52 protein-coding genes (1 of these 52 cut by a window edge) are annotated in these 57,671 nt (G+C 61.1%); 11 read left to right on the forward strand and 41 right to left on the reverse strand.

Translation table 11 applies throughout. The features are described 5' to 3' along the window. The 9 genes from VOI22_RS08145 to nhaA all read right to left on the reverse strand — a co-directional run. Positions 1-344: the 5' portion of a peroxidase-related enzyme gene (locus tag VOI22_RS08145; protein WP_323796010.1), read on the reverse strand. Its footprint begins 241 nt before the window's first position; only the first 344 of its 585 coding nucleotides appear in the window; it begins with the start codon at positions 342-344; the stop codon falls past the left edge of the window. A gap of 14 nt (positions 345-358) precedes the next feature. Continuing rightward, positions 359-1,762 (reverse strand): NAD(P)/FAD-dependent oxidoreductase, encoded by a 1,404-nt coding sequence (locus VOI22_RS08150; protein WP_323796011.1) that lies wholly within the window; start codon positions 1,760-1,762, stop codon positions 359-361. Next, on the reverse strand, positions 1,759-2,079 hold the full coding sequence (locus tag VOI22_RS08155) for a (2Fe-2S)-binding protein (protein WP_323796012.1): 321 nt from the start codon (positions 2,077-2,079) through the stop codon (positions 1,759-1,761). The genes VOI22_RS08150 and VOI22_RS08155 overlap by 4 nt, the downstream gene beginning before the upstream one ends. Then, a complete protein-coding gene (locus VOI22_RS08160; RefSeq protein WP_323796013.1) occupies positions 2,060-3,178 on the reverse strand; it encodes an FAD-dependent oxidoreductase in 1,119 nt (372 codons plus the stop codon). Before VOI22_RS08160 ends, VOI22_RS08155 begins: the two co-directional genes overlap by 20 nt. A gap of 6 nt (positions 3,179-3,184) precedes the next feature. Continuing rightward, positions 3,185-3,541 carry an arsenate reductase gene (locus tag VOI22_RS08165; protein ID WP_028464555.1) on the reverse strand — a complete coding sequence of 119 codons (357 nt, stop codon included), beginning with the start codon at positions 3,539-3,541 and terminating at the stop codon, positions 3,185-3,187. A 3-nt stretch (positions 3,542-3,544) separates the two neighbouring features. Next, complete coding sequence (locus VOI22_RS08170; RefSeq protein WP_323796014.1) at positions 3,545-4,693, reverse strand: M14-type cytosolic carboxypeptidase; 1,149 nt, start codon at positions 4,691-4,693, stop codon at positions 3,545-3,547. A gap of 121 nt (positions 4,694-4,814) precedes the next feature. After that, complete coding sequence (locus VOI22_RS08175; RefSeq protein ID WP_323796015.1) at positions 4,815-5,129, reverse strand: P-II family nitrogen regulator; 315 nt, start codon at positions 5,127-5,129, stop codon at positions 4,815-4,817. Between the two features lie 11 nt (positions 5,130-5,140). Further along, complete coding sequence (locus tag VOI22_RS08180) at positions 5,141-6,157, reverse strand: sodium-dependent bicarbonate transport family permease (RefSeq protein ID WP_323796016.1); 1,017 nt, start codon at positions 6,155-6,157, stop codon at positions 5,141-5,143. A gap of 4 nt (positions 6,158-6,161) precedes the next feature. Beyond that, complete coding sequence (gene nhaA, locus VOI22_RS08185) at positions 6,162-7,358, reverse strand: Na+/H+ antiporter NhaA (protein WP_416366147.1); 1,197 nt, start codon at positions 7,356-7,358, stop codon at positions 6,162-6,164. Between the two features lie 137 nt (positions 7,359-7,495). Between nhaA and VOI22_RS08190 the strand changes: the two genes are divergently transcribed. Continuing rightward, positions 7,496-7,681: a helix-turn-helix domain-containing protein gene (locus tag VOI22_RS08190; RefSeq protein WP_323796018.1), complete on the forward strand. Its 186-nt coding sequence runs from the start codon at positions 7,496-7,498 to the stop codon at positions 7,679-7,681. 52 nt (positions 7,682-7,733) lie between these two features. Here the strand turns inward: VOI22_RS08190 and VOI22_RS08195 are convergent, their stop codons facing one another. The 9 genes from VOI22_RS08195 to pcaF form a co-directional block, all read right to left on the reverse strand. Beyond that, positions 7,734-8,036, reverse strand: coding sequence for an alkylphosphonate utilization protein (locus VOI22_RS08195; protein ID WP_323796019.1), 303 nt, complete (start codon positions 8,034-8,036; stop codon positions 7,734-7,736). Positions 8,037-8,127: 91 nt separating this feature from the next. Next, positions 8,128-8,760 carry a LysE family translocator gene (locus VOI22_RS08200; RefSeq protein ID WP_323796020.1) on the reverse strand — a complete coding sequence of 211 codons (633 nt, stop codon included), beginning with the start codon at positions 8,758-8,760 and terminating at the stop codon, positions 8,128-8,130. A 21-nt stretch (positions 8,761-8,781) separates the two neighbouring features. Continuing rightward, positions 8,782-9,336, reverse strand: coding sequence for a PAS domain-containing protein (locus VOI22_RS08205; RefSeq protein WP_323796021.1), 555 nt, complete (start codon positions 9,334-9,336; stop codon positions 8,782-8,784). Positions 9,337-9,851: 515 nt separating this feature from the next. Beyond that, the gene (locus tag VOI22_RS08210) at positions 9,852-12,644 is read right to left on the reverse strand and encodes a bifunctional aconitate hydratase 2/2-methylisocitrate dehydratase (RefSeq protein WP_323796022.1); all 2,793 of its coding nucleotides are present in this window, start codon (positions 12,642-12,644) and stop codon (positions 9,852-9,854) included. Positions 12,645-13,399: 755 nt separating this feature from the next. Continuing rightward, positions 13,400-14,239, reverse strand: coding sequence for a hypothetical protein (locus VOI22_RS08215; protein ID WP_156901148.1), 840 nt, complete (start codon positions 14,237-14,239; stop codon positions 13,400-13,402). 66 nt (positions 14,240-14,305) lie between these two features. After that, on the reverse strand, positions 14,306-14,716 hold the full coding sequence (locus VOI22_RS08220; protein WP_323796023.1) for a tautomerase family protein: 411 nt from the start codon (positions 14,714-14,716) through the stop codon (positions 14,306-14,308). Between the two features lie 42 nt (positions 14,717-14,758). Next, entirely contained in the window at positions 14,759-15,091 is a 333-nt protein-coding gene (locus VOI22_RS08225) for a hypothetical protein (RefSeq protein ID WP_323796024.1), read from the reverse strand. Between the two features lie 423 nt (positions 15,092-15,514). Further along, a complete protein-coding gene (locus VOI22_RS08230; RefSeq protein WP_323796025.1) occupies positions 15,515-17,023 on the reverse strand; it encodes a 3-hydroxyacyl-CoA dehydrogenase in 1,509 nt (502 codons plus the stop codon). Between the two features lie 5 nt (positions 17,024-17,028). Further along, positions 17,029-18,237 (reverse strand): 3-oxoadipyl-CoA thiolase, encoded by a 1,209-nt coding sequence (pcaF, locus tag VOI22_RS08235; protein ID WP_323796026.1) that lies wholly within the window; start codon positions 18,235-18,237, stop codon positions 17,029-17,031. A 159-nt stretch (positions 18,238-18,396) separates the two neighbouring features. Here pcaF and VOI22_RS08240 point away from each other — a divergent pair, with 159 nt between their 5' ends. After that, positions 18,397-19,182: an enoyl-CoA hydratase-related protein gene (locus tag VOI22_RS08240; protein ID WP_323796027.1), complete on the forward strand. Its 786-nt coding sequence runs from the start codon at positions 18,397-18,399 to the stop codon at positions 19,180-19,182. A gap of 37 nt (positions 19,183-19,219) precedes the next feature. Here VOI22_RS08240 and VOI22_RS08245 read toward each other — a convergent pair whose 3' ends face one another. The 4 genes from VOI22_RS08245 to VOI22_RS08260 all read right to left on the reverse strand — a co-directional run bounded on the left by VOI22_RS08245 (position 19,220) and on the right by VOI22_RS08260 (position 24,473). After that, a complete protein-coding gene (locus VOI22_RS08245) occupies positions 19,220-21,679 on the reverse strand; it encodes a patatin-like phospholipase family protein (protein ID WP_323796028.1) in 2,460 nt (819 codons plus the stop codon). Positions 21,680-21,769: 90 nt separating this feature from the next. Further along, positions 21,770-22,774 carry an NAD(P)-dependent alcohol dehydrogenase gene (locus VOI22_RS08250; RefSeq protein ID WP_323796029.1) on the reverse strand — a complete coding sequence of 335 codons (1,005 nt, stop codon included), beginning with the start codon at positions 22,772-22,774 and terminating at the stop codon, positions 21,770-21,772. Positions 22,775-22,807: 33 nt separating this feature from the next. Then, complete coding sequence (locus VOI22_RS08255; RefSeq protein WP_323796030.1) at positions 22,808-23,569, reverse strand: SDR family oxidoreductase; 762 nt, start codon at positions 23,567-23,569, stop codon at positions 22,808-22,810. Positions 23,570-23,585: 16 nt separating this feature from the next. Beyond that, positions 23,586-24,473 carry a 3-keto-5-aminohexanoate cleavage protein gene (locus VOI22_RS08260; protein WP_323796031.1) on the reverse strand — a complete coding sequence of 296 codons (888 nt, stop codon included), beginning with the start codon at positions 24,471-24,473 and terminating at the stop codon, positions 23,586-23,588. 189 nt (positions 24,474-24,662) lie between these two features. On the opposite strand from VOI22_RS08260, the gene ggt reads away from it, so the two are divergent. Then, entirely contained in the window at positions 24,663-26,246 is a 1,584-nt protein-coding gene (gene ggt / locus VOI22_RS08265) for a gamma-glutamyltransferase (RefSeq protein ID WP_323796032.1), read from the forward strand. A 36-nt stretch (positions 26,247-26,282) separates the two neighbouring features. Then, on the forward strand, positions 26,283-27,248 hold the full coding sequence (locus tag VOI22_RS08270; RefSeq protein ID WP_323796033.1) for a Gfo/Idh/MocA family oxidoreductase: 966 nt from the start codon (positions 26,283-26,285) through the stop codon (positions 27,246-27,248). A 131-nt stretch (positions 27,249-27,379) separates the two neighbouring features. Here VOI22_RS08270 and VOI22_RS08275 read toward each other — a convergent pair whose 3' ends face one another. Together VOI22_RS08275 and VOI22_RS08280 are read right to left on the reverse strand one after the other, a co-directional pair. Then, positions 27,380-28,321: a C45 family peptidase gene (locus VOI22_RS08275; RefSeq protein ID WP_323796034.1), complete on the reverse strand. Its 942-nt coding sequence runs from the start codon at positions 28,319-28,321 to the stop codon at positions 27,380-27,382. 5 nt (positions 28,322-28,326) lie between these two features. Beyond that, on the reverse strand, positions 28,327-29,238 hold the full coding sequence (locus tag VOI22_RS08280; protein ID WP_323796035.1) for an AraC family transcriptional regulator: 912 nt from the start codon (positions 29,236-29,238) through the stop codon (positions 28,327-28,329). A gap of 113 nt (positions 29,239-29,351) precedes the next feature. Between VOI22_RS08280 and VOI22_RS08285 the strand changes: the two genes are divergently transcribed. Continuing rightward, positions 29,352-30,803: an L-lactate permease gene (locus tag VOI22_RS08285; protein ID WP_323796036.1), complete on the forward strand. Its 1,452-nt coding sequence runs from the start codon at positions 29,352-29,354 to the stop codon at positions 30,801-30,803. Here the strand turns inward: VOI22_RS08285 and VOI22_RS08290 are convergent. The 10 genes from VOI22_RS08290 to VOI22_RS08335 form a co-directional block, all read right to left on the reverse strand. Further along, positions 30,798-31,235 (reverse strand): DUF1810 domain-containing protein, encoded by a 438-nt coding sequence (locus VOI22_RS08290; protein ID WP_323796037.1) that lies wholly within the window; start codon positions 31,233-31,235, stop codon positions 30,798-30,800. The two genes, VOI22_RS08285 and VOI22_RS08290, sit on opposite strands and share 6 nt — an antisense overlap. 12 nt (positions 31,236-31,247) lie before the next feature. Next, complete coding sequence (locus tag VOI22_RS08295; protein ID WP_323796038.1) at positions 31,248-32,258, reverse strand: NAD(P)H-quinone oxidoreductase; 1,011 nt, start codon at positions 32,256-32,258, stop codon at positions 31,248-31,250. 17 nt (positions 32,259-32,275) lie between these two features. After that, on the reverse strand, positions 32,276-33,301 hold the full coding sequence (locus tag VOI22_RS08300; protein WP_323796039.1) for a 2-dehydropantoate 2-reductase: 1,026 nt from the start codon (positions 33,299-33,301) through the stop codon (positions 32,276-32,278). Between the two features lie 90 nt (positions 33,302-33,391). Next, positions 33,392-34,633 carry a formyl-CoA transferase gene (gene frc / locus VOI22_RS08305; RefSeq protein WP_028464531.1) on the reverse strand — a complete coding sequence of 414 codons (1,242 nt, stop codon included), beginning with the start codon at positions 34,631-34,633 and terminating at the stop codon, positions 33,392-33,394. A gap of 70 nt (positions 34,634-34,703) precedes the next feature. Further along, entirely contained in the window at positions 34,704-36,428 is a 1,725-nt protein-coding gene (locus tag VOI22_RS08310) for a thiamine pyrophosphate-binding protein (RefSeq protein WP_323796040.1), read from the reverse strand. 58 nt (positions 36,429-36,486) lie between these two features. Further along, entirely contained in the window at positions 36,487-37,173 is a 687-nt protein-coding gene (locus VOI22_RS08315; protein ID WP_323796041.1) for a GntR family transcriptional regulator, read from the reverse strand. A 212-nt stretch (positions 37,174-37,385) separates the two neighbouring features. Then, positions 37,386-38,621: an NAD(P)/FAD-dependent oxidoreductase gene (locus VOI22_RS08320; protein ID WP_323796042.1), complete on the reverse strand. Its 1,236-nt coding sequence runs from the start codon at positions 38,619-38,621 to the stop codon at positions 37,386-37,388. A gap of 43 nt (positions 38,622-38,664) precedes the next feature. Further along, complete coding sequence (gene choV / locus VOI22_RS08325; RefSeq protein ID WP_323796043.1) at positions 38,665-39,741, reverse strand: choline ABC transporter ATP-binding protein; 1,077 nt, start codon at positions 39,739-39,741, stop codon at positions 38,665-38,667. After that, entirely contained in the window at positions 39,738-40,580 is an 843-nt protein-coding gene (gene choW, locus VOI22_RS08330; protein ID WP_323796044.1) for a choline ABC transporter permease subunit, read from the reverse strand. Before choW ends, choV begins: the two co-directional genes overlap by 4 nt. An 85-nt stretch (positions 40,581-40,665) precedes the next feature. Continuing rightward, complete coding sequence (locus VOI22_RS08335; protein WP_323796045.1) at positions 40,666-41,607, reverse strand: choline ABC transporter substrate-binding protein; 942 nt, start codon at positions 41,605-41,607, stop codon at positions 40,666-40,668. Positions 41,608-41,741: 134 nt separating this feature from the next. Here VOI22_RS08335 and betI point away from each other — a divergent pair, with 134 nt between their 5' ends. The 6 genes from betI to VOI22_RS08365 all read left to right on the forward strand — a co-directional run bounded on the left by betI (position 41,742) and on the right by VOI22_RS08365 (position 49,842). Continuing rightward, positions 41,742-42,332 (forward strand): transcriptional regulator BetI, encoded by a 591-nt coding sequence (gene betI / locus VOI22_RS08340; protein ID WP_323796046.1) that lies wholly within the window; start codon positions 41,742-41,744, stop codon positions 42,330-42,332. Continuing rightward, the gene (gene betC / locus VOI22_RS08345; protein WP_323796047.1) at positions 42,329-43,846 is read left to right on the forward strand and encodes a choline-sulfatase; all 1,518 of its coding nucleotides are present in this window, start codon (positions 42,329-42,331) and stop codon (positions 43,844-43,846) included. The genes betI and betC overlap by 4 nt, the downstream gene beginning before the upstream one ends. A 5-nt stretch (positions 43,847-43,851) precedes the next feature. Continuing rightward, entirely contained in the window at positions 43,852-45,501 is a 1,650-nt protein-coding gene (betA, locus tag VOI22_RS08350) for a choline dehydrogenase (protein WP_323796048.1), read from the forward strand. 41 nt (positions 45,502-45,542) lie between these two features. Next, the gene (gene betB / locus VOI22_RS08355; RefSeq protein WP_323796049.1) at positions 45,543-47,006 is read left to right on the forward strand and encodes a betaine-aldehyde dehydrogenase; all 1,464 of its coding nucleotides are present in this window, start codon (positions 45,543-45,545) and stop codon (positions 47,004-47,006) included. Positions 47,007-47,074: 68 nt separating this feature from the next. Beyond that, on the forward strand, positions 47,075-48,223 hold the full coding sequence (locus tag VOI22_RS08360; RefSeq protein WP_323796050.1) for an FAD-dependent monooxygenase: 1,149 nt from the start codon (positions 47,075-47,077) through the stop codon (positions 48,221-48,223). Continuing rightward, complete coding sequence (locus VOI22_RS08365) at positions 48,220-49,842, forward strand: benzoate-CoA ligase family protein (protein ID WP_323796051.1); 1,623 nt, start codon at positions 48,220-48,222, stop codon at positions 49,840-49,842. Before VOI22_RS08360 ends, VOI22_RS08365 begins: the two co-directional genes overlap by 4 nt. On the opposite strand, the gene VOI22_RS08370 is transcribed toward VOI22_RS08365, so the two are convergent. From VOI22_RS08370 to VOI22_RS08400, 7 genes are all read right to left on the reverse strand, one after another. Beyond that, entirely contained in the window at positions 49,820-50,629 is an 810-nt protein-coding gene (locus tag VOI22_RS08370; protein ID WP_323796052.1) for an ABC transporter permease subunit, read from the reverse strand. The genes VOI22_RS08365 and VOI22_RS08370 overlap by 23 nt on opposite strands. After that, the gene (locus VOI22_RS08375; protein ID WP_323796053.1) at positions 50,626-51,552 is read right to left on the reverse strand and encodes an ABC transporter permease subunit; all 927 of its coding nucleotides are present in this window, start codon (positions 51,550-51,552) and stop codon (positions 50,626-50,628) included. The genes VOI22_RS08370 and VOI22_RS08375 overlap by 4 nt, the downstream gene beginning before the upstream one ends. Further along, complete coding sequence (locus VOI22_RS08380) at positions 51,553-52,707, reverse strand: ABC transporter ATP-binding protein (RefSeq protein WP_323796054.1); 1,155 nt, start codon at positions 52,705-52,707, stop codon at positions 51,553-51,555. 152 nt (positions 52,708-52,859) lie between these two features. Continuing rightward, positions 52,860-53,897: an NADP-dependent oxidoreductase gene (locus VOI22_RS08385; RefSeq protein ID WP_323796055.1), complete on the reverse strand. Its 1,038-nt coding sequence runs from the start codon at positions 53,895-53,897 to the stop codon at positions 52,860-52,862. 109 nt (positions 53,898-54,006) lie between these two features. Next, complete coding sequence (locus VOI22_RS08390) at positions 54,007-54,642, reverse strand: ATP-binding cassette domain-containing protein (protein ID WP_323796056.1); 636 nt, start codon at positions 54,640-54,642, stop codon at positions 54,007-54,009. Continuing rightward, positions 54,639-56,324 carry an ABC transporter permease gene (locus VOI22_RS08395; RefSeq protein ID WP_323796057.1) on the reverse strand — a complete coding sequence of 562 codons (1,686 nt, stop codon included), beginning with the start codon at positions 56,322-56,324 and terminating at the stop codon, positions 54,639-54,641. Before VOI22_RS08395 ends, VOI22_RS08390 begins: the two co-directional genes overlap by 4 nt. 25 nt (positions 56,325-56,349) lie before the next feature. Next, entirely contained in the window at positions 56,350-57,570 is a 1,221-nt protein-coding gene (locus VOI22_RS08400) for an ABC transporter substrate-binding protein (RefSeq protein WP_323796058.1), read from the reverse strand. Between the last annotated feature and the right edge of the window lie 101 nt (positions 57,571-57,671).

The following is a 57,671-nucleotide window of genomic DNA, read 5'->3' on the forward strand; positions in this document are numbered from 1 at the left end:
TTGAAGACGAGCCCTTCCCCCAGCTCCGGACGGCCAGACAAGTCCCGCACCGCCGCACCGTGGGCCACCAGGCAGTAATAACAATGGTTCACGGAGGAAACGACGACCGCAATCATCTCCCTCTCCAGCTTGCTGAGCCCCGACGGGCCCAGCATCAGGGTGTTGTAGAGCGTGGTGAAGCCGCGCAAATGGGTGTCGTCAAAGCTGTAGGCCTTGAGCACGTTTGGCACCATGCCAAGCTTTTCCACACAAATATCCCAGTATTTCCGGGTTTCCTCGGACAGATCGTCGATATTCGGCACTGGCAGCCCGACTTCCAGGGCATGCACTTTTTCTTCAGACACGTCTTTCCTCCAGGTTAGTCCGCGCCATCCAGCGCCGCCAGTTCGCCGACGGTCACCGGTTTGATGGGTGGACGGATACGGTAGTAACCGATTGCGTCAGGCTCCTTGCCATGCGCGTCGGCCAGAATTTCAGTCACGGTCAGGCCGCACATCCGCCCCTGGCACGGTCCCATGCCCGCACGCAGGAAGGCTTTCGCCTGGTTTGGACCGGGCGCCCCGTCGGCAGCGGCACCACGCACCGCGCGTGCGCTGACTTCCTCGCACCGGCAGACAGGGACATCGCCATCGAGCTTGCCGATCCAGTCCGGCGGCGGGTACATCGCGTCGAGCAGTGGCCGCACCGCCATTTGCGCCCGCAGATTATCGCGCGCCTTGACGATCTCGATATCGCCTGACGGCCGGTTCACCGCACCGAGCTCTTCAGCGATCTCCAGCGCCGCAATCCGCCCCGTATTCTCCGCCGCCGGCGCTCCGCCAATACCGCCACCATCACCGGCGACGAAAACACCCGGCACGCTGGTCTCCCCGCGATCGCTCAGCACAGGATGAAAGCATCGTTGGGCCGCGTTCCACCGATGCTCGCACCCGATAAGGCGGGTCAGCTGCGGGTTGGGCACCACACCCTCATGCAGAAGCAGGGTCGTCGCTTCGAGTTCGACGGTCTGGCCATCGCTCGTACATCTGACCCGCTCGACAGAGTCGGCTCCAAGCGCTTCGAGGTTCCGCACATGGCGGTAGACCGGTATCCCGGACGACGCCAGTGCCTGCATCAACCGCCGGCCCTTCAGCAATGTGCGCCAGCCTAGCAACGCCTTCGGCAGATGAGGCAAGCCGCGCATCATGGCCCCCGGAGGGGTTGTGTCCAGGACGGCGGAAACCGGAATCCCGGCTGCGTGGCATTGCACGGCGAACAGCAGCAGAAGCGGCCCAGACCCGGCAAGAACCAGCGGAGCCTGCGGGTATAGACCAGAGGATTTCAACATGGTCTGCGCCGCCCCGATGCTCATCACACCCGGCAGGGTCCAGCCCGGGATCGGCACCGGCCGTTCCATGGCTCCGGTCGCGAGCAGAACGGATCGCGCCTGCACCTGGCGGGTCACTCCGTCCCATGCCACAAGAATCGTTTTGTCGCCATCTTCCGGGCTATCGAGATGCCAAACCATGGCGGAAGGCCAGTAATTGGCCCCGGACGCGCGAAACCGTTCGGCCTTTGCGGCGCCAGCAGCATAGTCCGGACCGAGGAAAGCGAGATTGTCCGGCCGCTCCGACACATTGCGTTCGATCGCGCGCCAGATTTGCCCGCCCGGCTCCGGCTGCTCGTCAATCAGCAACACCGACAGTCCCGTTTCCCGAGCCGTCGCCGCTGCCTCCATACCGGCGGGACCGGCACCGATAATGGCAAGATCGGTGCTCGTCATTTCCCGCCCTCGTCAGCAAGATCTTCCGGCAACCCCGGCGCGCCTTGCTGACGGCGCACAGTCATGCCATCACGCACCTCGACCAGACAGCCCTGGCGGTTCGCCACGCCGTCGATCTCGATCAGGCATTCGAAGCAGACACCCATCATGCAGTAGGGCGCCCGCGCCGTGCCGGATCTCGGTGTGGTTCGGGAATGACCGATCCCGGCGCCCAGCAGGGCCGCCGCGACGCTGTCGCCGCTATGAGCAGTCAGGGCCTCGCCCTCGAATGTGAAATGCACCGCACGGGCGCGCGGTTCAGGCAGCCGGCGAAACATTGAAACGCTCCGGAGAGAAGGCGGCGAACCGGTCGTTGAAACCGCCATTGAGTATGGTTGGCGCAAGATCGAGCGCGTGTGCCGCCGCCAGCGTGACGCCGCTGTGACAGGAAATGCTGAAGGCGCCCGGCGCCGTTTCGGACTCGCGATAGATCGGAAAACCGTCCGGCGCCATCACCCGGAGCGCACTCCAGGTGCGCACCACGCGGACATTTTTCAGGATCGGGAAATACCGGACGACGTTCCGCGCAATCTCGCCCAGCTTTGCCGGACTGATCGAGGTGTCGTAGCCCGCATCTTCGTGGCTGTTACCGAAATTGATGGTGCCGTCAGCGGTCTGCCGGGCATTGACCAGCAGCATCGGCATGACAGGCTGCATCCGCTCAGTGATCAGGATATGACCCCGATTAGGGTTCACCGGAATGTCCAGGCCGACCATCGGGGCGAGCCATTTATTGGCAATACCAGCGGCAATCACCAGCTTGCCCGACCGGAACACTCCGGCCTCGGTCTCGGCCCGGAAGCCGTCGCCGTCCCTGGCGATCGAAAGGGTCTTTCCCCCACTGACATACCGCGCGCCGAGTTGCCGGGCAGCGGCATGCAGGCTGTGCAGCAGGTAGAGCGGATTGACGTGCCCATCATGCGGACTGAAGCTGGCGCCGGTTACCTCCGGGCCAACCAGCGGCATGATCTTGCGCACCTCTTCCGCATCGATCATCCGGCGATCGTTCTCGCCGACGCCGGGCTGGTTGTGCATCCGGCGGATCTCGTCCTCGTTCTCCCGGTACGCGTCCTCACCGAGACAGAGTTCAAGACCACCTTCCTGCTTCAGTTCGATATCCCGGCCATTATGCTCCAGCATGCCGTCTGCGAAGCCCTGGTAAAGATCCTTGGAGCGCCGGGTCCAGCTGGCATAGTCCGGCATGCCGTCGCCCTTGCCCTGCACCCAGACCAGCCCGAAATTCCCGCGCGAGGCACGGAAGGCCACGTCGCCCTCATCGAGGATCGTGACCTTCGCACCCTCACGGGCAAGCCCGTAGGCAATGGCGGAGCCGACCAGCCCGCCACCGACAACGATGACATCGGAACTGCCCGCCATCTCGCGTCAGTCGAGCAGGGTTTCGAGATCGGCCTGCACCGCCTTGTCGAAGCCGATCACGCGGATCTCGCCAAGATCGATGACCGGACGCTTGACCAACGAGGATTGGCTGGCCAGCAGTGCCGGCGCGCTGTCGGCATTGACGCTTTCCTGGATGGCCGGATCAAGCTTGCGCCAGGTCGTGCCGCGCTTGTTGACCACCTTCTCGACACCAAGCTCGGCGATCCATTCCGCCGCCCGCTCCTGAGTCAGGCCACCTTTCTTGAAGTCATGAAAATTATAAGAAACACCGCGTGCATCCAGCCATTTGCGGGCCTTCTTCACCGTGTCGCAATTGGCGATACCGTAGACCGTGATTGTCACGTTTCAGTTCCTTTCCATGCGGGGTGGCAGATCGTCCACCACCGCCAGCAGCACATCGACCAGACTGCGGCCGAGAATCTTGGAGCGCTCGCCGTCCCAACCATGCACCTGATCGGGCTGATTGTCCGCATCCTTGAAGGGCATCTCCAGCGTCATGGACAGCGCGCCCAGCCGGTTCGCGATATGGCCGGTTGAAGTTGTAAGGTTACCTTTGCCCGGCGCCGCCTTCGGATAGCCGTACACGGTCTGGAAATCCGGGTTCATCGCCGCATAGGTTTGCTGGAAACGATCCAGCATGGCGACATGCGCATCGGTGATCCCCGGCACGCCATAGCTTCCGGCGATGAAATTATACGGGATCGCTTCGTCCCCGTGCACATCGAAAGAGAGATCGACGCCGAGCCGATCCATCGCCTGCAGAACAGCCAGCACTTCCGGGCTTTTCTCCGCACTCGGGGACGCCCATTCGCGATTGAGGTTCACGCCCAGCGCATTGGTCCGAAGATTGCCGCGGCGCGTGCCGTCCGGGTTCATGTTCGGCACGGCGTAGATCACCGCCTTTTCCAGCAGCGCCCGGCTGGTGCCATCAGCAGGATCGAGCAGCCGTTCGATGAAGCCTTCCATGTACCATTCGGCCATGGGCTCTCCCGGATGCTGGCGGCCGAAAACCCAGAGCGGCTTCCGGCCGTCCGCAGCTTCGCCGATGGTCAGCATGTCAATGGTCTGCCCGTCATGCGTCTCGCCGAGCACCTCGGCGGCGCAGCGCTCTGACTGCTGGGCGGCTGCGATCAGATCCTCGTGCCGCTCCATCGAATAGGGTGCGAAATAGGCGTACCAGACATAGTCCGCCTCCGGCACGTGCCGGATGGTCAGCTCGGTGCCGTCATAGGATGTCGGCACCCGGAACCAGGTGTCCCGGTCGTAAGACGCGCAGGCCCGGTAATTCTCCCAGCCTTTCGGATAGCTCGACCCGCCGGCATTCAGGATGCGCATTTTCACCCCGCGCCCGGCTGCACCGGCGAGGCGGAAATGGAACCACTGGTAAAAGTCGGACCCGGTATCCGCCGGAATCCGGAGCTGGATGTCGTTCGGATCGTCGGCGGAGACGACTTCTATATTGCCGCTGTCGAACGCTGCGTCGATACGGAGCATGGGATCTCCCGGTCAGGTGAGCGGAGGAGACTAGAGCCGGCCATCCCATTTGAGAAGAGCCATCAAGGCAATGGTAAAGCATGCAGTAGGCAACAACCCCGTTGCCGCAGATCCCAGAAGGCTAAAACCGATCGGCGCGCACGACCTCGACATTGGACACGGTTATCAGGCCCGCCCTCTCATTGACGAACCCGAAGACGGATTCGAGCACACTGTCCTTGTGATGCCGGTCGAGTATGCACCAGACCATCATCATGCCCTCGGCGCCGGCAACTTGTCCGTCCCGCGTCCAGATCCCGTTCAGGCCACTGCCTCCTTGAACCGGCAAAATAGTGTATCCGTTCACGCCCTCCAGCCCGTCCAGCAAGGCCGCAAGGCGTGGAACCGCGAGCTGCTCGATCAGAATGTCCAGACGAACTTTCGAATGGGTCTCCATGGCTATTCTCCCTATCGAGCCGTCGAGAACAGCATATCCGCAAGCGCGATATAGAGCGGAATGCCAATCACAACATTGAACGGAAACGTCACACCGAGCGAGAGCGTCGTGTAGATCGCCGGATTAGCCTGCGGCAGCGCAAGCCGCATCGCCGCAGGCACCGCGATATACGAAGCACTGGCTGCAAGCACCATCATCAGCGCCTTTCCGGGCACTGACAGGTCGAGGGGCCACACCGCCAAAGCCATCAGCGCCGCGCCGATGAGCGGCATGTAGAGCCCGAAAAGGATGGGACCGGCTGATATTGCCTTGCGGTTCTGCAACAAACCACGCCCCGCCACAGCGCCCATATCGAGCAGGAACAGGCAAAGCACGCCTTTGAACGGATCCACGATAAACGGTTTGACGTCAGCCAATCCTGCCGGCCCCGTGAACCACCCGATAGCGACCGCTCCAAGCAGCAGGACAACCGAACTGTTGAGCGCCGCTTCACGGATTGAGATAGACGGCACGGTTTCCCCTCCGCCCTTCACAACGGCGCCACCCGACCGACCTGACGCAGCAGCCAGCCAGAGACCGGCGACAATGGCAGGCGCTTCCATCGCGGCAGCGACAGCAACAAGAATGCCCTCCGCCGTATCTCCCCGATCGGAAAGCACCTGAATTGCGGTAAGGAACGTCACAATGCTGATCGACCCGTAGTGGGCCGCAACCGCCGCGGCATCGGTCCGGCTGAGACGGCTTGTCGAACGGAGAGCCGCGTATCCGACAAACGGGAACAAGGCGCTGAAAAGGATGCCGACTGCGAGCGGAAGGAAACTCGCAAGCCCGGCGCCAGTCTCAGCGATCCCCACACCGCCCTTGAAGCCAATCGCAAGCATCAGATAAAGCGCTACGGTCTTGGCGACCGGCTGCGGTAGCGACAGGTCGACACGCGCCAGCGCCGCAGCGAAGCCCAGGATGAAGAAAAGCACCACCGGCGACCCCAAGGTGCCGGCGGCAAGGCCCAGGAGGGAACTCAGGTCCATACAGTCACGCCTTCACCGGGGCGGCGGCTGCGGTCGGTTCGGCGGATCGTCGCGTCGCAAACTTGAGGACGGTGTAACCCAGCAATCCCGAAAGAATAGAGCCACTCATGACACCAAGCCGGACAGCGCGGGCATGTTCGACATCCGCGAAGGCGAGCGTGCCGATGAAAAGGCTCATGGTGAAACCGATGCCTGCCAGCAAGGAGACGCCATAGATTTGCAGGAACGACGTGTCCTTGGGAAGACGCGTGAAGCCGGATTTGATGGCAAGCACCGCGAAGCCGAACACGCCCACCTGCTTGCCGACGAACAGTCCAAGGGCAATGCCAAGCGGCAGAGGTGCCAGCAGGTCTTCCAGCGAAAGGCCGGCAAGCGGAATGCCCGCGTTGGCGAAGGCGAAGACTGGCATGATGAAGAACCCGATCCATGGTTTCAGGTCGTGTTCAAGCCGCAGCAGAGGCGGCTCCTCGTCTTCTTTGGTCCGGAGCGGGATGGTCAGGCCGATGACAACGCCGGCAAGCGTCGCGTGCACGCCGGACTTCAGCACGCAAACCCACATCACAATACCGACCAATACATAGGGTGTAATACGCGTCACACCCATTCGGTTCATCACGAACAGAATTGCGGCCCCGACCAGGCCGGACAGCAGAGCTATCTCGGACAGATCCGCCGTGTAGAAGAGTGCAATGATAACAATGGCGCCGAGATCGTCGATGATCGCCAGCGACAGCAGGAACACCTTGAGTGCCGGAGGCACACCCTTCCCCAGAAGCGCCAGAACGCCGAGGGCAAAGGCGATATCGGTGGCGGCCGGGATCGCCCAACCCTGCATTTCCGCCGCTTGTCCCCAGGTAAAGAAGAGAAAAACCAGCGCCGGCACCGCCATTCCGCCAATCGCGGCAACGGTCGGCAGCGCCGCCTCGCGCGGATCAGAGAGATGGCCGTCCACCAGCTCCCGTTTGATTTCCAGAGCGACATAAAAGAAGAATATCGCCATCAAACCATCATTAACCCACAATAGCAGTGGCTTATCAATGAGGAGCGCTCCGATGCCTACCGTCACCTTTGTGTCGAATAGCCCGTCATAGAGCCAGGCCAGTGGCGAATTATCCAGAATGAGCGCCATAATGGCCGCCAGGAACAACAGGACGCCGGGCGCGGCATCATGGCCCAACAGCTTCGACACGTACGGCGGCATTGCGGAAACGGGAGAAGACATATGGAAACCCAGTGCGTAGAAAAACTAAGAACTGGCACTGATATATGATCAGATATTTTAAATTCAATAAACCAATACTAAATGATAAAAACAAACATTAGAGAACGAATGAGACAATGCTGAGCCAACCGCTTCTGACCATCCACGAGGTCGCCGACCTGTTGAAAATGAAGGAAAGCACAGTCCGGAACTGGATCCGCGATGGAGAATTGCGCGCGATCAAGATGGGCCGCGACTGGCGTGTCGCGGTGAAGGATCTGGAAATTTATCTCAACGCGCACGCGAACAGACCAGGGGACTGAGCGAGCACCGCAGGAAAGCCTTTAGGCGCCCGTACAAGTAAGGCTCCCTGCCTCAGCGCTTGCGGACGAACTCCGTCCTGAGCACCAGCCCCTTGATCCCTTCGTACTTGCAGTCGATTTCCTCGGGATTGTCCGTCAACCGGATCGACTTGATGACCGTACCCTGCTTCAGGGTCTGCCCGGCGCCCTTCACCTTCAGATCCTTGACCAGCGCCACCGAGTCCCCATCGGCAAGCACATTGCCCGCCGCGTCGCGCACTTCGTTCGCCGCAGCCTGCTCTGCCGCAACCTCGGAGGCAGGACGCCATTCGCCGGTCGCTTCATCATAGACGTATTCGTCATCCTGGTCGGACATGGAGGTCTCTTTCGGGAACGGAATTGACGCCGTTCCTTATACGCCCCTGCTCTGTCGATACAACACCGTCACCACCGTCCCGCCACTCACCCTATGGCTTCAACAGCAGATATCCGCCCGCCGCGACGAAGAAAGCCCCCGCCAGCGTCTTAGCCTGATCCCGGTAAGCGAACCCGTCAGCCGTCACAGCCAGCCGGTGCGCCGCCAGCGCGTAGACCACCTTTACCCCGCCAACGGAGGCCACCGTGATAGCGGAGAGCAACCCGATATCCGCCCCGGACAAAGCCCCGAGATCGACGAAGGTCGGCAGCAGACTGGCATAGAAGAAGATCGCCTTGATATCGCCGAGAGTGAGCAACAGGCCAGCCGCGAAACTCCCGACCAGACCGGCGCGCGTGCTCTTGGGCACAGGCGCACTTTCGTCGGCGGACGCTTTTGCACGCTGCCGCAGGATCAACCCCACACCCAACCAGATCAGATAGAGCCCGGCCGCATATTTGATCAGGACGAACAGCGCGCCGAGTTGGCTCGCCAGTGCGGCCATGCTCAGGATCGCCATAGTCATGAAAATCAGGTCGCCCGCCACGATCCCGGCAGCGACGGCCATGCCGTGCCGAACCCCGGACAAGGCAGAGCGGGCAACCACCAGCGCGACGCTGGAGCTCGGCAATGCCGCCATCGCGGCGAGGACGAAAAACAGCGTAAGGGCACCGACCAGACTCATGGACTCACTCAACTCTGGGGCTCACTCGGGCGATGCTGAGATTTTCCGTCCGGCTTCCGGCGGATCGGACGGCGCAGGAGCAACGTCCGTAATTGACCGGTCCCGCGACGATGGCAGGCTCGGATAGTCGATCACCGTGATGAGTTGATCGACCTTTCCGCCGCCGCATCCGACGGGAACCGTGATCGATTCGAATGCAACCCACGCATTGTTCAGTGCCCAGATCATCGAGCCCTTCCGGAAGGTCGGGACCCCGCGTGCTCTCGTCTCCCGATACCGCGCCAACATCGCCTCGGCCCCGATCTTGTATGCGGATTTGGACACATATTTGCGGCTCAGATCCCGGCCGACCGCGCTTGCGATCTCGGTCCCGACAATCCGATGAAAGAAATCCCGGCCGTCATCGATCACTTCAACGATCTGCACATGGCCGATCCATGGGAGCAGGCTTTCCGGCGTGAAATGCACCCGGTCCGGCACGGGAGCGCCGTCGCAGCAATCACTCCAAAACCGACTGAAGGACAGTACGAGCGGGCTGGTAATTTCCTGTTCCGTGACGATATCCGACTTCGCCATATTAGCTCCGCTGCCCAATCTTGCGGGAGCTGCCGGTTCCGGAACGCGGCCCACTATTTCCGAGGCAGGTTTGCAACAATCAGCCGACCATAATGACGTGAAATGAAAAATCTATAATTCCACGATAGCGTTTTCCCGATGCTCTGCAAACCTAGGTATGTAGAGCGTCTGGCAGTGGGAGCGTCCGGCCATCATCATCGGCAATTTCCAATCGCTCAGGAACGATGTCGATCTGGAAACCGCGGAAAGGCTCCACCTCGTCCCGTGACCGGCGCACACAAGCCGCATCCCCTATATCACCCAATCCGTCATTCCGGCCGGAGAGCCGGGACCCAGGCGATCACAGAACGGCGCGTGCCAGTCCAGGGTCCCGCATCAAGTGCGGGATGACGAATTAGGGGAGATGGCTACCGTCGGCGCGACGCGGGATCACAACTCCTCGCAAAGAGAAGTTGTGACCAGAATTCCCACGCCTTCGGATTTCGCCCGAGAGCGCCTTAATCTCAAGGGCGGCCTTAGTAATGCGCCGACTGGGTATCCAGCGGCTTCTGCAGCGGCGGGGCGAATTTGGTGAGGTTGATCCCCTCGACCGCCGCCTTGTACTCATCGAGGTTCGGCGTTCTTCCGAGGATCGCGGAGAGCACGACGACCGGAGTCGACGCGAGCAGAGATTCGCCCTTCTTCTCCTTGGAATCCTCAACGACCCGACCCTCAAAGAGGCGTGTGGACGTGGCCAGAACCGTATCCCCTTTTGCCGCCTTTTCCTGGTTGCCCATGCAGAGGTTACAGCCCGGCCGCTCGAGATAAAGGATGTTCTCGTAGTCGGTGCGGGCCGTGGTCTTCGGGGCGTTGTCGTCGAATTCGAAGCCGGAATATTTCTGCAGGACTTCCCAGTCCCCCTCGACCTTCAACTCGTCGATGATGTTGTAGGTTGGGGCGGCGACGACCAGCGGGGCTTTGAACTTCACTTCGCCGCTCTGCTTTTCCAGATTGCGCAGCATCTGGGCGACGATCTTCACATCGCCCTTGTGCACCATGCAGGAGCCGACAAAGCCGAGATCGACCTTTTTCTCTGCCTTGTAGTAGGAGATGGGCCTGATTGTGTCGTGGGTATATCGCTTGGATACATCGATATTGTTCACATCGGGATCGGCAATCATGGGCTCATCGATCTGATCCAGGTCGACGACGACTTCGGCGAAATACTTGGCGTTATCGTCCGGAGCCAGAGCCGGTTTCTCGCCGGATTTGATCTCCGCAATGCGCTGATCTGCCTTGTCGATCAGGCCTTTCAGGACCTGGGCGTCATTATCCATGCCCTTGTCGATCATGATCTGGATACGGCTCTTGGCGATACCGAGGGACTCGATGAGGGTATCATCCTGGGAAATACAGATGGATGCTTTTGCCTTCATCTCGGCGGTCCAGTCCGTGAACGTGAAGGCCTGGTCGGCCAGCAGCGTTCCGATATGGACCTCGATGATCCGTCCCTGGAAGACGTTATCGCCGAACTTTTCCAGCATCTGAGTCTGCGTCGCGTGGACCACGTCACGGAAATCCATGTGATCCTTCATGCTTCCCTTGAAGGTCACCTTCACAGATTCAGGGATCGGCATGGTTGCTTCGCCTGTCGCCAGAGCCAGCGCAACCGTTCCTGAGTCGGCGCCGAAAGCAACGCCCTTGGACATCCGGGTGTGAGAGTCGCCACCAATGATGATTGCCCAGTCGTCGATCGTAATGTCATTCAGCACCTTGTGAATGACGTCGGTCATGGAGTGATAGACGCCCTTCGGATCGCGCGCCGTGATCAGGCCGAACTTGTGCATGAACGCCATCAGCCTGGGGGTATTCTCCTGCGCCTTGAAATCCCACACAGACGCCGTATGGCAGCCGGACTGATAGGCACCGTCCAGGGTCGGCGAAATGACTGTCGCGGCCATCGCCTCCAGCTCCTGGGAGGTCATCAGGCCGGTGGTGTCCTGGGAGCCAACGATATTCACCTTCACCCGAACATCGGAGCCGGCATGCAGCACGGTGCCAGGAGTGACGCCCACAGCATTTTTGTTGAAGATCTTCTCGACGGCCGTGAGGCCCTGACCCGGGTGGGAGACTTCCTTGGATGGAGCGAAGGCGGATTTCAGCTCGATCCCCAGCGTCTCGCACGCGAGGGTCTGCAGTTTCTTGCCGAAGACGACCGCGTAGGAGCCTCCAGCCTTCATGAACTCCATTTTTTGCGGCGAGAAGGATGACGATACATCGACAAGCTCTTCGTCGCCCTCTTCGTTATAGAGTTTCTGGTCTTTCGTATCGATCTTGAGAACAGTCCCCGTCTCGACGGAGTATTTCTGCTCCAGAATGGGGTTACCATCGTTGTTCAAAATCGGCTTGCCGCTGGAATCGAGTTTTTTGACCCAGTTCTTCAGGTCGATCCCGACGCCGCCGGTAACGCCCACAGTCGTCAGGAAAATCGGCGAAATACCATTCGTGCCGGCAACAATCGGAGCATAATTCACAAACGGGACATAAGGGCTGGCTGGCTTGCCGGTCCACAAGGCAACGTTATTGACCCCCGACATCCGGGAGGACCCCACGCCCATTGTCCCCTTCTCGGCGATCAGCATCACTCTCTTGTCAGGATGCTGCTTTTGCAGTGCCTGAATTTCTCCCTGAGCCTTCTCGGAGATCATGCACTTTCCGTGCAGCTCCCGATCCGACCTGGAGTGTGCCTGGTTGCCGGGAGACAGCAGATCGGTGGAAATATCGCCTTCCGCGGCGATGTAGGTGACGACCTTGATTTCCTCGTCAATGTCCGGAAGCTTGGTGAAGAATTCCGCGTCCGAGTAGCTGACAAGGATATCCTTGGCGATTTCATTCCCGGCTGCGTACGCCTCCTTAAGGCGGTCGGTATCCGCGTCGTAAAGCAGAACCTGTGTTTTCAGAACTTCGGCTGCCGAGTGCGCGATAGCTTCATCATCGCCCAGGGCCAGATCGAGCAGGACCTCAACCGAGGGGCCGCCCTTCATATGGGACAAAAGCTCAAAAGCGAAGGTCGGCGAAATCTCTTCGACGACCGCTTCACCAAGAATGATTTCTTTCAGAAATTTCGCCTTTGCGCCGGCGGCACTCGTCGTTCCAGGCAACGTATTGTAGACAAGGAAATTAATGGAATCTTCCCGGTACTCGTTACCGGTATCTTTTATTTGCGCTATGAGCTCTTTTACAAGTGCCCCATCCTCAATAGGCTTGGGGTGCAAATTCTGAGTCTTCCGAGTTTCAATCTCAGCCAAGTAATCTGTGTACAAGCTCATGATGGTCCCGACGCATTTGTGTTTGATGTAATTTGAACGCCGGGCAGCAAAAGCTTCTGGCGATCCGGCGCAAAGCTTACTGGTCGCATGATTAATTCAGCGCAGATTGGCTTGCAAGGTGTTTCTGACTGGTTAACAAGGCGGGAGAATTGCAGTGAATCCGCCGTCGCGAGCAGCGTGCTGGTGGCTTCATTCGTCCATAGGGTCAGCGTTATGGAAACCGCCCCGCCGCTCGACTAATCAGACCTCACCGAAGATGAAGCCAATCGCAGGATATCGGCCCCACTCGCACCCGGCGCCGGATAAACCAGAGCGAAAAAACTCCGGCACGTCCCGACCTCGTCAAATATCACGATACGGTCCGCGTGTTCCGCCACGCGACCGTGGACAAGTTCGACAGCGAGTAATGGCTCCGCCTCACTCCATAACCGGCGCAGGCAAGCAACATCGCCCTCCCCTCTTTTCGTCATCCTGGCCGGAGAGCCGGGACTCAGACGATTACAGGACCGCGCGTGCCATTCGTGGGTTCCGCATCAAGTGCGGGATGATGATTTGGCTAATGGGGAAATAAGTAGTGTGTCCCCGCAATTCCGGGACACACCACTCAATCCAACCGGTCCGGCTGATTAAACGGCGTGTCTTCTTTATTGAAGAGGTTGGGCTAATTAAGTAGCTCGTCCCCGCAATTGCGTCGCAATTGGTGTCCCGGCAATTGAGCACTCAATTGAGGTCTGCGTCCCAGGAATTCCCTATGGTCAGTTTTCGCACTTTCCTTGTGAAAAACACGCTTTCATCCAGTCCAACGCATCCTGAGCAATTTCCGCCAACTCCGGATCGGTTCTATTCGCCGCAATATCCGAAGAAATTCTAGGGTCGAAAAGCATTCTCAGAAGGAGAACTTCCGGTCCGCCCAGATAGTGCTTAAACGGCAATGAGAGAAGGCTCACGTTTTTGAATGTTCTGTTGCTTGAAAGAAAAAAACCATCAAATGTGAGTATTTTTGTGCAGTCCAAGAAATTTTTCCGGTTCAGCTCGCCAAAATACATGACCGCAACTTCACTCAAAACCTCACTCCCTCCTGACGACATCAAAAATGCGCAACTATCTCCAAATTTAACGTCCTCTGGCATTTCGATATTCATTTTCTTCATTAAATTCATAAATCGATGGAAGTTATTCTCTCCCGAAAACACATAATTTATGTCTCCATCACCCTCAGTGTTCTCAATTACAAGCTCTGGTCCTCGAACACCTTTGTAGGGACTGCCAATTACAAAACTAAAATCCTCAATATAGGACCTTATAATCGAACCGCGCTCACTTTCCGACGATGACCGCGGAGAGAACTTAACGACAATTCTATTTTTACTTAATTTTGCAATTTTGTGTTTTTTAACAAAATCGGAAAACTCTGCGCCGTTGTTTGTTTGATGCCGAAACATTTTAACAATATTTCCCATCTCAACATTCTCAAGATCGTCGAGATAGGAGCTGGCAGGCGCCCCGAGGAATTCACGCTCAGACGCGGCAACACTGGAATGATAAAAAAATACAAATACTAATAATATAAACGACATAACAGACTTCAAAATCACAAACTCTCTCCTTCAGATCGTTCTATTGAAAAGAGACCTTCAGCCTCCGTGAATATCCACTCGTGCTCAAACAATATTGTCCGCTCGTCCGGATTGTAGTTCATAATTTAGCACCAGCTCATCCCCCGTCTTCCCGCGTATCCCCCAGTTCGCCATCGGTGTCTCGAAGATCGTGATCTCCACGTCCTCCACCGGGATGCCGAGACCAGCGGGCACCCGCTGCATGATCCCATGCAGCAGGGCTTTCTTCGTCTCCGGCGCCCTGCCCTCGAACATGGAGATCTCGATCACCGTATAGGCGGCGCTGCGGTCTGCCGGGCGGATGAAATCCTCCGGCTCCAGCGGGATGAACCGGTGGAAGCGTTTGTCCTCTGGGAGCTTCAGGAACTCGGTGCTGCAGCCATGCAGGATGTCGGACAGCGCCGCGCGGTGGCGGGCGAGATGGGCCCGCTCTCCATAGATCTTGTACTGGGCCATTGTCAGCTCCGGGGGCTGGCTCCGGGTGTCTGCTCCGAAGGATTACTTCTCGTCTGAATCCGGCAGCCGGGATTCGACGCTTTCGCGCGCGGCCTTCGCGGCGGCATCGGCCGCCCGGCCCTGCCGCCTGACGCGCCATGAGGTGTAGATATACATCACCCCGCCGAAGACCAGGCCATAGACAACGGCCCGGTAGACGTCCTCGCCGGTAAGTTCCGTATTCGGGCCGAGCCAGCCCTGATACTGGGCGCCGATCATCACCAGGGTCAGCACGACGCCGTTGAAGACGCCGCGCCAGAGCGGCCGCTCCAGGATGAAGGGTTTGCGTGCTTGCCCTCCGGTCTCTGGGGTCCCGGGATTGTTCTCGCCGCTCATTTCAGCTCCTGTTTGCTGGTGTCAATTCGACTGCATCGTCGAGCAAGACTTTGCACAACGTCGGGCGGGGGCCAAGCATTAGACGAATAATTTAACGAGCGACGCCTATTTTAAGAAATCACCGTCCAGCCAAGTTCGGACGTCTCGAATACGGAGACGCCAGCGCACCCACGCCTGATAAAGCCCCAAATACCCCGGCAGAGCAAAGCAGAACCCTATGAAACTACAGACGCAAACTCGGTAAGCAGTAATTTCTGTGTTGGCCCCAAAATGACCGGTCACCATGCCAACTAACAGAAATCCGGCAACAACCACCCAGATGCCCGTCCCGAGCCAGAGCGGGTGCTCTGCCCTGGAGCGGGGTGGTTCGACATATAATTTTTTCTCACCGCCCCGTCCGCTCATGGCGTTTCCTCGCGTCTCTTAATTGGGGGTTTTGATATCCAGCCCCAATTGTGCACGGCGGCGCAGCCAGACGCTAGGCCGATACCGGTCGTCGCCGCTGACGGCATGCATTGCCGCCATGATGGCAAAGGCCCGTTCGACGCCGAGATCGGCGATGATCTCCAGCGGGCCCAGCGGATAGTTGAGGCCGAGCTTCATGGCGAGATCGATGGAATCCGGATCGGCGATCTGGATCTGGGCCATCTCGCAGCCGAGATTTCCGACCATGCCGCGGATGCGCTGGCCGATGAAACCGGCCGAATCCGCAATCGCGGTGACCTTGCGGCCATTTTTCTGCAAAGCAGCGGAGACGGCGTTCAGGGCATCGGCTGACGCCCCCGGCGCGGACATGATGGTGACCCGCTTGGAGGTGTCGCCGGTCACGTCGATGGCGACGAGCCGGGTATGGTCGATGCCCATGCGGCTGGCGAAGGTGCTGCAATCCTCGCCGAACAAAGCGGCGACGATGGGCGAGCTGCCGTCGTCGGTCGCGTCCAGCGTGACACCTGCCAAGAGGTCGTCCAGCTCCGGCGCCTCGGCCGCGCAATAGACCTGCACCGCAGGCGCCGCCGTCGTCTCGTGATCCGGGCTCGGAGCGTCGATCTCCTGACCCTTCTCGTCATAGCGGAAATGGCCGATGCCGGTCTTCCGGCCAAACCGGCCCGCATCGAACAGCGCCTTGTGCAGCGGCACGGTGCGCAGGCGCGGATCGTAGCTGTACTGCTCATGCACGATCATGGAGACCGGATAGTTCACGTCGATCCCGGTCAGATCCATGAGCTGGAACGGTCCCATGCGGAAATGCCCGCAATCGCGCATCACCGCATCGACCTGCGCCGGGGTGGCAACGCCCTCATGCACCACGGCAAGACCCTCGGTGGTGAAGGCACGGCCGCCAAAATTCACCAGGAAGCCCGGTGCGTCCTTCACCTTGACCGGGGTGCGGCCCATACGCTCACCGAGCGTACAGAGACCGTCCATCACCCATTCCTCGGTCGCGGGACCACGGATCACCTCGACGAGGCGCATCAGCGGCACCGGGTTGAAGAAGTGGAAACCGGCAACCCGCTCCGGCTTCTTGCAGACCCGGGCGATGGAGCCGATGGGCAGCGAAGAGGTGTTGGAGGTCAGCAGGCAGTCGTCGCTGACGTGGTTTTCCAACTCGGAGAAGACCTGCTGCTTCACCTCGAGATTCTCGAAGATCGCCTCGACCACCGTCTGGCACTTGGCGAAGTCGGCGAGCCCGGAGGCGACGCTGACCTTGTCCGCCATGGCGGCGACGGCATCCGCCGTCAGCTTGCCTTTCTCGACCAGCCGTTCCAGGCGCTTGATCACCTGCTCGCGCCCGGCGGCGGCAGAGCCGTCCTTGGCATCGAACAGGATCACGTTCATGCCGCCCTGCAGGGAGACCTGAACGATCCCCTGCCCCATGGCGCCGGCGCCGATCACGCCGACGGTGAAGTCGGCGCGGTTCGCATCGAATGCCATTTTTATCAGACCTTCTCGATGATGGTTGCCATGCCCTGGCCGACGCCGATGCACATGGTGCAGAGCGCGTATTTACCGCCCTTGTCGTGCAGCTCCTCGGTCGCCGTCATCAGCAGACGGGCACCACTGGCACCGAGCGGATGGCCCAGCGCGATGGCGCCGCCATTCGGGTTCACGCGCGGATCGTCGTCGGCAATGCCGAGTTCGCGCAGCGAGGCCAGCACCTGGGCGGCGAAGGCTTCGTTCAGCTCCAGCACGGACAGATCGTCGACCTTGAGGCCCGCACGCTCCAGCACCTTGCGGCTGGCCGGAATCGGGCCGACACCCATGATGCGCGGCTCGACGCCTGCGGCAGCACCGGTGACGATGCGGGCACGCGGGGTCAGGCCGTAGCGCTTGGCGGCTTCTTCGGAGCAGACGATCATGGCGGCGGCGCCGTCATTCACGCCGCTGGCGTTACCGGCCGTGACGGACCCGCCTTCCTTGCGGAACGGGGTGCCGAGCTTTGCCAGCGCCTCTGCCGTAGTGGTCGGGCGCGGGTGCTCATCTGTGTCCACGATGGTCACAGCGCCCTTGCGGCCCTTGATCTCAACAGAGGCGATCTCGCGGGCGAGCCGGCCGTTTTCCATTGCGGCACCGGCACGCTGCTGGGAGCGCAGCGCGAAGGCATCCTGATCGTCGCGGCTGATCTGGAACTGCTGGGCCACGTTCTCCGCCGTCTCCGGCATGGAATCGGTGCCATACTGCTTTTCCATCGCCGGGTTGACGAAACGCCAGCCGATCGTGGTGTCATAGATTTCGGCATTCCGGTCGAAAGCGCTGGTCGCCTTGCCCATGACGAAAGGGGCACGGGACATGCTCTCGACGCCACCGGCAATGAAGAAATCGCCCTCGCCGGAGCGGATCGCGCGGGCCGCCGCGTTCACCGCTTCCATGCCGGAAGCGCACAGCCGGTTCACCGTCGCACCCGGAACCTCGGAAGAGATCCCCGCCAGCAGCAGGGCCATGCGGGCAACGTTACGGTTATCTTCACCTGCCTGGTTGACGCAGCCGTAATAAACATCGTCCAGCGCGTCCCAGTCGACGGAGCCGTTTCGCGCCATGAGCTGCTGGATCGGATGCGCTGCGAGATCGTCCGCGCGCACGGAAGACAGGCTGCCGCCATAGCGGCCGATGGGGGTACGGATTGCGTCACAAATGAAGGCTTCGGTCATGCTGGCGGCTCCCAAATCTCTTTTTTGCGAAACTCAATTTCGCAGCTTATTGTCGGTGCAGTATGCACAGCCTAATATCCCGGTCAATTTCCAGTCGGGAAGCATAATCATGCCGACCGCGCGGCTCAGCGCGGCAACTTACTCAAGGGGGAATTATCCGTGTCCGTCGTCATTCTCGATCACCCGCGCGACCGCGAGGAAAACGATCATATCGCTGTTGTCCGCATCAACCGTCCGGACGCGCTGAACGCGCTCAATCTGGAAGTCCGCCAGGAGCTGGCCCGGGTCTTCCGGGAGCTGACCGAGGACGAGGATGTGCTGGCCGTGGTGCTGACCGGGGACGAGAAGGCCTTTGCAGCCGGCGCGGACCTGAAGGACATGGCGGACCGGACCACGGTCGAGATGTTCCTGCGCCGGACTGAGCGGCTCTGGCAGAACATCGCCGATTACCCGAAGCCGGTAATCGCCGCGATCAACGGCTACGCGCTCGGTGGCGGGCTGGAGCTGGCCATGCATTCCGACATCATCGTCATCGGCGAAACCGCCCAGGTCGGCCAACCGGAAGTTCGTGTCGGCATCATGCCGGGTGCTGGCGGAACCCAGCGCCTGACCCGCGCCGTCGGCAAGTTCCAGGCCATGCGGCTCTGCCTCACCGGCCGGCCCATCGACGGCAAGGAAGCCTTCGCCATCGGCATCGCCAGCCAGGTCGTGCCGGACGCCGAGGTTTACGAGACCGCCTACAAGATGGCGAAGGACATCACCCGCATGCCGCCGATTGCCGTGCAGCAGATCAAGTCGGCCATCATTCGCGGACAGGATGCGTCGCTGGAAACCGGCATGGCGCTGGAGCGAGCCATGTTCCAGGGCCTGTTTGCCACCGCCGATCAGAGCGAGGGCATGCATGCCTTCATCGAAAAGCGGCGCCCAAACTTCAAGGGCGAGTAACACTCATTCAGGAGCGGCGGGCGGCGGTACCGGGAGGTTAGGTGCCGCCATCCGCCGATCCCCACGCCCCCCCAAGAAGATCCTTGAGGCGCGCGCCCTCGATCATATCCGCTCCGATGGCATTCCCCAACTCACGATAGGCCTCGAACTGCGCCGGGTCGAAGAACTGGTCCGCAGTCGGCTCATGCGGGAAAGCGGGGTGATCCGCCTTGTATCCCCGCGTCTCCAGACTGAGGCCGTCGATCATGGTCGCTTTCACGTAGATCAGAATGCCGGTTTCCTTGCCGGCCCCGGCTTCAACTTCCGGATAAGTGACGGTGCCGATGATATAGCCGTGGTCTGCCCGCGTCGCCTTGACGGGAAAGCCTGTTGGGTGTTGTGGAACGAGGCTGGAAAGACGATTGCGCCAATGGCCGTAACCATCGTCGCCCCTGGCCGCCGCCTTGCCTGTCTGCGCCTCATAGGCCTCGCGGCTCCAGAACGGGCGGCCGAAATTGATCTCCACGCCGAAATCCTGACTTACCCGTCGGACCGTGTTCTGCACGTCGCCGAAACCGAATGCCGGGTCGGCACCCGCATCGGAAATCAGGATCAGTTTGCAGCGGCGGCGCACGAGCTCGTAGATCGCCAGATTTTCGAAATGCCCACCGTCACTGAGCTGGAACCATTTTCCATGCCGATCAAACGCCGAGGGGCTGAGTTCCACCTTCATATTGTCAAAATGGTTTGGTTTTCCGGCAAGCGGCGCCAGCGTGTTATAGGCCGCATTCCGCACCGTGTAGCCCAGCCGGATATTCAACAGGTTCATCAGCCAGGAAACCGCCCGGTTCCGCGTCTGGCCTGTTCCCGCCCAACCAGCGTTCGGATGCGCGGCGGCCCCGGAGATCGTCATCGCGGTCGCAAGCGTCATGTCGCCGCCGGAGAAGTCCCCGGTCGGATGAAACCCACCCGCGTCCCCACCGCAGTAAATCCGAGACATCACGAAATTGTCCCCACCGCGACGGCGGAAGAGCGCGTCATCCGAATCCACCAGAATCAGATTTGTATTCACGAGATGGTAATTGGCAAAACTGCCCGGATCGCAAAGATCATGCAGTTGCGCCTCGTTCGCCCCGGGTGCGGGCCTAACCTGGTTGCCTGCGATCGCCGCCTGCATCGGCATGAAAGCCTCCATCAGGCGGTCCCGGTAGAAGCGGTGAATGGATATGTAGTTCGTGTTGACCACATACCCCGTCAGCAAAGCCAGAACGACAAAGCAGGCAAAGACGAAATCGCCCGGCTGCTCCAAATCTCCTCCCTCACGGACAACGATGGCAATGCCGCACGTCAATATCAGGCCGCCTACAAGAAGCAGAACGGCAATGGCTGGCAGGAGTATGTCCTGAACAATCGGGTTCTCGGATTTCCGGGCCGCGGCAAGCCCTGATGCAATGCCGGTCAGCATCGTCCCTGCCCCTGCAGTGCCAAAACTACCGATTGAGGCGAAAAAGAACGCCGCTGCATAAGGCAACACACCAACACCGATGAACAGCAAGCCGCACGGGAGGAAATACTTCCCCTTGACCTCGAACCAGCGCCGGCTCCGGTAGGACAAGCGCACGAACGCGCCTTTTCCGCCAACGGCCGAAGCGAGCGAAAATGCAACGGAAAGCACGGCGAATACCAGCAAGAGAAAGAGCCCGGCCATCACCAGAATTTCATGCAGATTGAGATAGCCCGGTTCAAGCAGCTCTCGGATACGCTGGGGGCCGCTTTCGCGCGCGTCCAGATCTGTGACCAGGGAAAGGAGATCCGTCCACCCATTCACCGGCCAGCCGAGCTGCAGGATCACGAACAGGAGCGTGAAGAGGGGAACCCAGACCAGCAGGTTGAGCAAGATGCCCCGAACAACAACCGCAAGACCGGAAAGAATGGAAATATCCTTGTTCGGCGCCAGGTATTCGGCGTGCTCCCGGAGATAGCGGAGCATGCCTTTCCAGTGCCTAGAATCCGATCGGTCCTTTGGCTCCGCAGTTCCGTAGGGGAAGTTGTCACGGTCCAGGCCGTACTGTTCACCTCCCTTTTCCCTGAACTTGTCGCTCAGCAGCCAGGTCAGGGACGAGCCGATGTAGCCGCCTCCGGATACCGTGGAGAGGTAATCGAAATGTTTCAGGAGGTTTTCGCGCGCCAAAGACTGCAACAGGCCGAGTGCAAAAGTTGCGGAGCGCACGCCACCTCCGGAAATAGCGAGCCCCGTCCGGCTGCCTTCCAGGCCTGGAATTAAGTCGGCTGCATCATATTCCGGGGGCGTGGGCTCGCCAGGGCCGTCCGGTTGCCCATCGTTCCAGAAGTCCTGCCTGGAAAACTCCTCTGCCCCCGAGACGCCGCCGACCTCTTTGCGCCGCGTGTCGAGGTGATCATTCTCCAGACCGTAGATCTGGCTGTTGCGAAAGTCTTCGCCACGCATCTCGTCCTTCGTGCGCGACAGGATCGGATCGAAGCTTTTCCCTGAACTCATGGCACCCTCCATCAAGCATCGCCATGATGGAGGAGAATAAGATCATATGCAACTTTTGCGGGATTAACAATATAACCCGCCGAACGGTATTTATGTTTTTACGACGAGCTTTCCGAAATGCCCTGCGGCCCGCATGGCGTGGAAGGCATCCCGCGCATCCTCGAACGCAAACGTATCGCTGATCACCGGTTTCAGATCATGCTGTGAAATGGCGGCGTTCATATCCTCAAACACCCGCCGGGAACCAACATAAATGCCCTGCAGGCGGATCGATTTGCGCATGATGTTGACCGGATTGATCTCACCGCCCGTCAGAACACCGATCAGGCCGATGCTGCCGGCAACCCGCGTCGCGGCAATTGACCGCTCCAAAGTGCCCGCACCACCGACCTCGACCGTATGATCGACACCGCGACCGTCCGTCAGTTCCAGAACCTTCTCCTGCCATTCTGGATGTGTCCGGTAATTGATCACCTCGTCAGCACCCATCGCTTTCAGGCGTTGGATTTTCGCGTCACTGGAGGAGGTGCATATGGTTTTGACACCCATCAGCTTGCAGAACTGCAAGGCGAAGACCGAAACCCCGCCGGTACCAAGCAGCAAAACCGTGTCACCCGCCTTGACGCCGCCGCGATGGACGAGGCTGACCCAGGCCGTCAGCGCAGCACAGGGCAGTGTCGACGCCTCCTCGTAGGAGAGATGTTCCGGCATTGCCACCAGACCGCCCTCACCCAGCACGCGATACTCAGCCAGCATGCCGTCGATGGTGCCGCCGAGTGCCTGCCCCATCAGCTCCGGCGTGATGTCGCCATCGACCCAACCCTGAAAGAAGCAACCACAGACCTTGTCGCCAGCCTTCCAGCGGGTCACGCCCGGGCCGACCTCAACCACATCGCCCGCTCCGTCCGAGTTCGGAATGCGCGGATAGGGAATGCCCCGGGGCACCGGCGCCTCGACCGTGGCGAGATCCCGGTAATTGATGGAAGAGGCCCGGACCCGGACCAGAACCTCGCCCGGTCCCGGCTTCGGGTCCGCGCGCTCGCTCAAGGCAAGAGCATCAACGCCGCCATCCGAGACGATTTCGTAAGCTTTCATGGCATCAACCTCCGCTCAATATCAGGATCAGGATCAGGCGCCGAACCGGCCGCAATCGACCAGCAGGGTCTGACCGGTGACAGCACCGTTGGCGCAGAAGAACAGCATGGTCTCGGCAACATCCTCAGGCTCGACCATACGCCCGAGCAATGAGTTGGCGACCGATGTGTTCTTGCGCTCTTCGGGCCAACCGTCCGTCCAGGGCGTCCGCACCAGACCGGGCGCCACGGCATTCACCCGTACTTCGGGAGACATCGCCTTCGCAAGGTTCTTCGTCAGGTTCATCAACCCGGCCTTCGATGCCGCATAGGCAATCGAGCTGCCGATACCGCCGAAGGCCGCGATGGAGGCCGTATTGACAATGCAGCCCCGGCTCTCTGTCAGCGCCGCGCGGGCAGCGCGGGCACAACGGAACGGACCGATCAGGTTAGTGTTGATGATGGTGGACCAGAACTCCTCCGTCATCGCATCCATATCCTCGAACGGGATCGGATCGAGCGAGACCGGCGTTCCAGCATTGTTGATCAGGATATCGAGCCCGCCAAGCGCATCGATGGCGTCCGCCACCATCCGGTCCGCGTCCTTCGGATCCGCGACGTTGCCCGGAATGGCATGCGCCTTGTTCCCCGCCTGATGAAACGCGGCGACGGTTTCCTTGCCGCGCGGATCGTCAGCCAGATGATTGATCGCGACTTCCGCACCACACTCCGCCAGCAGGCGGGCTGTTGCCCGCCCGATACCGGACGCACCGCCGGTGACCAGCGCCTTCTTGCCGCTGAGATCAGCTTTCAACATGTCTCTGTTCCAATACTCAATCGTTGCGTCGGACAAGGCCGAAAGCCGTACGGGCTTCGCTCGGGTCCGCAACCTCGCCACCGATGCTTTCGATGATCTGCACCGCGCGCTCGACCAGTTGCGCGTTGCTTTTCGCCATCTCGCCCCGCGCCATGTAGAGATTATCCTCAAGTCCGACACGGGTGTGACCACCGAGCATGGTCGCCTGCGCCACCATCGGGAATTCGCCCCGGGAAATGCCGAATGCGGACCACATCGCATCTTCCGGCAACAAGCTCTTCATGAAGGCCATGCCTTCCGGTGTTGCCGGCGCGCCCCAGGGAATGCCGAGGCACAGCTGGAACAGGGCTGGCGATTTCAGATGACCTTCCTTGATCAGCTGCTTCGCCAGCAGAATATGACCGCTGTCGAACACCTCGAGCTCCGGCGTGACGCCAAGCTCCTTCGCCCGGTCGGCCATGGCACGCAGATGCTTCGGCACATTGACCATGGCATGCTCGCCGAAATTCAGCGTCGCCACATCCAGCGTGCAGATATCCGGCAGCAGGTCTGCGATATGCTGCATCCGGGTTTCCGGCGCCTTCAGGCTGGTACCGGCGGCGAAGTCGATCGGCTCGATATCGCCCGGAATGAAGCGGCCACCCGGACCGGTCGTCAGGTTGATGACGATGTCGGAGCCTGTCTCGCGAATGCGGCCCACCGTTTCTCGATACAGTTCCAGATCCATGCTCGCTTTTCCGGTTTCCGGATCGCGGACATGGATATGAACAACGGCAGCACCCGCCTTGCCTGCATCAAGCGCTGCATCAGCAATCTGTTTCGGAGTAACCGGCACGGCCGGGCTTTTGCCGGTGGTATCGGCGCTGCCGGTCACGGCACAGGTAATTACGGTCTTCTGATTCATTTCATTCCCCAGTATCCTGCGCCATCTGGTTGCTCGTTCCGAATTGTGGAAAGATGTTCCACGGCGCTTGTCTCAACGTGCGCCGCATCTTAGGGAAGCCCTGTTTCCGGTGTCCACGCCGGTTCCTGCACAGATTGTCGCCTGCCCGCGCATGAATGCGCTTTTTCAGACCTGATAGAGCCAAAAACCATGAGAAATCTGCAACTCCCCGGACGTTCCCCCGTTTATGCCCGCCGGGCAGCCATTGCGACCAGCCATCCGCTGGCCAGCCAGGCAGGCCTCACGATCCTGAAGTCCGGCGGTAACGCAGTGGACGCGGCCATCGCGGCCTGCGCCGTGATGTGTGTGGTCGAGCCCGCCATGACCGGAATCGGCGGCGACTGTTTCGCGCTGTACGCTCCGAAAGGCGCGACCAAGCCGATCGCCATGAACGGATCCGGCAAGGCCCCGGCCGCCGCCACACTGGCAAAGCTGAACGAGCTGGGCGTCAGGGACGAGATCCCGCTGCACAGCCCGCACGCGGTGACGGTGCCCGGCGCGATTGCCGCCTGGGCAAAGCTGATTGAGGATCACGGCTCGATGAGTTTCGCCGAAATCCTGCAGCCGGCCATCGAGTTCGCTGAACAAGGTTATGTCGTGCATTCGCGCGTCGCCTTTGACTGGGTCAGCGAAGAGGAAGCATTGGCCGCCGATCCGGACTCTGCCAAGGTCATGCTGGTCGACGGCAAGGCGCCAAAGGCCGGCACCGTGCACAAACAGCCGCAGCTGGCTGAGACCCTGAAGAAGATTGCCGCCGGTGGCCGCGACGCCTTCTACAAGGGCGAGGTTGCCGAAGACATGGTGGCCAAGCTGAATTCCGTCGGCGGTCTGCACACGATGGATGATTTCGCTGCGGCCGACGCCGAATATGTCGAGCCGATCCGGGCTGACTACAAAGGCTACGACATCTATGAGTGCCCGCCGAACGGCCAGGGCATCTGCGCGCTGATGATCATGAACATCCTTGCCGGCTTCGACATGAAGTCGCTCAGCGAGGCGGACCGGGTGCATGTGATCGCCGAAGCGACCAAGATCGGCTACCACCAACGGGACTGCTATGTCGCCGATCCGAAATTCGCCGACGTGCCAGTCGAATGGATGCTTGGCGAGGAGCACACCGCCCAGATGCGGGCCATGGTCGACATGGACAAGGCCGGGAACTTTGAGGACAGCGACTTCCCGCTGCATCGCGACACGATCTATCTCTCCTGCATCGATGAGCAGGGTAACGCGATCTCCTTCATCAATTCGCTGTTCTCCGGCTTCGGCAGCACCATCATGGCGCCGAAATCCGGTGTCATGCTGCACAGCCGCGGCAACAGCTTCCATCTGAAGGAAGGTCATCCGAACTGCATCGAGCCGCGCAAGCGCCCGATGCACACCATCATCCCGGGCTACGTCTTCAAGAATGGCACGGCGGTGGCTCCGTTCGGTGTGATGGGCGGCCAATATCAGTCGACCGGCCAGGCCAACTTCATCTCCAACGTGGTTGATCTCGGGCACGACATCCAGGAGGCGATGGACGCACCGCGCAGCTTCGCCACTGAAGGCATCCTGCAGGTCGAGAGCGAGTTCGCGCCGGAGACCTACACCGCTCTGGAAGCCAAGGGCCACAAGCTCGAAAGGCAGGAGAAGCCGATCGGCGGCAGCCAGTGCGTCTGGCGCGATCCGGAAACCGGCGTGCTTCAGGCGGGCTCCGACCCGCGCAAGGACGGCCACGCCACCGGCTACTAAGAGCGCTTACCGAAGAACAGAAAGCCTAGAAGACCAATGAGCAAGAGCCACAATATCGTCGTCATCGGCCTCGGCATCATGGGCCGGCGCATGATCCAGTACATGATCCCGCATGACCGCTTCACGGTTATCGGGGCCTGGGACCCGAGTGCCGACTCCGTCGCCACCGCCAGGGCCGAATTCCCGGACATGAAGATCTGGGAAAGTGCCGAATCCATGATCGCGGCGCCAGAAGCCGATCTCGTCTATATCGCCAGCCCCCCCGCTTTCCATAAGCATTATGCCGATCTCGCCATGGATGCCGGCAAGCCGGTCTATTGCGAGAAGCCGCTCGGCATCTCCGTGCCGGAGAGCGAGGAGATGGTTCGCCGCCTGGCAGAGACCAAGACACCGAACGTGGTGAACTTCTCCCAGGCCTCTCTTGAGGGCGTCGAGATGATCGAAGCCGCGATGAAAGAAGGCTCCATGGGGGACATCGTCAGCGCCGAGCTGGTGATGCATTTCGCCCAGTGGCCGCGCGACTGGCAGGCGGACGCCGACTGGCTGCGCTTCCGCGACCAGGGCGGCTATACGCGGGAAGTCACTTCGCACTATCTCTATATTACCGAACGCTTCCTCGGCCGCGCAAATCTGCTCTGGAGCAAGCCGACCTATCAGGCCGACCCGAAGCTCTGTGAAACCCATGTCCATGCCATGCTGGATTGCAGCGGCGTTCCGGTGAGCTATAGCGCAGCCGTCGGCGGCGTCGGTCCCGACCGGATCGAGGGCACCTTCTACGGCACGAAGAAAAGCATGCGCCTCAGCGGGTTCTACATTCTGGAGCAGACCAGTGGCGGTCCGTGGGAGCTGGCTATGGAACTTCCGGAAGACCCGCGTTCGGTCTCCGTGCCCCGGCAGATCGACAATGTTGCGCGCTGGATGGACGGCGACAAACACACCATGCCGTCAGCCGCCGATGCACTCTCCGTGCAAAAGCTGGTCGAAGGTATTCTGGCGGATTGAACCGAACAGCAATCTAAAACCGTCATCCCGGCCGGAGAGCCGGGACCTGGATGATCGTAAGGTTCAACCCTTCGTTCCCTAGGTCCCGCATCAAGTGCGGGATGACGGTTTTTATTTGTGAAAGCAAACCTCTAGCCGGGATAAGTCACCCGACGCTCGCCCGGTTCGAACTGCATGAGTGACTGCGCCCAACTGCCGTCCCGCCAATGGAACTTCACCGCATTCTCGCCCGGCATATATTCCGCCGTGTAGAGCGTCCCCAGCCATTCGTCGAAATCTTCCTTGCGAAGATCCCTCTCAACGAACACCGCCCGTGCAGTTTCCGCATCCTCCGTCAACGCACAGACCGTATCAAACCGCTGGGCGGAATCAGGACGCGGCTCCACATCTGCCTGATGATTTGTCACGGCATACCCTTCAGTAACGAGTGGCGCCCGATCCGGCGCAAGCTCGGCCCGGATTGCTTTCCCGGATCTGTCTTGCGCAAGCACATTGTGAGACCACGCACAGGGCATCCGGCGTAATACGTCCGCCGCCTCCTTCACGTCTGAGGCAACCTGCAGCAAATACCGGATGATCTGCACAATACTGAACCCGGAGCCATAGACATGCCGCCCACCAAAGGTAAGCGCGGCGGCCACACCCGCATCATTAACCCCGTCGAGCAGGCCACTAATCCCTTCGGACATGCCGAGCACGCCGCGCCCTGACCAATCAGTGCGCAGGATGACCGCCGAAGTCGCATCCGGGTGGAAATCGTAGTTTCGCAGCATGGTTGGCCGGGGCCGCGTGAAGGCGCGAACGGTGCAGCCAGCCGGGATCAGCGGTGGCGGATCGATCCCGGCAAGGGCGGCGATCATGGCCGGGTCGTCCCCGGCGAATACCGCCATGCTATCGAACAGGCCAAGTATTTCCGGCATGTGTTCGCCGACACGGCGGCGGCATTCCTCCGGGCCCGGGATACGTTCCGCTTTCGCGTACCAGTCCGCCACGAAGACGCGTCCCTCTTCGATCGATTGCCGCGCGAATACGCCCGGCTGCGGCTCATCGACAGCACGGAATAGCTTCTCCATCGCCTTCAGCCGTTCAGCGGAATGCAGATCAGGGTGCGCAGCTCGACTTCCGCCACCTCGGCCGGATCGTTCAGATAGCATTCGAGACATGGACGTTCATCAAGGCTCTCCCCGCTTTCCGGCAGCCAGAGGCCGAGCAGGCGGTGGAAGCAATCCTCCATGCCCATGTAGGAGCCTTCCAACATTGTGCAGGCATAGCGGCCCGCCGGCAGCGTATCGACGCGGGCATTCTCCGGCAGAGCGTCCACAGGTATAGGTGTCCCTTCACGGGCCGAGACGCAGGCGTCATAGCGCAGCTCGGCCTCGGGAACGCTCCCCGCGTCGTCATAGGACAGCCCGAAACAACCGGTGACATGCGGATAGAGTGCATGCTTTCCAACCCAGCCGCTCAGCGCCCCGAAACTTGCCCCGACTTCGTAATAAGGCCCGACATGGCGCCAGGCGATGATCGGGTCCGGTTTTATATCTCTGATTTCAACCTGCATGCCATGCTCCTTCCTGTCCGCGATCAGGCGAATACTTCCGGTCTCTGGTCGATAATGAATTCGGGTATTCAACGGCCTGTAGGGCGGCGGTGCCTTTGCCGTCCGATAGATGCTGGGAGGCAGGCCGAAACACTGCCGGAAGGTCCGGGCGAAGCCCTCAGTGCTCCCATACCCGGCTGCGAGCGCCGCTTCCGTCACAGTCTCCCGCTCAATCCGGAGCGCATGAGCCGCGCGGGACATCCGGACCCGTCGTACCACCTCCTGCACGGTCTCCCCGGTAAGCGCGCGGAACACCCGATGGAAATGAAAAGCGGAGAAGGCGGCTGTCTCCGCCAACTCATTCAGCTTTAACGGTGTGTCCGCATGGTCCGCGATCCGGTCCAGGACCCGGCCGATGCGCTCTACATAGGAGGCTTCGGTCTGCTTTCTCATGTCAGCAGAATGCCACCGCTTCGGCCTCGCTGCCCAACCGATCTTGCGGTTATGATCACATCCCGGCCCGCACCCGAACGGGCATCGTGACATCCGATACCGGAAACGCCTGCATGCTCACTGTGACAGCCGCCGCGCCGCTCATACTTGCGACCCTCGCCATCCTTGTTGCCCGCCAGTCCGCCATGCGGGCGGGCGGGCTCGGGCTTGCCGTCTCGATCCTGATTGCCGCTACTGTTTCGGATTTTTCCCTGAAATCGGACGGCATCGCGGCGGCGGTTATCGACGGGCTGCTGACCACGGCGACCGTCGCCTATGTGCTGCTCGGCGGTGTCACCCTCTATTGGGTGTTGCGCGCGGGTGGCGCGCTGGAGCGGCTCGGCAAGGCAGCCGCCGATGCGATCCCGAACCCGGCGCAACGTGTGCTGGTCCTCGTCCTCGGCGTCTCCGTCTTCTTCGAATCCGCAACCGGTTTCGGCGTCGGCATCATCGTCACCGTGCCGCTGCTGATCGCCCTCGGCTACACACCGGCCCGCGCAGCCCTGATCGCATTGCTAGGGCAATGCGCCGTTCCCTGGGGGGCGCTTGCCATCGGCACGGTGCTCGGTGCCGATCTTTCGAACCTCCCTGCCGACGAGACGGCAATGACGGCGGTCTGGCTTACCCTGCCGTTCATCGTGCTCTGCGCCTTCGCCACGCTTCACTTTGCCGGGGAAAGTCTCACCGATGTTTCGAACATCCTCTCCGCCATTGCCTATAGTGCCCTGCTCGCCGCCACGCTCTGGGCATCAAGCGCCTGGATCAGCGTCGAACTCGGCGGATGCATCGCCGGTCTTGCGGTGACAGTTGTGGGACTGGTGCTAGCCCGCATTCGCTCGAAAGCGCGAACGGACGGGAATGGCCTGCTAGCCGCCGCGATACCGCTCTTCGTGCTGATGGGCACCCTCTGCCTGACACGCCTTGTGCCGGCGGTGGGCGCCATGACAGAGCCCCTGTTCCGTATCGATGCTCCCGCCTACGAATTCACGCTGTCTCCTATTCACCATCCGGGCTTCTGGATGTTGCTGGCCGCCCTCACCGGGATCATCTGCCTGCGCATTCCGGCCACCGAAGTCCGTCTGCTGGTGCCACAAGCGCTGAAGCAGTGGGGCATCGCCAGCCTCTCGGTCGCCGGGTTCATCTGCTTCGGACATGTCATGCTGCATGCGGGAATGACGGACCGGCTGGCGGAAACCGTCGCCGCCGGTGCAGGCGCCGCCTATCTGTTCGCAGTTCCGGCAGTCGGCGGTCTGGGCGGTTTCCTGACGGCAAGCAATGCCGGGTCCAACGCGCTCTTCATGACGTTCCAGAGCACGGTCGCGGAACGGCTGGCGCTCGATCCAGTCTTAGTCGCCGCGGCGCAGAATGCCGCCGGCTCCAATATCACAATGGCCTCTCCCGGCCGGATCGTGCTCGCCGCGTCCGTCTCCGGGCTGGCGGGACAAGAGAACCAGCTGATGCGCCCAGCACTGGCCATCGGGATCATTGGATTGCTGTTGATGTTGCCGGTGCTTGCGGTCCTATAGATCCGCGTTGAGAAGCGACAGCGTGCGGTCATCCCGCACGCTGTCATAAAAAAGATCGAGCGCCCGGCCAAAGAGCGCACTGTCTTCATCGTTCTCTGCCGCCGCTTCAAACAGCGTCAGGCAAGAGCGGAATTTCATGTCGTCGGGGGAGCCGAAAATCTCGAATGCGGTTTTGTCACTCTGCGGCAGGACAGCCTCGACGCAGGCCCGCAGCCGTGGCCCAAGCACCGGGTCGCGAAGATAGCGACGGGCCTGATCCAGATCCGTGATGCCATATTGGATCGCCCGCTGGGAGCGGCCGAGTTCGACATGCTGGGGCAAGACATACCAGATCCAGTGAGAGGTTTTCCGGCCCTCTGTCAGCTCGGCAAGGGCCTGCCCGTAGACAGGCCCTTGTGCCCCGACGAATTTCTGAAGATCGGCGTCGGTCATTACGCCAGCTCCCTAAAGGTCCCCGCAGACCTCCAGCATGATCTTGCCGCTGTGCCCTGCGCTTTCCATGAAGGTATGGGCGGCAGCGGCTTCGGCGAGCGGAAAAGTCTTGCTTACCACCGGCTTCAGCTTGCCATCGTCGAACATCGGCCAGACATTGATGGCTAGGCTGTCGCGGATCTCCGCCTTGTTCTCCGGTGTCCGGGAACGCAGTGTGGACCCCGTATAGGTCAGCCGCTTCAACATCACCGGCATCAGGTCGACCTCGACCTTGGAGCCCTTGTTGAAGGCGAGCTGAACGATCCGTCCGTCCGGCTTCGAAGCCTTGATGTTCCTGGCGATATTCTCGCCGCCGATGATATCGAGGATGACATCCGCGCCTTTGTATTCGCCACGGATGATCTCGACAAAATCCTCCTCGCGGAAATCCACCGTGAGGTCTGCGCCAAGATCGCGGCACACCTTGCAGCGCTCCGCCGGGCTGTCGACAGCGACCACCGTCGCGCCAATCGCCTTGGCCAGCTGGATCGAGGTCGTGCCGAGACCGCCGGCACCGCCATGCACCAGAAAGACTTCACCCCGCGACAGTTTCGCGCCCATGAAGACATTCGACCAAATGGTGAAGTAGGTCTCCGGCACCGACGCCGCTTCAAGCAGATTGAAACCGTGCGGCAGCGGCAGACAGTGCCGTGCATCGACGGCGCAGTAATCGGCATAACCGCCGCCGTTGGTCAGGGCACAGACCATATCGCCAACGGCCCAGTTACCCACACTGCCGCCAACCGCGACAACCTTGCCGGAAATCTCCAGGCCGAGCAGGTCCGACGCGCCTTTCGGCGGCGGGTAGTGGCCCCGACGCTGCACGAGGTCCGGGCCGTTCACTCCGGCATAGGCGACCTGGACCAGCACCTCCCCCGGCGCCGCTTCCGGCACCGGGCGCCTGCCCGGCACCAGAACCTCCGGTGCGCCGGGCTCGCTGATCTCGACCACGTTCATGTCCGCCGGAAGCGTCGAGTCCGTCATCAGAAAATTACTCCGGTTCAATCAACAACAAGCGATTCTGGGCTGCCGGAATCTTCCGGGAAAACCGGATAGAGACCTTGCGTCCGCCCCAGCTGTTGTATCAGAGCCAGCACGGAGTCGATATGCGGCGTCTGCAAATCAACCAGCCGTCCCATTTCCTGTACCGCCGTCAGCAGTGCATCCACCTCAAGCTGCCGGCCTTTTTCAAGATCCTGCAGCATCGAGGTGCGGTGCGCACCGACTTTGGCCGCTCCGTTGATCCGGCGTTCGACGTCGACCCGGAAATGCACGCCGAGACGGGCGCCGATGCGCTGTGCCTCTTCCATCATCGCCCGTGACAGAGCACGGGTGCCGGGATCGGTTGCCACCACATCGAGTGTCGCACGGGTGAGCGCGCTGATCGGATTGAAGCAGAGATTGCCCCAGAGCTTCAGCCAGATCTCGTCCCGGATATTTGGCAGAACCGGAGCTTTGAAGCCCGCCTCTTGCAACGCCTGGCTGAGGCGTGCTGCGCGTTCGGACATGCTGCCGTCCGGCTCGCCGAGAGCAAACTTGTTGCCATAGGTGTGCTTGACGACGCCGGGAGCTGCAATCTCGGTTGCCGGGTAGACGACGCAACCGATTGCGCGCTGCGGGCCAATCAAATCCCATTGCCGATCATCCGGATCGACAGAATTCAACCGCAGGTTCTGATAGGCACTGTTGACGCCAAAGAAGTACCACCAGGGCACACCATTCTGGCAGGTCACAACAGCGGTGTCCGGGCCGAGCAGCGGCACCATCTGGTCGGCCACGTCCCAGGCCTGATGCGTCTTCAGCGCGACGATCACGTAATCCTGCGGGCCGAGCTCCGCCGGATTGTCCGTCGCGGTGACTTTTGCGACGCGCTCCTCCTCACCGATCAGGAGTTTAAGGCCGTTCTCCTTGATCGCCGCCAGATGCGCGCCACGCGCGATCAGCGAAACCTCGACGCCATCCACCTGGGCGAGTTCCGCGCCGAGATAACCCCCGATCGCGCCAGCGCCGTAAATACAAACCTTCATGCCCCTACCCTCATTCCTGTCTTTCTTATGAAAACGGCGCCGGCTTCAACAAGCCGGCGCCGTCCCCGATATCGTTGCGGCCGGATCGGCCTAGACGGCGCCTTCTGCCTTGGCTGCTGCCACGTCTTCGGACGACATGCCGAGCACCGCCGTCAGAATTTCGTCGGTATGCTCGCCCAAGAGCGGCGAACGTTCCACCTTTGCCGGCGACGCGGAAAGCTTAATCGGATTGCCGACGGTAAGGTAGGTGCCGCGATGGGGGTGCGGCACTTCGACCACCGTACCGGTCGCACGCAGCGACTGATCTTCGGCCAACTCCTTCATGGAGAGGATCGGGCCGCACGGCACATTGAGCGCGTTCAGCGTTTCCATGACCTCGAACTTGTTCTTGGTCTTTGTCCATTCCTCGATCATGGCGAAGCACTTGTCGAGTTTCGGCAGGCGCACTTCCGGTGTGGCCCATTCCGGGTCCTCGATCAGCTCCTCGCGGCCGATGGTTTTCATCAGCGGCGCCCAGCCCGGAGGCTGGATGATGACATAGATATAATCGTTCGGACCGCCGCCCTTGGTCTGCACAGCCCAACCCGGCTGCCCGCCACCGGAGGCATTACCGGCCCGCGGCACAGCCTCGCCGAACTCACCGTTCGGATATTGCGGATATTCCTTCAGCGGACCGTGTTCCAGGCGCTGCTGATCGCGCAATTTCACGCGGCAGAGATTGAGCACGCCGTCCTGCATTGCGCATTCGACCCGCTGGCCCTTGCCGGAATTGGTCCGGTGATAGAGCGCAGTAACGATGCCGAGCGCCAGATGCAGGCCGGTTCCGCTGTCACCGATCTGGGAGCCGGTAACGGTCGGCGGACCATCCTCGAAACCGGTGGTGGAAGCCGAGCCGCCAGTACACTGGGCAACATTCTCGTAAACTTTGCAGTCTTCGAACGCGCCCGGGCCAAAGCCCTTGATGCTGGCATAGACGATGCGCGGGTTGATCTCCTGGATGCGCTCCCAGGTGAAGCCCATACGGTCGAGCGCGCCGGGCGCAAAGTTCTCCACCATCACATCGCATTCTTCGATGAGGCGGGTCAGGATTTCCTTACCCTTGTCAGTCTTGGTGTTGAGCGTGACGCTGCGCTTGTTGCTGTTCAGCATGGTAAAATACAGGCTGTCGGCATCCGGCAGGTCGCGGAGCTGGCCACGGGTAATGTCACCGACACCCGGGCGCTCGACCTTGATCACATCGGCACCGAACCATGCCAGCAACTGGGTGCAAGTCGGGCCCGACTGCACATGCGTCATGTCCAGAATGCGGACACCTTTCAACGCTTCGCTCATTGTCTTTCTCTTCCCTCTTACCGGATTTAACGGAAAAAGGGCGCGCCGGAGACCCGGCACGCCCTTCCGCTTATTTGTACATGGTCTGGTTTTTGGTACCCGGCGCGTACTCGTTCGGATCGACCCAGATGTTGACGACCGCGGACTTGCCGCTGGTTTTCACCGCTTCGCGGGCGCGTAGCAGAGCCGGCTGGATCTGGTTCGCCTCATGCACCTCTTCGCCGTGACCACCCAGCATTTCAGCAAACTTGGAGAACGGCACATCGCCGAGCTTGTTGCCGACATTGCCGCGCTGATCGCCGTATTTCGCGATCTGGCCGTAGCGGATCTGGTTCATCGAGGAGTTGTTACCGATGACGGCGATATAGGGCACACCGAACCGGTTCGCGGTCTCCATGTCGAAGGCGGTCATGCCGAAGGAACCATCGCCGTAATAGCAGAGGATTTCCTTCTCCGGATTGGCAAGCCCCGCCGCGATGGCGAAGCCGGTGCCGACACCGAGTGAGCCAAGCGCGCCCGGATCCATCCAGTTACCCGGTCCTTTCGGTGCAACGGCCTGCGCGGAGATCGTCACCACGTCGCCACCGTCACCGATATAAACCGTTTTTTCGGTCAGGAACTCGTTCAGCTCCCACGCCACCCGGTAGGGATGGATCGGGGACTGGTCGGACAGGAACAGCGGCATCAGCTTTTCGGTTGCCGCCTCTTCGGCCGCGCGCAGTTCCTTCAGCCAGCCGTCACGGCCCTTGGAGCCATTATCGACCCGGCCCTTGATGGCCGCGTGTACGGCGCTGAGGATCGCACCCGGATCGCCGGCGATGCCGAGATCCACGTCCCGGTTCTTGCCGACAGTGCTGTAAGACTGATCGATCTGCACCAGCGTCAGATCTTCCCGGATCCGCTTGCCGTAACCCATGCGGAAATCGAACGGCGTGCCGACGATCAGCAGCAGGTCCGCCTTCTGGAAGGCGAGACGACGGGTCCGGTTGTAATAATGGCTGTCCGTCTGCGGGAGCATGCCGCGGGCGCCACCGTTCATGTAGCAGGCGATGTTCAGGTCCTTGACCAGATCGATCGCCGCCTGATGGCCGCGGCTCATCCAGACCTGGGAGCCGACGAGGATGGCCGGACGTTCCGCCTTGACGATCAGGTCGGCCAGACGCTCGATATCGGCCGGGTCGCCAATGGACTTGACCGAGGCGCGGTACTTGCCCGGCTCCGGGATAACAGCGCTGGACAGCGGCACTTCGCGGTCCAGCACGTCGCGCGGAATTTCAAGATATGAGGGGCCGTAGGCACCGGCGAAACACTCGCGAGCCGCCATCGAGACCATGTCGCCCGCACGTTCCGTGGAGCGGACACCGGCGGAGAACTTGGTGATCGGCGCCATGATGTCGACATGGGGAAGATCCTGCAACGAGCCCATCTTGTGCTGGGTCAGCGCGCCCTGTCCGCCAATATGCAGCATCGGGCTTTCCGAGCGGAATGCCGTGGCGACACCTGTCATCGCATTGGTGCAGCCGGGACCAGCCGTGGTGACGAGGCAGCCGAGCTTGCCGGTCTGACGAGCGTAACCGTCGGCGGCATGGGCCGCGACCTGCTCGTGCCGGAAGTCGACAATACGGATGCCTTCATCGACGCAGCCGTCATAGATATCGATGATATGCCCGCCGCAGAGCGTGAAAATGGTGTCCACGCCCTCGTTCTTCAGGGCTTTCGCGACCAAATGGCCACCGGATACGACTTCGCCGGAGCGGTCTTTTTCCTTCAGGGTATCGGTAGCGGTATCGCTCATAGTCAGGCTCCCTTTTTATTGGCGGTCGTTTAAATGCGCACCGCCGCTTGATCTTTGGTTATCCGAGATAGTTCACGTTGTTAGCGACATGCTTGGCGAGCGCGAGCGCATGGTCCTTGACCAGACGCTCCGCCAACTCCCCGTCACGGGCCTCGATTGCCTCGACGATATGCATGTGGTCCTGCATCGACCGGGCAATCCGGTCCTGCTCCCCTATGGTCCGGACGCGGATGGCGCGGACATGCAGGAAGATCTTGTCTGTCATATCCAGAATCAGCGGCGAGTGGCCGAGCTTCAGGATTGCCTGATGGAATTCGATATTGCGGCTCGAATACTCGTCGATTTCCAGCCGGCCTTTTTCTGTTTCCTGGAAGATACGGCGCAACTGCTGGATTTCCGCATCGGAAGCTATCTCCGCAGCCTGCCGCGCCGCCATGCCTTCGAGCGCGGCCCAAACCTTGATCATCTCGATGATCTCGGCCTTGGTCTTGCGGACGATGAACACACCGCGCCGAGGCTGGATATCGACCAGCCCTTCCTGCGCCAACCGGGCCAATGCTTCACGCAGAGGCGTCCTGCTGATCCCGAGCTGCTCCGACAACTGCCGCTCGTCGAGCCGCAGATTGGCGTCCGGATCGTAGATGTTCATCGAGACGATGCCGTCTTTCAGAGCCGCGTAAGTCTTGTCCTTGAGACTCACTTCGGCCGCGATTGGCGTCACCATCAACGCTGAAGACTCATTCATGCAGATTTCCCCGGCATGCAGATTTCCCTGCCGTTCGACCAATAGAGAATAACCCCGAAACAGGGTGCGTGGGTTCTGGTATACCACACACTTTATGCCATGGAATACCTAAATTGCTGTCCGAAGGCCCACTATTGCCAAGGGCTGCTTGGTTCCCCGCCGCGGGAAAAGCGCGTCAAGGGTCGGTTTAACGCCAGGAACGAGCCGGAGCGTCAGGAACGAGCGCGCTTCATCAACCCGCGCAGGTCAAAATCCGGATCTGCCGCCTGCTCCGGCGTCAGGCCCGCATTCAGCGCCAACAGCCGACGTCCGAGTGCGTGATCGCCAGCCTTGTTGACCGACTCGACACACCGCAGCTTGCCGTCGGCAAACAGGAAGGCAGAAAAAGAGCCGCTTTCCGGATCGCCGCGCAGCACTGCCGTCTCGGTCCCGTCCGAAAGCCCCGCAATCTGCAACTTCGCCTCGGCTTGATCGGACCAGAACCACGGCACCTCATGATAAGGTTCCGCTTCACCCAGCAAAGCCGCTGCCGCCGTTTTCGCCTGGTCCACCGCATTCTGCACGGATTCGAGACGGACGCGGCGCCCAACCTGCCAATGCACATAGCTGGCGCAGTCGCCGATCGAGGCCACCTCCGGCACGGAGGAAAGCATGGTCGGCCCGACGGCAATGCCGTTCTCGATGGCAAGGCCAGCCGCTTCGGCAAGCTCGGTGCAAGGCAGCACGCCGGTTCCGGAGATCACGCAATCGGCGTCAATAGCGGTGCCGTCCGCGAGATCGGCGCCAGCCGCGGTCCCATTGCCGGACAGCCGAATACCGGAAACCCGAGCATTCAGGCGGATATCAGCTCCAAGAGCAGTCAGGTAGCCGAAGAAATAGGCGGAGACCGCAGGCGAAACCGCACGGGCCATCAGCCGTTCTTCGGCTTCCAGCACGGTCACCCGCTTGCCGAGGACAGCCGCCGTTGCTGCGATTTCAAGACCGATGAAACCGCCGCCAATGACCAGTACGGACTCGGCCGCATTGAACCCGGCCTTGATCGCTTGGCTGTCCTGATAGGTCCGGAGTTCCAGCACGCCCGGCGCATCGATGTTCGGCACCGGGATTCTCCGGGGCCGGGAGCCCACCGCCAGTGCAATCTTGGAACAGGCAATGGCGGAGCCGTCCGCCAGCCGGACTTCGCCACCGCTCAGGTCAAGCGCGGTCGCCGTCGTCCCAAGGCGCAGATCGATGGAACGGTCCGTATAGAATTTCTCGGGCCGGAGCGGTGTCGGCTTCGGGTCGGGCTCTTTAATATAGCCCTTGGAAAGCGGCGGTTTCTGATAAGGAAGGTCCGGCTCGGACGTCAGCATGGTCAAAGGGCCTTCATAGCCCTTTTCCCTCAGACTGGCTGCCAACTGAACGCCGCCGTGGCTGGCCCCGACAATCACGATGCCCTTATCCGACACGCGCTTCCTCCTGCACTTTAGTTCATGTTTTGTGAGTCGTACCCTATTCCTTGAGGAGAGAGGAATAGATTTCGGCGTCCCCGATCCTGCCGACGGGTTTTCCGTCAGCCACGACGATGATGGTCTCTCCGGTTTGCAGCCGGCAGCGCAACAGGTCCGCCATTGGCGTGTCGGGCGCTGCAACCGGCACGGTGCCACTCGCAAGCACGCCAGAACCGATATCCAGTGCGCCCTCGGGCAATGTTGTGCCGTCCGGAACCGGCGCCATCACTGAATCCGCACGCAACACGTTCAGCGGGTTCATGTGAGAGACGAATTCGGCCACATAGGCGTTCGCCGGGTTCATCACGATCTCATGCGGCGTTCCGCACTGGACAATGCGCCCGCCCTCCATGATCGCGACCTTCGAGCCGAGCTTCAGGGCCTCGTCCAGATCGTGGCTGACGAAGATGATAGTGCGCTGGAGTTGTGATTGCAGTTCCAGCAACTCGTCCTGCAGCTTGGCCCGGATCAGCGGGTCGAGCGCGGAAAACGGCTCGTCCATCAGTAGCACCGGTGCCTCGGTCGCGAAGGCCCGGGCGAGGCCGACACGCTGCTGCATGCCGCCCGAAAGCTCATGCACCTTGCGGTCGGCCCACTCGGTGAGACCGACCAAGGCAAGCTGCTTGGTCACACGCTTGGCCCGTTCCGCCTTTCCGACACCCGAGAGCTCCAACCCAAGTCCAACGTTCTCCGCCACCGTGCGCCAGGGCAGCAGGGCGAAATTCTGGAACACCATGGTGACGTGCTCTGTGCGGAGTCGGCGCAAGGTTGCCTCGTCCGCACTGGCCGCATCGATTTCCTGCTCACCGTCATTCACCCAAACGGCACCGCGCACCACGGGGTTGAGCCCATTGACAGCCCGCAGCAGGGTCGATTTGCCGGAGCCGGACAGCCCCATGATGACGACGATCTCGCCCGGATCGACCGTCAGGCTGCAATCATGCACACCGAGGATCTGGCCGGTCTCGGTCTCGATCTCGGACCGGTCCATGCCGCGGTCCATCAGAGGCAACGCCTCCTCGGGCCGCTTGCCGAAGACGATATTCACCTTGTCGAAACGTACCGCGGGCGTGGTCATTTGCCATCCTCCCCGCGTCCGCGGAACATCCGGTCAAGAATGATGGCGATCACCACAATGGCGAGGCCAACCTCGAAACCCTTGGCGATATTCACCTGATTGAGGGCGCGCAATGTCGGCACGCCAAGCCCGTCGGCCCCGACCAGCGCCGCGATCACGACCATGGAGAGCGACAGCATGATGGTCTGGGTCAGGCCCGCCATGATCTGCGGCAGGGCATAGGGCAGCTCCACCTTCCAGAGCAACTGCGTGCGCGTCGCCCCGAAAGCCTGCCCAGCCTCGATCAGCATTTTCGGTGTCGAGGAGATGCCGAGATGGGTCAACCGGATCGGCGCCGGGATAGCGAAGATCACCGTGGCGATCAGCCCCGGCACCATGCCGAGCCCGAACAGGATCAGCGCCGGGATCAGGTAGACAAAGGTCGGGATGGTCTGCATCAGGTCGAGAACGGGCCGCATGGCGGAGAACAGCCAAGGGCGCCGGGCAGCAGCAATACCAAGCGGCACACCGGCTCCCATACAGACGACAGACGACGCGAGCACCAGGGCCACCGTCTCCGTGGTTTCTTCCCAATAGCCCTGATTGATGATCAGCAGCAGGCCGACAGCGACGAGCAGCGGAAAAGTGATCGTCCGGCGCACCGCATAGGCGATGCCGGCAACGATGACGACGGCCAGCAACGGGTGCGGCGCCTGCAGCACCCAGAGGATGCCGTCGATCATGAATTCAAGACCGGCGGCAAGTCCGTCGAAGAACCAGGCACCATGATCGGTCAGCCAGTCGACGAAGACTCTCGCCGCCTTCCCGACCGGAAGTTTATTATCGGTCAGCCAATCCACGGAAAGCTCCCCCGCCCTGCCGTCGTTCTTTGACGCAAGTGACGAGAGGCGGCACGGATGCCGCCCCTGTCCGAAATATTATGCCTTAAAGGCCAAGTGCCTTGCGCACGGCCGGAAGCGCGGCCTTGCCGTCCACCGTCGTCACGCCGGAAAGCCATGCGTCGAGGATACCGGCATTGGCCTTCAGCCAGGCTTTCGCGGCATCCTGCGGCTCTTCGCCATCGTTCAGGATCGCGCCCATGATCTCGTTCTCCATGCGGAGAGAGAACATCAGGTTGTCGAGCAGGCGTCCGACATTCGGGCATTCCTTGCCATAGCCGGCACGGATGTTGGTCAGAACCGACGCGCCGCCGAGATCCGGGCCGAAGTAATCGTCACCACCGGCGAGATATGCCATCTCGAAATTGGCATTCATCGGGTGCGGCTCCCAGCCCAGGAACACCACCGGCTCTTCCTTCTTCACCGCGCGAGCGACCTGGGCGAGCATGCCCTGCTCGGAAGATTCGACCACGTCGAAGCCTTTCAGGCCGAAGGCATCTTTCTCGATCATGTCGAGGATCAGGCGGTTGCCGTCATTACCCGGCTCGATACCGTAGATCTTGCCGTCCAACTTGTCCTTGAACTTGGCAATGTCGGCGAAGCTCTTCAGGCCAGCGTCATAGGCATATTGCGGCACGGCGAGGGTGTATTTCGCGCCATAGAGATTAACGCCAACAGTTTCCACAGAGCCCTCGTCGCGATACTTCGCGATATCGCCTTCCATGGTCGGCATCCAGTTGCCGAGAAAGACATCGATGTCCTTGTTCTTCAGTGACGCATAGGTCACCGGAACGGAAAGTACTTTTACGTCAGTCTCGTAGCCCATCGCTTCGAGTACCGTCGTGGTCGCAGCAGTCGTCGCGGTGATATCGGTCCAGCCGACATCGGAGAAGCGCACGGTCGAGCAGTGATTGTCGGCCATCGCGGCGCCGGATGACATGATTCCGGCCGCCAAGGCGACGGCGAATGCAGTTTTGGATTTCAGCATGATTGATGCTCCCTGTTTGGATTGCCCCCGTTACTTATCGGAACAAGCAAACATTATAGCAAATCCTGTGCAAGATTTTTATTGATTGAGCAGTCAATCAAAAATACGGTCGGGCCCGAAAGGACCTGCCGCCCATGCCCAAAATCGGAATGGAACCGATCCGCCGCAAAGCCCTGATCAATGCCGCGATCGAGGCTATTCACGCACGCGGATCCTTCGAGGTAACGATGAGCGAGATCGCCCGTCAGGCGGGCGTCTCGGCCGCACTCGCGCATCATTATTTCGGCAGCAAGGATCAGCTGATCGTCGCCACCATGCGGCATCTGCTGAGTGAGCTTTCGGTTGAGATCGTCGCGGCACTGCGCGCCTCTAAAACGCCACGGGAACGCCTCTCAGGCATCATCCAGGCGAACTTCGCTTCCGACCAGTTCCGGCCTGCAACCATCTCGGCCTGGCTCAGCTTCTATGTGAAAGCCCAGAGCATGGACGAGGCGCGCCGCGTCCTCTCCGTCTATGCAAGGCGTCTGCGCAGCAACCTGCAGCACGCACTGACACAACTAACGGACCGGGAACATGCCCAACACATCGCCGAAGGGACAGCCGCGTTGATCGACGGCCTCTATCTCCGGCACGCGCTGCTGGACAGCGATCCGGACCGCGCCGCCGCGATCAGGCTGACCGAAGATTATATCGATGCGCAACTCACTGCCGGGGGGAAGACGTGACGAAGCAGCCCAATATCCTGATCCTGATGGTCGACCAGTTGAACGGAACCCTGTTCCCGGACGGCCCGGCGGATTTCCTGCATGCGCCCGCTTTGAAGGCACTTGCGGCACGATCCGTCCGGTTCAGGAATTCCTATACGGGCAGCCCGCTTTGCGCGCCCGGCCGTGCTGCCTTCATGTCCGGCCGTCTGCCGTCCCGGACAGGCGTCTACGACAATGCGGCCGAGTTCACGTCCGACATCCCGAGCTACGCTCATCACCTGCGCCGGGCCGGGTATTACACCTGCCTCTCCGGCAAGATGCACTTTGTCGGGCCGGACCAGTTGCACGGCTTCGAGGAGAGGCTGACGACGGACATTTATCCCGCCGATTTCGGCTGGACCCCCGATTACCGCAAGCCCGGCGAACGGATCGACTGGTGGTATCACAATCTCGGATCGGTCACCGGCGCGGGCGTCGCCGAGATCTCGAACCAGATGGAATATGACGACGAGGTCGCCTTCAACGCGGAACAGAAGCTCTACCAGCTTTCCCGCGGCGGCGATGAGCGCCCATGGTGCCTGACGGTCAGCTTCACCCATCCGCACGACCCCTATGTCGCCCGCCGGAAATACTGGGATCTCTACGAAGACTGCCCGGAGTTGGAGCCGCGCGTCGGGGCCGTGCCGTTCGAGGATCAGGACGCCCATAGCCAGCGACTCTACCTCGCCAACGATTACAAGAATTTCGACATCACCGACGAAGATGTCCGCCGCTCCCGCCAGGCCTATTACGCGAACATCTCCTATCTGGACGACAAGATCGCGACGCTGCTGGATACCCTGAAGCGTTGCCGGATGGACGAAGATACCGTGATTGTCTTCTGCTCCGATCACGGCGATATGCTTGGAGAGCGCGGGCTCTGGTTCAAGATGAGCTTCTTCGAAGGCTCCGCCCGCGTGCCGATGATGATCGCGGGACCTGGCATCGAGGGCCGTACTGTTACCGCTCCGGTCTCGAGCATCGACATCACACCGACCCTTGCCGATATCGCGGGCGTTGACCTGTCCGAGGTCGCGCCGTGGACGGACGGAGAGTCCCTGAAGCCTTTGATCGAAGGCGGTGAACGCACTTCCCCGGTCCTGATCGAATATGCGGCCGAAGGCTCCTATGCCCCGCTGATCTCGATCCGGCGTGGCCGCTTCAAGTTCAATCACTGCGAACTCGACCCGCCGCAGCTTTTCGATCTCGAAGCAGATCCGGACGAGTTGACGAACCTCGCTACAGATCCCGCCCATGCCGAGACCCTCGCCGCCTTCGAGGCTGAGATGCGGGAACGCTGGGACATGGCGCAATTCGACCGCGAGGTCCGGGACAGCCAGGCACGCCGCTGGGTTGTTTACGAAGCCTTACGCAACGGCTCCTACTATCCGTGGGATTTCCAGCCGCTGCAAAAAGCGTCCGAGCGTTACATGCGCAACCACATGGATCTCAACACCCTTGAGGAGGCCGCGCGCTTCCCGCGCGGTGAATGAAGCCCATGCAAGCAGATTTCGTGATCGTCGGCTCCGGCTCCGCCGGCGCTGTGATGGCCGACCGGCTCTCAGCCGATGGCAAGCACTCGGTCCTCGTCGTGGAATATGGCGGCACCGATGTCGGCCCCTTCATTCAGATGCCGGCCGCCCTGTCCTATCCGATGAACATGAGCCGTTACGACTGGGGCTACGAAAGCGAGCCGGAACCGCATCTCGGCGGCCGCCGCCTGGCTTGCCCGCGCGGCAAGGTGATCGGTGGCTCCTCATCGATCAACGGCATGGTCTATGTCCGCGGCCACGCCCGGGATTACGATAATTGGGAAGAACAAGGCGCCACAGGCTGGGCATACAAGAACGTGCTTCCCTATTTCGAGCGCATGGAAACAAGCCATGGCGGGCAGGACGGCTGGCGCGGCACTAATGGCCCGCTGCATGTCACCCGCGGCCCCCGCAAGAACCCGCTTTATCACGCTTTCGTCGAGGCCGGACAGCAGGCCGGGTTCGAGATGACGGAAGACTATAACGGCGAGAAGCAGGAGGGCTTCGGGCCGATGGAGATGACGGTCCATAACGGCCGCCGCTGGTCCGCCGCCAATGCTTATCTGAAACCGGCCCTGAAGCGCCCTAACCTGACCATGGTGAGCGGCCTTGCCCGCCGTGTCCTCTTCGACGGCAAACGCGCCACCGGGATCGAGATCGCGCGTGGCAGCTCAATCGAGACCATCACCGCGAACCGTGAAGTGATCCTCGCCGCCTCCTCGATCAACTCGCCGAAACTGCTGAAACTCTCAGGCATTGGCCCGGCGGACGAACTCGCCGGTCACGGCATTGAAGTGCTGGCAGACCGCCCCGGCGTCGGCGCCAACCTGCAGGACCATCTCGAGCTCTATATCCAGCAGGAATGCACCCAGCCGATCAGCCTTTATTCGAAGCTGAACCTGTTCTCCAAGGGCCTGATCGGGCTCGAATGGCTGCTCTTCAAGAGCGGTCTCGGCGCCACCAACCATTTCGAAAGCGCCGCCTTCCTGCGCTCCAAGCCGGGCGTCGAATATCCGGACATCCAGTATCACTTCCTGCCGGTCGCGATCCGCTATGACGGCAAGGCGCCGGCCAAGAGCCATGGCTTCCAGGCCCATGTCGGCCCGATGCGCTCTAAGTCGCGCGGTACCGTCACCCTGCGCTCCGCCGATCCGTATGACGCGCCGGTGATCCAGTTCAACTATATGAGCCATGAGGATGACTGGGCGGACTTCAGGCACTGCATCCGGCTGACCCGGAATATCTTCGGGCAGGATGCCTTCACGCCCTATCGTGGCCGGGAGATCTCCCCCGGAGACGATGTGGCGAGCGACGAGCAACTTGACGAATTCATCCGCGAGGCCGTCGAAAGCGCCTATCATCCAAGCGGCACCTGCCGGATGGGCGCCACGGACGACCCAATGGCCGTGGTCGACCCGGAATGCCGGGTCATCGGGGTCGAGGGACTCCGGCTCGCGGACAGCTCGATCTTCCCCCGCATTCCGAACGGGAACCTGAACGGCCCCTCGATCATGGTCGGCGAGAAGGCCTCTGACCATATCCTCGGGAAGGTGCCGTTGGCCCCATCTAACAAGCAGCCCTGGATCAATCCGCGTTGGGAAACCTCGGACCGTTAACAAGACGTTCCCAAGCCGATACCGACAGAAGGACAGACCATATGCGCGCGCAACCGACCGCCTCCCACTTCATCGCCGGTAGCCCGATGGAAAGCCCCAAGGGCAAGAGCTTCCCCAGCATCCATCCGGCTACCGGGGAGATCATCGCGGAAATTCATGCCGCCGACGCCGCAACCATCGACAAGGCGGTTTCCGGCGCACGGGAAGGTCAGAAGGTCTGGGCCGCCCTCAGCGGCGCGGAAAGAGGCAGGGTGTTGCGCAGGGCCGCCGATCTGATCCGCGAACGTAATCGGGAGCTTTCGCTGCTGGAGACGCTGGATACGGGCAAACCGCTGCAGGAAACGCTGGTGGCGGACGCCGCTTCCGGCGCCGACTGCCTCGAATATTTCGGCGGCATCGCGGCGGACATCCACGGCGAATTTACCGATCTCGGCGGCTCCTTCGCCTATACACGGCGCGAGCCGCTCGGCGTCTGCGTCGGCATAGGCGCCTGGAATTACCCGATCCAGATCGCCTGCTGGAAATCGGCACCGGCGCTCGCCTGCGGCAATGCGATGATCTTCAAGCCGTCGGAAACCACCCCGCTGACAGCCCTGAAACTCGCCGAGATCTATAAGGAAGCAGGCCTGCCGGATGGCGTGTTCAGCGTCGTTCAGGGCTTCGGCGATGTGGGCGCGGCGCTGGTCAATCATCCCGGCGTCAACAAGGTGTCCGTCACCGGCTCCGTGCAGACCGGCGCAAAAGTTATGGCTGCAGCCGCCGAAGGTCTGAAGCCGGTTACGCTGGAGCTTGGCGGCAAATCCCCGATCATTGTTTTCGAGGATGCGGATATCGAGAACGCGATCTCTGGCGCCATGCTCGGCAACTTCTATTCCAGTGGCCAGATCTGCTCCAACGGTACGCGTGTTTTCGTGCAGAAAAGCATCAAACAGAAATTCCTCGACCGGCTGCGCGAACGCACTGCGAAGATCCGTCTCGGCGATCCGATGAATGAAGAGACACATCTTGGCCCCCTCGTCTCAAAGCCGCAATTCGAGAAGGTGCTCGGCTATATCCAGACCGGCCGCGACGAAGGCGCCCGCGTGCTGATCGGCGGTGACGCAGCCACTGTTCCCGCTTTTCCGAAAGGCTGGTTCGTCGCTCCGACCGTCTTTGCAGATGTGAAAGACAGCATGACTATCGCCCGGGAAGAGATCTTCGGTCCGGTTATGTGCGTGCTCGATTTCGACACCGAGGAGGAAGTGCTCGCTCGCGCCAACGCCACTGATTTCGGCCTCGCTGCCGGTGTGTTCACGAAAGACATCCAGCGCGGCCACCGTGTTGTTGCGGCGCTTGAAGCCGGCACCTGCTGGATCAACGCCTACAACCTAACCCCGGTCGAAATGCCTTTCGGCGGCGTCAAGAAATCCGGCATCGGCCGCGAGAACGCCCGCGCCGCGATCGAGCATTACAGCCAGATCAAGAGCGTCTATGTCGAAATGGGGGACGTCGACAGTCCCTATTGACCGACGTTTGGTTGCGCTCTGCCTGCACTGCCGCAATTATGCCCCCAAGAACTTAGGGGGAAGCGCCAATGCGCATAAAAATTATCGGCGGTGGACCAGCCGGGCTGTATTTTTCATATCTTGTGAAGCGTCAGAGACCTGACTTCGAGGTCACGCTTGTCGAGCGTAATCCGGAAGGGGCCACCTTCGGTTTCGGCGTGGTGTTTTCGGACCAGGCTCTGGCCTTCATGGCGGCGGACGACCCCGAGACTCACGATGCGATCCTGCCCGCGATGGAAACCTGGCGGAATCTGACGCTCGATCTTGAAGGCGAACGGATCGATATCGACGGGATGGGCTTCGCCGCTATCGGACGGCTCGAGCTGATCCAGATCCTGACGGAGCGGGCCCGGAGCGTCGGCATAGAACCCCTGTTCGAAAACGAAGCCGACGATCTGTCCCGGCTGGACGATGCGGATCTGATCGTCGGGGCGGACGGGCTGAATTCTTTCATCCGCGGCGATGGATCAGAATACGGCACGGAGATGCCGCAGCTGGAAAACCGCTTCATATGGTACGGCACGGACCGGCCGTTCGATACCCTCACCCAGTCGTTCCGGCGCTCCGAAGATGGGCCGTTCAACGCCCATCATTATCGCTACACCCCGACACTCAGCACCTTCATCGTCGAGACCGACGAGGACACTTGGCAGGCAGCCGGGTTTGAAGGCATGGGAGAAGCCGAAACCAAGGCCTATTGCGAAAACGTCTTCGCAGATGTGCTGCAGGGCCACAGCCTGATCACGAACAATTCCTACTGGCGCCGTTTCCCCAAACTGTCCTGCAAGAGCTGGCACAGCGGCAAGCACGTCCTCATCGGAGACGCAGTCCACACTGCGCATTTCAGCATTGGTTCAGGCACCCGGCTTGCGATGGAAGATGCCCTTGCCCTTGCCAAGGCTGTGCTCGCAACGCCCGATGACATCCCAGCCGCTCTCGCCGCCTACGAAGCCGCCCGCAAGCCTATCACCGAGAAGATCGTTCGCGCGGCGAATACCAGCGCGGCCTGGTACGAGGATTTCGCCAATCATATGGAGCTGGCTCCGGCCGATTTCGCTTATTCCTACATCCAGCGCAGCGGCCGCATGAACGACGAAAGGCTGCAACGCCTGGCACCCGAGTTTTTTGCCACCTACAGTCCGCACTGGAACGTTGATGCGGCGGGAGGCCAGGCATGACACCCGAACAAATTCTGGACCGTGTACCAAGAGACGCTCCGGAAACCGGCGAAATCGGTTTCTCAGTCCCGGATACCTACAACGCCTCCAGCCTGCTGTTCGACAATCTGGAGCGCGGCCGCTCGGACAAGATCGCTGTCTATTCCGACCGGGGAAATCGGACGTATGGGGAGTTGGCGGAGGATGCCTGCCGGTTCGGCAACGGCTTGCTTGCGCTCGGGCTGGGGCGCGGCGACCGGGTGTTGCTGCTCATGGATGACACCCCCGCATATCCGGCCGCGATTTTCGGCGCTATTCGGGCAGGCATGGTTCCAATCCTAGCCAACACCCTGTCGAGCCCCGATCTGATCTCCTTCTATATTGAGGATGCCGGTGCACGCGTCATGATCTTCGACGAGAGCCATGCCAGTACGGTGACGGCACTCGACGCGGCCGCCCTCGCCCCCGTCACAGCGATCTCGATCAACGGTGCTGGCCCTTCTGCCGTGCCGGAAGCCCGCGATGGCGCACGCTGGCTGGCGGAACAAAAAGCTGAACTCAAAGCGGCAGATACGGGACGGGATGACCCCGCATTCATGATGTATTCCTCGGGCTCCACCGGGCGCCCGAAGGGTATTCTCCACTTGCAGCACGACGCGCTCTACACGGTCGAGAGCTACGCGCGCCACATTCTGCATATCGGACCGGACGATATCTGTTTCTCGATCCCAAAGATCTTCTTCGCCTATGGCTTCGGTAACGCAATCGCTTTCCCGTTCCATGCCGGGGCCAGCGTTATTCTGTTCTCCGGACGCCCTAAACCGGATGCCGTTTTCGATATGGCCTCCCGGTTCAAGCCGACCCTGCTGTTCGGCCTGCCGACCCTCTATACCGCAATGATCAAGGACCCGTCTGCGGCAAGCGCGGACCTGTCCTCCGTGCGGATGTGCATCTCGGCGGCGGAAATCCTGTCGCAGGAGATTTTCGACGCCTGGAAGGACCGCTTCGGGTTCGAGATCGTGGAAGGCCTGGGCTCGACCGAAGTGCTGCATATCTATCTCTCGAATACAGAGACCGAGAAAAGGATCGGCTCCGCCGGAAAGCGCGTGCCCGGCTACGATGTCATGCTGACAACACCCGATGGCGCTCCCGCCGCTCCGGGAGAGGACGGCGTGCTGTCAGTGCGCGGCGATTCCAACGCACCCTGCTACTGGAACCGGCCCGACAAGACCGCCGACACCATGCGTGACGGCTGGATCTACACTGGCGACCGGTTCCGCTGCGACGAGGACGGGTTCTATTTCTTCCTTGGCCGGATCGACGATCTGGTGAAAGTGAGCGGCCAGTGGGTCTACCCGCTGGAAGTGGAACTCTGCCTGAACGAGCATCCGGAGATTGTCGAGTGCGCCGTCGCCGCGATCCAGCTAGCGGACCGCCGAACCGTTCTGCGCGCCTTCGTTTCGGCGACGAAGGGGACAGAGCCGGGCGGCCCTCTGACCGCCAGCCTGAAAACCTACATCCGGGAGACCCTGCTTCCGCATAAAGCGCCGCGCGACTTCGTTTATCTGGACAATCTGCCCAAGACCGGCACCGGAAAGATCGACCGGCAGGCTCTGCTCAGGCTCGAGACGAACGCCTGATCTGTATCCAGGTTGCGGCCCCTGCTGCAAGTGCGACAGCGCCGATCAGGAGCGTTGCGAGCGCATTGATCTCGGGCGTCACGCCCAGCCGGACCTTGGAGAAGATCACCATTGGCAAGGTGGACGATCCGGGGCCCGAGACAAAGCTGGCGATCACCAGGTCGTCCAGCGAGAGTGTGAAGGCAAGCAGCCAGCCCGAGGCCAGCGCCGGGGCCAGCATCGGCAGTGTGATCAGCAGGAAAGCCGTGATCGGGCGGGCACCCAGATCAAGCGCCGCTTCCTCGATCGAACGATCGAGCCCGCTTGCCCGCGACTGGACGACGATCGCGACGTAAGCCGTCGAAAAGGTAATATGGGCAATCAGGATCGTGTCGATCCCTCGCCCATGCGGCCAGCCGATTAACTGCTCCATGGACACAAAGGTGAGCAGCAGGCTGATGCCGATGATCACATCCGGCATGACCAATGGCGCCGCGATCAAGCCCGTGAAGAGAGCACGCCCGCCGAAGCGGCCGAACCTTGCGAGCACCAGCCCAGCCATCGTACCGAGCAGGGTCGCGCCGGTCGCGTTGATCATGGCGATCTTCAGTGAAAGCCAGGCGGCGTTCAGGATCTGCTCGTTACTGAACAGTTCCAGATACCATTTCGTCGACCAGCCGCCCCACACGCTGACCAGCTTCGAGCCATTGAAGCTGAACACCACAAGCACGACCAACGGCAGGTAAAGGAAGGCAAACCCGGCCGACACCAACCCCAGCAGCGCAATCTTGCCACCGCGCCGGCTCATGCCCGTTCCTCCCGCCGGGATTCGGCGATCTGGAACACCATGATCGGCAACACAAGCAACAACAGCAGCACCACGGCCAGAGACGACGCCAGCGTCCAGTCCCGCTCGCTGAAGAACGTGTCCCAAAGCATTCGGCCGATCATCAGTGTGTCGGAAGCACCGAGCATGTTCGGGATGACGAACTCACCCGTCGCCGGGATAAAGACCAGCATCGCACCGGCGATCATGCCGGGAACCGAAAGCGGCAGCGTGACCAGCAGGAACGCCTTCCAGGGCCGGCAGCCTAGGTCTTCCGCGGCTTCCACCAGCGACCAGTCAAGCCGCTCCAACGTGGCGTAGAGCGGCAGGATCATGAATGGCAGGTAGGTGTAGGAAATGCCGACATAGAGCGCGAAATCGGTCTGCAGCATACGGATCGGCGCATCGATCAAACCAAGATTGAGCAACAGCCCGTTCACCAGACCGGTATCGGCCATGATCGTCTTCAGGGCATAGACCCGAAGCAGGAACGAACTCCAGAACGGCAACATGACCGCCATCAGCAGCAGATTGCGCACCAGCGGCCGCGCTCGGGCAATGACATAGGCCATCGGGTAGCCGATCAATAATGTCACCAGGGTCGAGATGCCAGCGACCCAGAGGGAGTTCAGATAGGCCCCACGAAACAACGCATCATCGAACAGAAGCTGATAGTTGAAGAACGATCCCTGGTAGCTGCCGTCCGCACCGAACAATGGCGAATAGGGCGGCTGCGCGATCACCGGCTCCGACAGAGAGATCCGGAACACGATGGCGAACGGGACCAGGAAGAACACGAACAGCCACAGATAGGGAATGCCAGCGACCGCCCCTTTTCCGGAGAACCAGAAGGATTTTCCGGTCGCAACGGTGGAGGCCGGGCCGGATGCCGGTGCCTCCGCCATCTAGTCGGCTCCGAGCAGAAGCGCGTTTTCAGGTTCGAACCAGAGATCGACCTGATCGTCCCAGTCAACGTCGCGTTTGGCCGCATTCTCGCTGTTGGCCCGCGTCACCTCGACCAACGCTCCATGTTCCGTCCGCACCCGGTAAGAAGTGACGTCCCCTAGATACGCGAGGCCCTCGACCGTTCCGCCGAGCCGGTTGATCTGGCCTTCCGGCGCAGTCCCCTCACGTCCGATCCGGACCTTCTCCGGCCGCAACGCGAGCGCACCACGGGAACCGATCGCGACCTGACCTGCGGCAGCGAACAGCGGCGTGTCTAGGCCATCCACCTTCAGTTCAGCGATCCCGTCGCGGATTGCGGCGACTGTGCCATCGAAAAGGGTAATGTTGCCAAGGAAAGCGCCAACAAAGCGCGATCCCGGCCGTTCGTACAGCTCCGTCGGGGTGCCGACCTGCCGGACTTTCCCCTTGTCCATAACGGCGGAGCGGGTCGACAGCACCATGGCCTCTTCCTGATCATGCGTGACCACAATCATGGTGATGCCGGTATCGTCCGCGAGTTTGATCAACTGATACTGCGCATTCTCGCGCAGCCGCTTGTCGAGCGCGCCGAGTGGCTCATCGAGCAACAGAAGCTTCGGGCGCTTCACGATGGCGCGCGCCAAGGCGACCCGCTGGCGCTGCCCACCTGATAGCTGCTGCGGCCGGCGATTGGCGAAATCGGTCAGTTCCAGCTGCGCCAAAGCTTGCGAGACCCGGTCCTCAAGTTCCTGGCCGCGAATACCGTCGCGTTTGAGCCCGAAGGCGACATTGGCCGACACGCTCATATGCGGGAACAGCGCATAGCTTTGGAACATCATGTTGACCGGCCGCTCATAGGGCGGCAGAGCGGTCACGTCCTCACCATCGATTTCGATGCTACCTGCATTAGGCATTTCGAGCCCGGCGAGCATGCGCAGCAATGTGGTCTTGCCGCAGCCGGAGCCGCCGAGCAGACAGAAAATCTCACCGCGATAGACGTCGAGATCAACTCCGGCGACCGCTTCTACGCTGCCAAATTTCTTAACGATCCCGCGCAGGCGCACCACCGGCTCATGCCGGTCAGGAGCCTCCCACGGCCGCTCGGAATATGCATCAGTTGTTGCCTGATCGGACATGGCCCGCCCCGAAGCCGATTGTCTCTGAGCCCCAGAGTTTGGCCCAAAGTGAGCCTTACGGCTCAGCATCCTGCTGTCAATCGCGGCGCAAGGGCAATCCACCAAATTGTGCCTGCACCAGACAGGCGCCCCGTACCCCGCAAGACTTTGTTTTATGCGCCTACTGGGTCTTGGCCGACTTTCACGACCATTTTCCCAAAGTTCTTTCCCTTGAGAAGGCCGATGAAGGCTTCCGGCGCCGTCTCGATCCCCTCGACGATGTCCTCACGATACTTGACCCTGCCATCGGCGATCCAGCCGGCCATGTCACGTGCGAAGTCCGAATAGTCAGAGGCGAAATCGTAGACGATGAAGCCCTGGATACGGAGCCGCTTGGTCAACACCGCGCGCATCAGGGCCGGCACCTTTGTGTCCATCTCGGGAAAGCTGGTCGCATTGTAGAAGGCGATGGTGCCGCAGACCGGCATCCGGGCGAACTGGTTGAACAACGGGAAGACCGCGTCGAACACCTTGCCGCTGACATTTTCGAAATAAACGTCGATCCCGTCCGGGCAGGCCTTTGCAAGTTGTTCAGCAAAATCCGGTGCCCGGTGATCCACCGCCGCATCGAAACCGAGCTCGTCCACCAGATAGGCACATTTATCCGCGCCACCGGCGATGCCGACCGCCCGGGCGCCCCTGATTTTCGCGATCTGCCCGACAGCGGAGCCAACAGGACCTGACGCGGCGGCAACCACCACCGTCTCGCCCGCTTTCGGCATGCCGATATTTTTCAGTCCTGCATAGGCCGTCAGTCCCGGCATGCCGAGCACACCGAGCGCCGTCGAAATCGGCGCCGATCCGGCAGCGACCTTGCGCACCCCAGTGCCATCGGAGAGCCCGTAACTCTGCCAGCCAGCCCGGGCGAGTACGATGTCTCCGGGCGCGAAATCCGGATTGTTCGATTCCATCACCTCGGCAACGGTCTCGCCTTCCATCACGCCGTCGATCGGCACCGGCGCCGCATAGGATTTCGCATCGCTCATCCGGCCGCGCATATAGGGGTCCAGTGACAGATAGATCACCCGCAACAGCATCTCGCCAGCGCCGGGAGTCGGGATTTCGGCCTCGTCGAGACGGAAATTCTCCGGAACCGGAGCGCCTTCCGGGCGCGATGCCAGCAACCAGCGGCGATTTGTGGCAGTGCTCATGTCGGGACCTCCTGATCTTTAAGACGATCTTGGATACCGTCGCCACGCGCACCGGGTCCAGCGCCGATCCGTGTCCGCTTCATTCGCGATAAGGATCGGCTGCAAGAAATCAGCTGGCTTCGGCAAGCTCCACCACCGGCCCGCCCGCGGCTTCCGCGTCTTCGGGGTCGTGCGTCACCAGGATCGACGGCAGGGCCGCGTCCCGCAGCCGCTCGAAGGTGAAGCGCCGTATATCATCCCGCAGATGCCGGTCGAGCTTCGAGAAAGGCTCATCGAGAAGCGCCGCTTTCGGCTCCGACAGGAGCAAGCGGAGAAGCGCTACGCGGGACGCCTGCCCTCCCGAGAGCGTTGCCGGATCGCGATCCGCGAAGCCTTCCAGGCCGAACCGGTCGAGCGCCTCCCCGGCAGATGCAAGGCGGTCGCGGACTCCTGGCGGCATCCCGAACAACAGGTTTCCGCCCACACTCAGATGCGGGAACAGCATCGGGTCCTGAAACAGCAAACCGACGTGCCGGGCCTCCGGCAGCGCATCGGTGATATCGGCGCCATTCAGTACAATCCGGCCCTCTGCCGCAAACGGCGCTGTCAGAAAGCCGGCGACGAAGGACAACAATGTCGATTTTCCGGAACCGGACGGCCCCATGACAGTCAGCACGGTCCCTGGCTCGATCACACAATCAAGCGAAAGCAATGCCTTGCCGTCGAGGGTAATCCGAACATCTTTCAAACACAGTCCCGAAGTCACCGTGTTCCTCCTAACATTCCGCGTCGATTGCGCCAGATCAGGCGCGGTGCGGCAAGTGCCAACGCGAACCCCGCCACCGGCAGGATTGCCTGCGTCAACGCCCATGCCCCGATCAGGCGGCGGTCCCCGCCCGCGGCAAGCGCAATTGCCTCCGTTGTCACCGTCTCCACCCGGCCGGCGCCAAGCAGACGGGTCACCAGATACTGGCCGATGCTGATTGCAGCCCCGACGGCAAAGGCCGTGAGCAAAGGGGTCAGCAGCATCGGCAAACGCACGCGCCAGAACGCGCCCGCCGCGCTCTGTCCGAGTGTCCGGGCGATCTTCATCCAGGCCGGGTCCTGCCGACGGTAGGCTTCCGAAAGCGAGAGATAGACATAAGGCAGAACGAAAATGACATGGCCCGCCGCGACCAGCCCGCCGCCGGGAGGCGCTCCCGCCAGTTCCGCCAGCAGCACCAGACCGAAGATGAAACCGATCTGCGGCACCAGAAGCGGCACATAGATCAGGAACTCCAGAACCCGCCCCGACCGCGCGTCACGCTGGCGTTCGTTTTCAAGAACGCAAACCACGAGCACGAGGGACAGCAGCGTCGTCAGCAGCGCGATCCAGAGGGTCGCCACAACCGGGCCGCCCGCCGTTTCCGCGACGCTCTGCCAATGCCCCAATGTCCAGCGCCCCGGCAGCGCATCGGGAAAGCGCCAGACCCGGGCGAAGGCATTCAGGGCAAGTGCAGCTATGCCGAGGACCGAGGCAAGGATGAGCGCCGGAAACAATCCCCGCCCCAGCGTTGCAAGACCTGCATCGCCGGTGCGCCTTTTGCCAGAGACAAGCCAGCCGCGTGCCAGCCATCCGATGCATCGTTCGGCCAGGATCCAGAGAGCGATTGCCCCGGCCGTCACGGCGAATTGTAGGATCGCGCCGGCCGACGCAATCATCCTGAAATCGAGATCCGGATCGTTCGACCAGCGCAGGATCTGCACCGCAAGCGGCGGTGGCGATACCGGCCCGAGGATCAGCGCCACATCGATATTGGCCGAGGAATAGGCGATCACCGCATAAACCGGCAGCCGCAGCAGCGGATAGAGCGCGGGAACAATCGTCTTGAACCAGGCCGAGACCCGTCCGTATCCGAACGACCGGGCCAGTCGCATCCGGTCCCCCGCGTGGATCTGGGCAAGCGGCGCCAGCGCCATCAGCAGCAGGAACGGCACTTCCTTCATCACCAGTCCCGCCATCAGGGAAAGCCCCAGCTCATCCTGCACGATCAACAGGTCCGGCGGGCGCTGCCAACCTGTCGCCCAGGGAGAGAGAAGCCGGGCGAGGAACCCGGACGGCGCAATCAGGAAAGCCAGCGCGAACGCCGCTGCTGCATGAGGAACGGCCAGCATCGGTGCGATAGCCTGCCGCAACCAGATAAAGGCCTGGGTCTCGAAAAAGACGGCCAGAAACAACAGCGCCAGGAGAAGAGAAATCCCCGCCGTCACAATACCAGAGACGAACGACAGCAGGACCGAGCTCCCTATACCCGGCCAGTCGAGCAGAGCCCGCCAGGCATCCAGTCCGAATTCATCCTGCCCGAGCACAGGCAAGAACCCGAAAGACGGGATCAACGCTCCGAGCGATCCGGCAAGAACCGGACCGGTCAGGATAGCGGCAACCAGATATGGGGCTACTCTCAGCATGCAGTCGGCACCAACGATGAAAGCGTCACCGCACTCCGTACCGCCGCACCCACTCCGCCTCAAGCGCTTCGGTCCAACTCGGATGCGGTTCGGCCAGCATAGCCCCCAGCTTGTCCGCCGGAAGCGCGGCCGGGCCGAGATCAAGGCCGCGGAATGCATCCGCCTCCTCTTTCTTCAACTGACCGAGAGACAGAACCGTGGCGGACCCCCAATGTGCCGGGTCCTGTTTCCGCATCTGCGCCTCTGGCGAGAGCAGGAAATTCGCAAGCACCATGGCGGCGTCGCTGTGGGCGGCGTTGAACGGAATGGCGACGAAACTGACATTACCGATGGTGCCACCATCAAAGACGTAGTTGCGCACTGTCCCCGGCAACTCGCCGCTATCGATTCCCGCCGACGCCTCTGACTGGCTGAAGGCGAACGCGATATCGATTTCCCCGTCGCTCATCAGGCGGCGCATCCCGCCAGCGTTCTTCGGGAAACTGCGCGCCTGCCGCCAGAGGGCGGGATGAAGCTGATCCAGATAATCCCAGAGCGGCTGAGACACCGCGGCAAAATCACCCTCCGAAACCGGCTTGTAGAAAGCGGATTTATCGGCTGCGCGTTCGATCAGGATTTGCTTGAGAAAGGTCGTCCCGAGAAAGCTCGGAGGCAGCGGGTAGGTGAAACGGCCTCTATTCTCCTGCGCCCAGGCGAGCAAAGCGTCTGAAGTAGCGGGCGGTTCCGGCAAAACAGCCGTATCACGATAGAAGACCAGCCGGGCCCGCGCCCACGGCATCTCCAGCCCCTCGACGGGCACCCCGAAATCAAGGCCAAGATCCGGATTGTTCGCCGGGTCGGTCAATGCGTTATTGGGAAGCCTTTCGAGCCACGGCCCGAACAGCAAACCGTTCCGCTTCATCGCGGCAAAGTTCTCGCCATTGATCCAGATGAGATCGATCGCGCCACCTTCAGTGCGTCCGGCGGACTTTTCAGCCAAAACGCGGGCGACCGCCTCCGCCGTGTCCGTCAGCTTCACATGCACGAGCGAGATGCCAAAGCGCTCCTCAACCTGTTCACCGGCCCAATCGATATAAGCGTTGATTCGGGAATCACCGCCCCAGGCATTCCAGTAAACCGTCTGACCCCGGGCGGCATCGAGCACCGGCTTCCATTCCCTGGACGCATCTTCTGCAGAGGCCGGAGACAATCCACCCAAAAGCCCCAAAACCAGTGTAAGCGCCGCAAAGCCGCGTCGATAAAGCACGTGAGAAACTCCTTAGCTGACTGCAGATGTTAAGCGACGCAACGCTAATACAGCTCAATTGCAGATCGAAATGACATCGTCGCGAGCACAGAGTAGCTTCT

The organism is Nisaea sp. (assembly GCF_034670185.1).
Taxonomy (GTDB): domain Bacteria; phylum Pseudomonadota; class Alphaproteobacteria; order Thalassobaculales; family Thalassobaculaceae; genus Nisaea.

Coding starts and splice junctions, on each gene's coding strand:
- VOI22_RS08380 (WP_323796054.1), bottom strand. CDS start 52,707: ATGTCCGATCAGGCAACAACTGATGCATATTCCGAGCGGCCGTGGGAG.
- VOI22_RS08175 (WP_323796015.1), bottom strand. CDS start 5,129: ATGGAGACCCATTCGAAAGTTCGTCTGGACATTCTGATCGAGCAGCTC.
- VOI22_RS08300 (WP_323796039.1), bottom strand. CDS start 33,301: ATGAAGGTTTGTATTTACGGCGCTGGCGCGATCGGGGGTTATCTCGGC.
- VOI22_RS08280 (WP_323796035.1), bottom strand. CDS start 29,238: ATGAGAAAGCAGACCGAAGCCTCCTATGTAGAGCGCATCGGCCGGGTC.
- ggt (WP_323796032.1), top strand. CDS start 24,663: ATGAGAAATCTGCAACTCCCCGGACGTTCCCCCGTTTATGCCCGCCGG.
- betI (WP_323796046.1), top strand. CDS start 41,742: ATGCCCAAAATCGGAATGGAACCGATCCGCCGCAAAGCCCTGATCAAT.
- VOI22_RS08150 (WP_323796011.1), bottom strand. CDS start 1,762: ATGACGAGCACCGATCTTGCCATTATCGGTGCCGGTCCCGCCGGTATG.
- nhaA (WP_416366147.1), bottom strand. CDS start 7,358: ATGCCGCCGTACGTGTCGAAGCTGTTGGGCCATGATGCCGCGCCCGGC.
- pcaF (WP_323796026.1), bottom strand. CDS start 18,237: ATGACCGAAGCCTTCATTTGTGACGCAATCCGTACCCCCATCGGCCGC.
- VOI22_RS08255 (WP_323796030.1), bottom strand. CDS start 23,569: ATGTTGAAAGCTGATCTCAGCGGCAAGAAGGCGCTGGTCACCGGCGGT.
- VOI22_RS08335 (WP_323796045.1), bottom strand. CDS start 41,607: ATGCTGAAATCCAAAACTGCATTCGCCGTCGCCTTGGCGGCCGGAATC.
- VOI22_RS08250 (WP_323796029.1), bottom strand. CDS start 22,774: ATGAAAGCTTACGAAATCGTCTCGGATGGCGGCGTTGATGCTCTTGCC.
- betB (WP_323796049.1), top strand. CDS start 45,543: ATGCGCGCGCAACCGACCGCCTCCCACTTCATCGCCGGTAGCCCGATG.
- VOI22_RS08315 (WP_323796041.1), bottom strand. CDS start 37,173: ATGAATGAGTCTTCAGCGTTGATGGTGACGCCAATCGCGGCCGAAGTG.
- VOI22_RS08195 (WP_323796019.1), bottom strand. CDS start 8,036: ATGTCCGACCAGGATGACGAATACGTCTATGATGAAGCGACCGGCGAA.
- VOI22_RS08375 (WP_323796053.1), bottom strand. CDS start 51,552: ATGGCGGAGGCACCGGCATCCGGCCCGGCCTCCACCGTTGCGACCGGA.
- VOI22_RS08260 (WP_323796031.1), bottom strand. CDS start 24,473: ATGAATCAGAAGACCGTAATTACCTGTGCCGTGACCGGCAGCGCCGAT.
- VOI22_RS08180 (WP_323796016.1), bottom strand. CDS start 6,157: ATGGACCTGAGTTCCCTCCTGGGCCTTGCCGCCGGCACCTTGGGGTCG.
- choV (WP_323796043.1), bottom strand. CDS start 39,741: ATGACCACGCCCGCGGTACGTTTCGACAAGGTGAATATCGTCTTCGGC.
- VOI22_RS08285 (WP_323796036.1), top strand. CDS start 29,352: ATGCTCACTGTGACAGCCGCCGCGCCGCTCATACTTGCGACCCTCGCC.
- VOI22_RS08310 (WP_323796040.1), bottom strand. CDS start 36,428: ATGAGCGATACCGCTACCGATACCCTGAAGGAAAAAGACCGCTCCGGC.
- VOI22_RS08395 (WP_323796057.1), bottom strand. CDS start 56,324: ATGCTGAGAGTAGCCCCATATCTGGTTGCCGCTATCCTGACCGGTCCG.
- VOI22_RS08360 (WP_323796050.1), top strand. CDS start 47,075: ATGCGCATAAAAATTATCGGCGGTGGACCAGCCGGGCTGTATTTTTCA.
- VOI22_RS08210 (WP_323796022.1), bottom strand. CDS start 12,644: ATGAGCTTGTACACAGATTACTTGGCTGAGATTGAAACTCGGAAGACT.
- VOI22_RS08200 (WP_323796020.1), bottom strand. CDS start 8,760: ATGAGTCTGGTCGGTGCCCTTACGCTGTTTTTCGTCCTCGCCGCGATG.
- VOI22_RS08225 (WP_323796024.1), bottom strand. CDS start 15,091: ATGAGCGGCGAGAACAATCCCGGGACCCCAGAGACCGGAGGGCAAGCA.
- betA (WP_323796048.1), top strand. CDS start 43,852: ATGCAAGCAGATTTCGTGATCGTCGGCTCCGGCTCCGCCGGCGCTGTG.
- VOI22_RS08275 (WP_323796034.1), bottom strand. CDS start 28,321: ATGGAGAAGCTATTCCGTGCTGTCGATGAGCCGCAGCCGGGCGTATTC.
- VOI22_RS08190 (WP_323796018.1), top strand. CDS start 7,496: ATGCTGAGCCAACCGCTTCTGACCATCCACGAGGTCGCCGACCTGTTG.
- VOI22_RS08385 (WP_323796055.1), bottom strand. CDS start 53,897: ATGAGCACTGCCACAAATCGCCGCTGGTTGCTGGCATCGCGCCCGGAA.
- VOI22_RS08205 (WP_323796021.1), bottom strand. CDS start 9,336: ATGGCGAAGTCGGATATCGTCACGGAACAGGAAATTACCAGCCCGCTC.
- VOI22_RS08230 (WP_323796025.1), bottom strand. CDS start 17,023: ATGGCATTCGATGCGAACCGCGCCGACTTCACCGTCGGCGTGATCGGC.
- VOI22_RS08245 (WP_323796028.1), bottom strand. CDS start 21,679: ATGAGTTCAGGGAAAAGCTTCGATCCGATCCTGTCGCGCACGAAGGAC.
- VOI22_RS08290 (WP_323796037.1), bottom strand. CDS start 31,235: ATGACCGACGCCGATCTTCAGAAATTCGTCGGGGCACAAGGGCCTGTC.
- VOI22_RS08155 (WP_323796012.1), bottom strand. CDS start 2,079: ATGTTTCGCCGGCTGCCTGAACCGCGCGCCCGTGCGGTGCATTTCACA.
- VOI22_RS08220 (WP_323796023.1), bottom strand. CDS start 14,716: ATGGCCCAGTACAAGATCTATGGAGAGCGGGCCCATCTCGCCCGCCAC.
- VOI22_RS08365 (WP_323796051.1), top strand. CDS start 48,220: ATGACACCCGAACAAATTCTGGACCGTGTACCAAGAGACGCTCCGGAA.
- VOI22_RS08270 (WP_323796033.1), top strand. CDS start 26,283: ATGAGCAAGAGCCACAATATCGTCGTCATCGGCCTCGGCATCATGGGC.
- VOI22_RS08170 (WP_323796014.1), bottom strand. CDS start 4,693: ATGCTCCGTATCGACGCAGCGTTCGACAGCGGCAATATAGAAGTCGTC.
- VOI22_RS08370 (WP_323796052.1), bottom strand. CDS start 50,629: ATGAGCCGGCGCGGTGGCAAGATTGCGCTGCTGGGGTTGGTGTCGGCC.
- frc (WP_028464531.1), bottom strand. CDS start 34,633: ATGAGCGAAGCGTTGAAAGGTGTCCGCATTCTGGACATGACGCATGTG.
- VOI22_RS08160 (WP_323796013.1), bottom strand. CDS start 3,178: ATGGCGGGCAGTTCCGATGTCATCGTTGTCGGTGGCGGGCTGGTCGGC.
- VOI22_RS08295 (WP_323796038.1), bottom strand. CDS start 32,258: ATGACGGACTCGACGCTTCCGGCGGACATGAACGTGGTCGAGATCAGC.